Raw genomic sequence first — 48,011 nt, 5'->3', positions numbered from 1 at the left:
TTAAACGACAATGAGATAAGTCGTTATACGCCTTACAAAACTGTAAAGCGTATATTGCAAGAACGGACTGACCGCTATAAGTCGGAACTGACCGACTCAGGCTCTAGTTACACGTTTGGCAACAAGACATTAACAGAGTGCGAATTAGTCCTTGACTATGTTTGACTACATTTTAAGGAACAGCAAATTGTGCAATCTTTGGAAGGTGGTATTTTAACTCAGCTGCACGTCCGTGAAGGTGAAATTGTCAAGCAAGGTCAAGTTTTAGCACAACTCGACCCAACGCGTTTTGCCTCGAATGTTGGTGAGTCCACATCATTATTGCTCGCAGCACAGGCCACAGCTGCACGCCTGCGCGCAGAAGTGAATGGCACCCCCTGCCGAAGTATTAAAAGAGCCGCAACTGGTCAATGAAGAAACAGCATTGTATCGCTCACGCCGCGCCAATTTAGAAGAATCTTTGTCTGGACTAAAACAAGCTCTGACACTGGTAGAGCAGGAACTGGCCATGACCGAACCGTTGGTTGCCAAAGGTGCTGCTAGTGAGGTGGAAGTACTGCGTTTAAAACGTGAAGCCAATAATTTACGCAATCAAATGAGTGATGTGCGCAATCAGTATTATGTGAAATCACGTGAAGAACTGGCCAAAGCCAATACCGACATTGAAACTCAGGCACAAGTGGTAAAAGGCAAATCAGATAGCTTGAGCCGCACGCTGTTTAAATCACCTGTACATGGCATTGTTAAAGAAATTGATGTGATGACTTTGGGCGGTGTCGTTCCGCAAAACGGCAAGCTGATGACCATTGTACCGCTAGATGAACAACTGCTGGTCGAAGCACGAATTTTGCCGCGTGATATTGCATTTATTCGCCCTGATCAAGACGCTTTGGTGAAAATTAGCGCCTATGATTATTCAATTTATGGTGGCTTAAAAGGCAAAGTAACCGTGATTTCGCCCGATACCTTACGAGATGAAGTCAAACAAGATCAATTTTATTATCGGGTCTATATTCGTACTGATTCCGACCAACTGAGCAATAAAGCAGGTCAAAATTTTAGCATCACCCCGGGTATGGTTGCGACCGTGGATATTAAAACTGGAGAAAAAACGGTATTGGATTATCTCATCAAGCCATTTAACAAAGCCAAAGAAGCCTTACGTGAGCGTTAAAACAATCTGACTTTATCAAAATTTTATTTTACCCTAACAGCAACAGCGCTTTAGACAGGATTGGTCACATCCTGTCTAAAGTGAGCATCCTATTATTTGGAACAGCATCTAGTGACGACACTCACCCTAAAGGCTTGATTTACTGGATGCGCTCAGTTGCTGGTTTTTCTAATTCCTACCGCACTCCAACTGCCTAAACAATCTACACCAAACAGTAAAATAACAATTTACGCCCCTTTGCAAGCCTTGCTGCACTGTGTATAACCATAAGTCACGCAATGCAAATGATAAGCATAGGCAAAACAGGGCAAAAAGCGTTAGACTATGCGTCTATATCAGTAAAATGTCGTTCCAGACAAATCAGAAGGTGAAGGTAGATGCCGCTCAATACTGTTGAAGAGCTCGTAGCAGATATCCGTGCAGGAAAAATGGTCATCCTGATGGATGATGAAGACCGTGAAAATGAAGGTGATTTAGTCATTGCCGCAACTCACGTTCGCCCTGAAGATATCAACTTCATGATTACGCATGCACGTGGTCTTGTGTGTCTGACCTTAAGTCGTGACCGTTGTCAGCAATTGAACCTTCCTTTAATGGTCGATGCCAACGGTGCGCAACATGGCACAAACTTTACCTTATCCATTGAAGCTGCTGAAGGCATTACGACTGGTATTTCTGCCGCAGAACGTGCGCATACCATTCAAACTGCAGTTGCTGCACATGCCAAGCCTGCCGATATTGTTCAACCTGGGCATATTTTCCCACTCATGGCACAGCCAGGTGGCGTTTTGCACCGTGCCGGTCATACCGAAGCAGGTTGTGACCTTTCCCGTTTGGCAGGTTTAGAACCAGCATCGGTAATTTGTGAAATTATCAATGAAGACGGCACCATGGCGCGTCGTCCAGATTTAGAAGTTTTTGCTGAAAAGCATGGCCTCAAAATTGGCACCATTGCAGATTTAATCCACTACCGTATGACCAATGAGCAAACTGTAGAACGTCTAGATCAGCAAAGCATTGACACCGAATATGGTACATTTGACTTGTATCGCTACCGTGAATTGGGTAACCCAGATATTCACTTGGCATTGGTTAAAGGCGAGCCTAAAGAAGGCGTGACCACAGTCCGTGTGCATGGTTTTAATCCAACACGTGACTTGCTCAAACTGAACAAAGCAGACGGTTCCGCTACTTGGAATTTAGACCGTGCGCTTAAAGAAATTGCAGACAGCGAACGTGGTGTTTTGGTGTGGATTGGTCAGGGGCAGTTACAGGACTTGGGCCCTGCCCTAGATAGCCTAAAAACCCCGAAACAGGGCAAAGCCAATGCTGCATTGTCTCAGCAATATCAAACCATTGGCGTGGGTGCACAAATTTTACGTGATTTAGGCGTTGAAAAAATGAAGCTGCTTAGCTCACCATTACGTTTCAATGCTTTATCAGGCTTTAACTTAGAAGTGGTGGAATATATCACCGCAGATCCAACATCAGAGAAATAATCGAGGTTGCTATGGCAATTCGCCGTATTGAAGGTTTATTACATCTCGCTAGCGAAGGCCGTTATGCGATTTTAGTCGGTCGTTTTAATAGTTTTGTGGTTGAGCATTTGCTTGATGGCGCAATTGACACATTGAAACGTCATGGCGTATCAGAGGATAATATCACTGTTGTTCATGCACCAGGCGCATGGGAACTTCCTGTAGTCGCTAAAAAATTGGCTGCATCGAATGGTTATGATGCCATTATTGCGCTAGGCGCAGTCATCCGTGGCAGCACGCCACACTTTGACTTTGTGGCAGGCGAATGTGCCAAAGGTTTAGGCGTGGTCGGTCTAGACACAGGTTTACCAGTGATTAATGGTGTACTCACTACGGACAGTATTGAACAAGCGATTGAACGCTCTGGAACAAAAGCAGGTAATAAAGGAAGCGAAGCTGCCTTAACTGCAATTGAAATGGTTAACTTGTTAAAGGCTATTTAACGCTATGTCGCAAACACTCCAAGCCACTTATGCAGCAAAACGCAAAGCACGTCGTTTTGCTGTGCAAGGTATTTATGAATGGCAAATGAGCCACAATCCAGTGCATGAAATTGAAGCACGTACCCGTGTGGAAAATGCCATGCACAAAGTGGATCTTGGTTATTACCATGAATTGCTGACTCAAGTGGTTGCCAATCATGAAGCTTTAGATGCTTTGCTGATACCTGTGCTTGACCGTGACATTCAAGCGCTCGATGGTGTTGAACTGGCAACTTTGCGCTTAGGCGCATACGAATTGCAGCAGCATCTGGAAATTCCATACCGTGTCGTACTGGATGAAGCGATTGAACTGGCCAAACACTTCGGCGGTGCAGACAGCCATAAATACATCAATGGTGTATTAGACCGTCTTGCCAACAGCTTGCGTGCAGAAGAAAAGCAACAAAGCAACTAATTCAAATTATTGAGTCGATTGTTGTATGGCTGAGTTTTCTATTATTGATACCTATTTCAACAGACCGCATCCCGATGCTGTCGATTTAGGTGTCGGTGATGACTCAGCCTTGCTTACACCTCCACCCCAACAACAGTTGGTGATTTGTGCTGACACGCTGATTGCAGGACGACACTTTCCCCTCGACACCTCCCCGCATGCCATTGGCTGGAAAGCCGTCGCAGTAAATTTATCGGATATTGCGGCGATGGGTGCAACTCCGCACAGTATTTTATTGGCCTTGAGCCTACCCCAAATTGATCACGACTGGCTAAAAGGCTTTAGTCAGGGTTTACACGATTGTTGCGATCAATTTGGCGTGCGCTTAATTGGTGGCGACACGACTCAGAGTCCACATCTAACCATTACTGTTACCGCACTTGGCTGGATTGAACACGGGCAAGCCGTTGCTCGTTCAGGTGCTCAAGTGGGCGATTACATTTGTGTCAGTGGACAAGTTGGTGATGCAGCCTTTGGGCTCGACCATCGTGAGCATCCTTTAAAACAACGTTTGGACTATCCAACACCACGCTGCCAACTTGGACGACAGCTCAAAGGACTGGCTTCAAGCATGATTGATGTTTCAGATGGCTTAGCTCAAGATTTGGGACATATTCTGGAAGCCTCTCAGGTGGGCGGATGTATTGAACTCGATCAACTGCCCATCGATCCTGCTCTAACCGAATTACCACAACAAAAGCAGTGGCAATATGCTTTGGCTGGTGGCGATGACTATGAGTTATGCTTTACAATAAGCCCGCAAAATTATCAGCAACTTTTGCAACAAACCTTAGATACCTCTATTCATATTATCGGTAAAATTAACAATCAAAACCGCTTAAGCTTTGAACAGAATGGCGTAGATCGTTCACTTCATTTTCATGGATACCAACACTTTGCACAAACCCGCGATTAATTTCAAAGCCATGTCTTGGACTGACAGACTGATTGTCTGCTGTGGTGTTGGCTTCGGTTCAGGTCTACTGCCCAAAGCACCTGGTACCTTTGGTTCGGCCTTTGCCCTACTCTTCATTCCCATTTGGTTCGCACTTGGTTTCATTCCAAGCCTTTTTGCCATTGCTATGATGTCCCTGGTTGGCATATATATCTGTGGGCGTACTGCACAAGTTATGGGCGTACATGATGATGGTCGTATTGTTTGGGATGAGTTTGCAGGACAATCGATTACTTTTTTACCCCTGATTTTTATCAATCAAATCAGCTGGGTCTGGGTAATAGTAGGTTTTGCCTTATTCCGACTATTTGATGTGTGGAAACCTTGGCCAATTCGTGTCATTGATCGTCAGGTCGAAGGTGGTTTTGGCATCATGCTGGACGATATTATTGCGGGTCTTTGGGCCGCATTATGTATTTATATTTATTTATCTTTTACTTTGGTTTAGCCATCACTAGGATTCAACATGTCTACCACCGTGATTATTCTTGCTGCAGGTAAAGGCACGCGCATGCGTTCAAATTTACCAAAAGTATTACAACCTCTTGCAGGACGACCTCTTTTGGGTCACGTGATTGATACCGCAAAAAAATTACAAGCCGATCATATTATTACCATTTACGGTCATGGCGGTGCTTTGGTTCAAAATGCTTTTACGCATGAACAGATACAGTGGGTCGAACAGGCTGAACAGCTGGGCACAGGTCACGCAGTCAAAGTAACTTTGCCTGTTTTACCACGTGAAGGTGTATCACTGATTTTATCGGGAGATGTACCTTGCATTACAGAGCAAACCCTACAAAAGCTGCTCGATGTTTCACGTGAAACCCAAATTGGATTGGTGACACTCACCCTTGCCGATGCCACGGGTTATGGTCGTATTGTGCGTAAAAACGGTAAAATTCAAGCGATTATTGAACATAAAGATGCATCTGAAGCACAGCGCCAAATTCAAGAAATTAACACGGGTATTTACTGCGTCAGTAATGCCAAATTACATGAATGGCTGCCAAAACTAAGCAATAACAATGCGCAGGGTGAATATTACCTGACCGATATTGTGGCGATGGCAATTGCCGATGGTTTAGAAGTTGCATCGGTAAAACCCGAACTGGCTTTTGAAGTAGAAGGCGTGAATGACCGTGTACAATTGGCTGCCTTAGAACGTGAATTCCAGAACTTCCAAGCCAAGCAACTTATGCAACAAGGTGTGCATTTAATTGACCCAACCCGTTTTGATTTACGTGGCAATCTCCATGCAGGTAAAGACGTTCGCATTGACATTAACGTGATTATTGAAGGTAATTGCGAACTAGGTGATGGCGTAGAGATTGGTGCAGGTTGTATCCTCAAAAACACCAAAATTGCTGCGGGCACTAAAGTTCAGCCGTATAGCGTATTTGACCAAGCGGTTGTAGGTGAAGCTGCACAGATTGGCCCGTTCTCACGTTTACGCCCGGGTACAATATTGGCCAATGAAGTGCATATTGGCAACTTTGTTGAAGTGAAAAACAGTCAAATTGGTTTAGGCTCTAAAGCCAACCACTTTACCTACTTAGGGGATGCCGAAGTGGGTGCAGGCAGCAATATTGGTGCAGGTACGATTACTTGCAATTATGATGGTGCCAATAAATTTAAAACTATTATTGGTGACCAAGTCTTTATTGGTTCAAATAGTTCATTGGTTGCACCTGTCACCATTGCCAATGGTGCAACGGTAGGCGCAGGTTCGACCATTACCCGTGATGTTGCAGAACAGTGTTTAGCTGTGGAACGTTCTAAACAGTTCACTAAAGAAAATTATCAACGTCCACAAAAATTGAAAAAATAAGAGGAAGTTCCTATGTGCGGTATTGTCGGTGGCGTTGCAGAACGTAGTATTACCAATATCCTCATTGAAGGTTTAAAGCGTTTAGAATATCGCGGTTATGATTCCGCAGGTTTGGCATTGATTAGTCAAGGTCAGGTCTTGCGTGAGCGTCGTGTCGGTAAAGTAGCAAATCTTGAGCAAGCAGTACTAGATTCTCAAATAACAGGTTCACTCGGTATTGCGCACACGCGTTGGGCAACACATGGTAAACCGACTGAAAACAATGCACATCCGCATATTTCTGGCAATGTTGCTGTCGTACACAACGGTATTATCGAAAATTATCAAGAACTGAAAGACGAGCTGGAAACTTTAGGCTATGTGTTCAGTTCTCAAACGGATACTGAAGTGGTTGCCCATTTGGTCGACCATGCTCTTAAAACTGCACCGAGTTTATTGACTGCAGTTCAACAAGTGGTACCACAACTTAAGGGTGCCTATGCATTAGGCATTATCCATACCGATTACTCTGATGAATTGATCACCGTGCGTGAAGGTTCGCCTTTGGTGATTGGTGTCGGTATTGGCGAAAACTTTATCAGTTCAGACCAATTGGCGTTATTGCCAATTACCAACCGTTTCATGTATTTGGAAGAAGGTGATATTGCCCGCTTAACCCGCCACAGCATTGAAGTTTTTGTAAATGGTCAAACGGTTCAACGCCCTGTAAAAGAGCTGGATGCAACTGTAAGCAATGCATCGAAGGGTGAATATAAGCACTACATGCTCAAAGAAATTTATGAGCAACCTGAAGCGATTCAACAAACCATTTCACAAGCATTAAATGGCAACGCTTTACGTGAAGATTTCCTGAAAGATGCTGAGCTTGATTTTGCCAAGATTCAACAGGTACAGATTATTGCCTGTGGTACCAGCTACCATGCGGGGATGATTGCAAAATATTGGTTTGAACAGCTGATTAACTTGCCATGTCATGTGGAAATTGCCAGCGAATACCGTTATCGCACGCCAGTGATTGTGAATAATACGTTGTATGTGTGCATTTCACAATCGGGTGAAACTGCAGATACTTTAGCTGCTTTACGCGACACGCAAAAACGTGCTGCTGCAAAAGGCTTAAATATTAGCACCATGACCATTTGTAACGTAGCGACTTCATCTATGGTGCGTGAAACCCATCATAGTTTGTTGACGCTTGCAGGTCCTGAAATTGGTGTGGCATCGACCAAAGCCTTTACCACACAGTTGGCAGCATTAATGCTGTTGGTGCTCAAAATTGGTCAGGTGAAAAATGCAATAGCAGCAACAGAAACAGCTGAAATTATTGCAGGCTTGTGGCACACACCAAAAGTGATTTTAGATACTTTGCAAAATGATACGGCAATTTTGCGTTTGTCTGAATTGTTTGTAGAGAAAAATCACTGCCTATTCTTAGGTCGTGGCACACAATTCCCAATTGCTTTGGAAGGTGCACTGAAATTAAAAGAAATTTCATATATTCACGCAGAAGGTTATGCTGCGGGTGAGTTAAAGCACGGCCCATTGGCTTTGGTAGACAATGACATGCCTGTGGTGATTTTGGCACCACAAGATGACATGTTGGACAAACTGAAGTCGAATATGGAAGAAGTACAAGCACGTGGTGGTGAATTATTTGTCTTTGCAGATGAGCATAGCGGTATCCCTGCAGACAAAGAGCGTCAGCATGTAGTGTATGTTCCACAAGTCAGCTCATTGCTTGCGCCAATTGTGTATAGTATTCCTGTGCAGTTGCTGTCTTACCACGTTGCAGTGTTACGTGGTACAGATGTCGACCAGCCTAGAAACCTAGCAAAAAGTGTAACTGTAGAATAATATTCATATTATTTAATGATTTAAATTTAATTTATTAATTTTAAATTAATCGCAATCCGCAGCCTGCTTGTTAAAAAACCAGCCTGCGGATATTTTTGTCTTTATCTTTTCTAAACAGGTGCATTTAGCGCAAGACTCAGAACCTATCTGATTCAGACCGTTTGCTCGATCCCCAAAATACAAGTTTAAAGTCTATAGCAGGATGAATTTTTAAAAATGTTGCTTATTTATGCAAACAATACAGACGAATGCAAAAAATGATTGACCCGATTTTTGCATCATGTATTATACACCGCATGCGGGAATAGCTCAGTTGGTAGAGCACAACCTTGCCAAGGTTGGGGTCGCGAGTTCGAGTCTCGTTTCCCGCTCCAGATTTTAAAAGCCTCAATCGAAAGATTGAGGCTTTTTTTAATGATCTCAATTTATTAAAAATACTCCCTCACCTCTCCCCATACACCGTAGTAATCAAATGTTCAACCACTTGCGGCTCAGCCAAGGTGGAAGTGTCTCCCAAACTATCCAATTCATTTGCAGCGATTTTTCGTAAAATACGGCGCATAATTTTACCTGAACGGGTTTTAGGCAAAGCAGGTGCCCAATGCAAAGCATCTGGTGTTGCCACTGGCCCTAAAATTTTACGCACCCAATGCACCAGCTCGTCACGTAACTGTTCCGACTCTGCTATTCCTGCTTGTAAGGTCACAAAGGTACAAATTCCCTGCCCCTTAATGTCATGTGGCATTCCCACCACTGCTGCCTCAGCCACCGCTTCATGTGCCACCAAAGCACTTTCAATTTCTGCCGTTCCTAAACGGTGCCCTGATATATTCAAGACATCATCCACACGTCCTGTGATCCAGTAATATCCATCTTCATCACGGCGTGCGCCATCTCCTGTGAAATACGCACCGGGATAGGTCGAAAAATATGCTTCAATAAAACGTGCAGGATCACCCCAAATACTGCGCATTTGCCCTGGCCATGAATCTTTAATAATTAAATTACCTTCTGTTGCACCTTCTAGTTCATTGCCGTCTGCATCCACAATTGCGGGTTGTACCCCAAATAATGGTCGGGTTGCCGAACCCGGTTTAAGCGGGGTTGCACCAGGCAATGCTGAAATTAAAATACCGCCTGTTTCGGTTTGCCACCATGTATCTACAATTGGGCAACGACCTTCACCCACCACGTTGTAATACCAGTTCCAAGCTTCAGGATTAATCGGCTCACCAACGGAACCCAATAAACGCAAACTGCTGCGGTCACTTTCACGTACAAAACGGTCTCCCTCCCGCATCATGGCTCGAATGGCAGTCGGTGCTGTATATAAAATGGTGATGTTGTGCTTATCGACAATATGTCCTGTACGCGCCCAACTTGGGTATTGGGGTACCCCTTCAAACATCACAGTGGATGTCCCATTCGATAAGGGGCCATACAAAACATAAGAATGTCCTGTAATCCAGCCCACGTCTGCGGTACACCAGAACACATCATCCTGTTTCAGATCAAATACTTCTCTGAAGGTGCTGTTCACATAGGTTAAATAACCACCTGTGGTATGTAAAACTCCTTTGGGTTTTCCTGTGGAACCCGAGGTATATAAAATAAATAGCGGGTCTTCAGCATTCATCGGTTCTGGCGGGCAATTGTCATTCACCGACATAATTTCCATGTGATACCACAAGTCGCGTTCAGGCTGCATCTGAATCGGGTTGCCTGTACGATGCACCACAATCACATTCTGCACACATTCAGTACCTGCAATGTTCAGCGCTTCATCCACATTGGCTTTTAAATAAATCGGTTTGCCACCACGCATGGCGGAGTCTGCAGTCACAATTAACTTGGCCTGACAGTCTTCAATTCGGCTGGCTAAGGCATCGGGTGAAAAACCACCAAAAACCACACAATGCACCGCACCAATTCGTGCACAGGCCAGCATTGCAATCGCAGCTTCCGACACCATAGGCATATACAGCACCACTCGGTCACCTTTTTGTACACCATTCTTTTTCAGCACATTGGCAAAACGGCAGGTTTCATCATGCAGTGAAGCAAAAGAAATTACTTTATGACGAGATGGATGATCACCCTCCCAAATAATGGCAGGTTTATAAGGGTGCTCTTTTAAATGACGGTCTAAACAATTGGCACTGACATTGAGCTGTCCATCGGCAAACCATTCTATGTTGAAATGTTCGGGGTCAAAGTTGGTGTTTTTGACTTGCGTAAAAGGCTTGATCCAATCCAAACGTCGAGCTTGTTCAGCCCAGTAGGCATCTGGATCCTCTATAGATTGTTGATAGCGTTGGAAATATTCTGCCTCAGTGGTACGGGCAGTCTTTTTAAATTCATCTGGAACAGGATATACGTCTTTCATCTGCTACTTCCTTGATGTTCTTGCATCTCATCACGAGATGTATGCCACGTTATTGATTATTATTTCTGCACATTTACAGTATGAACTGACTGTTTTACAGCCTACTATTCGGCTTTAGTCGCATAAAATTTATACAAGATTTCAGAACTTCTGACTGTTCTGATTGATACCGAAAATGCTGCCTACATACTGCGGTGTTTTCATTCCACTCTACAGCGGATTGCATGATTTTTAAAGAAATTTACGCTCAACGACGCTACATCTTCACATTTTTTTACGCAGCATATTGCAAACATCAACACGCAAAAGGATCAATATTTTTTAGCGTAATCACGATAAAAAGTAAAAAACACAGCATGCAGTACATCTCAGCTAAAATGTCATCATCTTGTCTAAAAGATTGCCAAGTGCGTAACAGCGGATTAACCAAAGCCATTTTTTCAGGCAAAATAGCCTCTCTATTTTGAGTTCGGAATCACCGTGGCAGAATCCAAGCCCTCGTTAAGTGAAGTGTCTGAAAACACCAGTCAACTGTTGCATGAAGCCACTGAAAAAACCACGCAAACCGTGATTAATCATACGGCCAAGTACAACGACGCCTACTCCACTATCGACAAAATTATGGATGGCTTTTGGGAGCGGGCGCCGTATTTATGTATAGCTGCAGTGGTACTGATTTTGTTTTGGTTAATTGCCCGTGTATTTAAATGGTTTGTCCGTAAAACACTGTCTAATCGCTCCTATACCCGACAAAATTTGGTCTTGGTGTTAAATCGGGTCGGTAGCTCTGCCATTGTCTTTTTTGGTTTTTTAATTGCGATGGTGATTGCCATTCCTGGCTTTACCCCAAGTCAGCTCATGAGTGCTTTGGGATTAGGCTCTGTAGCGATTGGTTTTGCTTTTAAGGATATCTTTCAGAACTTATTGTCGGGTGTACTGATTTTGATTGGTGAGCCTTTTAAAATTGGCGATGACATCATCGTCAATAATATGGAAGGCACGGTGGAAGATATTCAGATTCGTGCAACCTTTTTGCGCTCTCCCGATGGCCGTCGCATCGTGATTCCAAATGCCACGGTCTATACCAGTGCCGTGACTGTAAATACTGCGTATACCCGTCGTCGTTGCGAGTTCGTGGTGGGTATTGGTTATGAAGATGACGTACAAAAAGCCAAACAGATTATTTTGGCCATTTTAGACCGCGACATCAAAATTTTAAGTCAGCCTGCCTTTAGTGTGAATGTCACTGCATTGGCCGATTTTTCCATCAATTTAAATGTGCGCTGGTGGGTCAATACCACCGAAACCACCACATCGGCTTCCATTAGTGAGGTGCAGGAGCGTGTCATTGCGGCCTTTGCCGAGCATCACATTTCCATTCCTTACCCAGTACAGGAAGTGAAAGTGTATCGAGGTGAAACGGCATTGCTTGAAGAAGATTCAAACCGAGCCAAACAAACGCCCTAATACATAGGCAATCACGGTTTCAGTCCGAATAATACGGTTGCCCAAGTGTCGTGCTTGGCAGCCGTTTTTTTCGAGTAAATCAATTTCATAAGGAATAAAGCCGCCTTCTGGGCCAATCACAATACTACAAGGATGTTGAATGGTGTTCGGCATTGCCAGTTCAGTATAAGGATGCGCCACGTATGCAGGACAATCTGCAGAGATCAAATTAGGCAAAACATCTTCCACAAAGGGTTTAAAGCGTTTATAGCACTGAATGTCAGGCGCAATGGTATCGCCCGCTTGTTCTAAACCTAAAGTGATATATTGATCCAACTGCTGTAAAAATGGCGTTTGCCAATAGCTTTTATCAACCCGATAGCTGTGCAGTAAAATGATTTTTTCCACACCTAATGTCACGCTGTCCATAATTAAACGGCGCAGCACTTTTGGTCGTGGTAAGGCCACAATCAGGGTCACGGGTAATTTTTGAGGTACAGCTTCTTCATGTAAGGCTTTGACCTGAATCCGCTGCTCACTGACTTCCACCACTTCAGTCAAATAACGCTTGCCACCACGAATCCCGACTTTTAAGGTGTCACCGACTTGTACACCGACATGCGTATGCAAATGCTGCAGCTGTCGCTGTGCTGTAATTGACCATATTTCATTGGTAGTCTGTCGCGGGCCAAGTAATACAATATTCATGCTTACAAATACTGATCCATGACCTGAATATGCTCACGTAGTGCACCACGATTTTTATACATAATCACTTGGGCATTCTGATTCAATTGTGCACGTAATGCTGGTTCAAATAACAGTTGAGTCAAGGTTTTCACAGCTTGTGCTGCATCATCAACCACGTACACCGCTTCTGCCGCAACAAACTCATCCACCATACTTTGGAAGTTAAAATAATTTTTACCCAATACGGTGGCTACATTTAAAGCCAAAGGCTCTAAAATATTATGACCACCGCCAGGTTCATTCAATGAACCGCCCACATAGCAAGCCTGACTCATGGCATACCACAGCCACATTTCACCCATACTGTCGGCTAAATATAGCTGTGTATTTGCTTGGATACCTTCACCCAAACTACGACGCTGCATATTAAGTTGCAGCCTTTGTCCCAATTGTGCAACTTCATCAAAACGCTCTGGATGACGTGGTGCAACAATGCACAATAATTCGGGATGTTGCTCAAAGTACGGTTTTAAAGCAGTCAATAATTGTTGTTCTTCGGGTGCATGGGTACTGGCCAGCACCACAATTTTACGCTGTGCCAATTGCCATTCTTGCTGTAGCTGTGCTGCCTGCTGCACAAAATGCTCAGGTGCAGTAATGTCAAATTTAAGATTACCCAACACCTGCGTACGTGCTTCGGGCATACCCAAAGCCACAAAACGTTGTTGTGTAGCAAGGTCTTGTGCCAAAAGTTGTTGCAACCCCTGCAACATGCCACGTGTCAGGCCTTTAACTTTGGCATAGCCTTTGGCCGATTTTTCTGAAAGTCGTGCATTAATCAGTAAACATGGCACTTGAAAATGCTGCGCCTGATCAATCAAATTTGGCCATAATTCTGTTTCGACCAAGGCCAATAATTTAGGCTGATATTTTTGATAAAACTCACGAATTAAATGCACCTGATCGGCAGGTAAATACACGGCCTGAAATAAATTTAAATAGGGTGCTTTTAAAAATAAAGACTTGGCACGAGCCTGTCCCGTTTTGGTGGTATTGGTGACTAAAACAGGGTGACCTGCTTTTAAATAATATTCAATTAATGGTTGTGCAGCATTGGTTTCACCTACCGACACCACATGAAACCAAATGGCATGTAAATTTTTAGCGGGCTGAAATGGGCCAAAACGCTCAAGCAGTTCTTGTTGTAATTGCTCAGGATGTTCGGCACGTTTACGAATACGTGACTGATAAATCGGTTTTAGCAGGGTTAAAGCTGCGTTATACCAAAATGGAGTAGCCAAAAGATGCGCCCCAAAAGAAAGACTGTCGGCAAAATATAACAGAGCCACACACGCATGTTAATCGTATGTGGCGCTGTACGGGCTTTTATTCTACAGATTGTTGTGTTTCAGCCAAAGTTGGATAATCGATATAGCCTTCTGCAACAGCAGTACCAATCATAGTTTCCAGTTTGAGTTCATTTAAAGGAGCATCTGCCAGTAAACGCTCATATAAGTCTGGGTTAGCAATATAAGCCTTACCAAACGACACTGCATCGGCCTTGCCTGATGCCAATAATTCCACCGCATCGGCACGGCTTAAACGCATGTTGGCAATGTATGGCACACCGCCTGAACGTGCTTTCATTTCTTCGGAAATGCTGTCTTCAGCCAAATATTCACGGGTAAAGAAAAAGGCGATTTTGCGCTGACCCAATTGCTGCATCACATAGCCAAAGGTTTCACGTGGATCATCATCCCCCATGTCATGTTCATCGCCACGTGGTGCTAAATGCACACCGACACGACCTGCGCCCCATACTTCTATCAAGGCATCTACAACTTCCAACAAGAAACGTGCGCGATTTTCCACAGCACCGCCATATTCATCTTCACGTTGGTTGGTTTTACTTTGTAGGAATTGGTCAATCAGGTAACCATTGGCCGCATGCAGCTCTACACCATCAAAACCAGCCTCTTTGGCACGGATCGCGGCTTGTTTATATTGCTCGGTAATGGCATGAATTTCTGAAATTTCCAAAGCACGTGGTAATACATAAGGACGCTTTGGACGTAACAAACTGACATGACCAGCTTGTTGCACAGCACTTGCCGAAACAGGTGTTTCACCCTTCAGCAAATCAGGATGGGATACCCGCCCCACATGCCACAATTGCGCGACAATCAGACCATCTTTGGCATGCACCGCATCGGTAACCAATTTCCAGCCTTGTACTTGTGCATCTGTAAATAGACCTGGGGTATTGAAATAGCCATTGGCTTCTTCAGAAATCACCGTTGCTTCTGAAATAATTAAGCCTGCGCTGGCTCGCTGTGCATAATATTCCGCCATCATTGGCGTAGGTACACGGTCATCGCTGGCACGACTGCGGGTTAAAGGTGCCATCACTACACGGTTTTTAAGATGAAGATCACCCAAAACCAAAGGAGAGTTTAATTCAGCCATCATTGCCTCATGACTCACTACAACATGCGACTGTTTAGAGTGAGTGTTTTAAATATTCGATGTATTGCTGAATTAGTGCTTCATTACGAGAAAAATACGACCATTGCCCATACTTTTCTGCACGAATAAGGCCTGCCTGTTGCAGTACCGATAAATGATTTGACATGGTCGATTGCGACACCTTGCCCAAACGCTCAATGTGTCCTGCACATACGCCACGCTTAAAGTCGCCACACTCTTCTACCGACAAAAATTGGTCTGGTGCTTTTAACCATTCTAAAATTTGCCGACGGGTAGGATTGGCTAAGGCTTTAAATATTAAATCGACATCCATCATTCAGACACATATTCGTAAATATAAGCCCAATTCAGCAGCTGCCTTTAATATATCGTATTTTTTCGATATTAATATCGCTTTTTTACGATTTATACAAATTGTTTAAACAATTTAAGCAGATCAACCGAATTGGGCAGACTTATTGGGTCCTGTAAATTTAAACTTACAGGCCTTGTTTCAAACTGGCTTCAATAAATTTGTCTAAATCACCATCTAAAACTGCACCCGTATTTGAGGTTTCCACCCCTGTACGCAAGTCTTTAATCCGCGAGTCATCCAATACATAAGAACGAATTTGGCTGCCCCAACCAATATCTGACTTCGAGTCTTCCAGTGCTTGAGCCGCCTCATTACGTTTGCTCATTTCCAGTTCGTATAACTTGGCACGTAACTGTTTCCATGCGTGGTCACGGTTGGCGTGTTGCGAACGCTGGTTCTGACAAGCCACCACAATACCTGTTGGTGCGTGGGTTAAACGTACCGCAGAGTCGGTTTTGTTAATGTGCTGACCACCCGCACCTGAAGCACGGTAAGTATCAGTACGAACATCGGCAGGGTTAATATCAATTTCAATGTTGTCATCCACTTCTGGTGAAACAAACACCGCAGAGAATGACGTATGACGACGGTTACCCGAGTCAAATGGTGACTTACGCACTAGACGATGTACGCCCGATTCAGTACGCAACCAACCATAGGCATACTCGCCTTCTACACGAATTGTTGCAGATTTAATCCCTGCCACATCACCATCTGACTCTTCCATCAATTCTGCTTTAAAGCCATGACGTTCAATCCAGCGCATATACATACGCAGCAACATAGATGCCCAGTCCTGCGCTTCTGTACCGCCTGAACCCGCCTGAATTTCGACATAACACGGATTTGGATCCATTGGGTTGCTGAACATACGACGGAATTCTAATTTGGCCAGCTCTTCTTCAGCAGAGGTCAACTCTGACTGCACATCAACCAATAAGTCTTCATCATCTGCTTCAACCGCCAAATCCAGCATGGCTTGCGCATCTTCCAACTGGGTTGCCAAACCTTCCAGAACATTAATCACATTCTCAAGTTCGCCTTTTTCTTTGGCCATCGCTTGAGCACGACTTTGATCATTCCAAATGGCAGGGTCTTCCAACTCGCGGAGAACCTCTTCTAAACGCTCTTTTTTCAGATCGTAGTCAAAGATACCCCCGTAGTGTTTGACCACGTTCGTTCAAGTCTTTTAATTGGTTTAGATAAGGATTAATTTCCACGTAAATTCTCTCAATTAACAATGAAGCTCAATAACCAATAATTGTAGCACAGACCTGTTCAGGCATTGCCACACTGCAGCTATTTCCAGCACAACTTTTCTAGACATAAATAGCTGGCCATTGCCTACGCATATTCAGCTTAAATTTGCCTGAAATATTTAGATCTGCAATTTCCATTTGCTCTAGCGTTGAAGGAGAACTGACACATATTTGATGATTTTATAGTCAATATTTAGAAAATTCACAAAATCTACATAGTTTTAATAAAACAAAACATTTAATTATTTCATTTTTATTTCAATAACTTAAGATCGAATCATTACACAAACTTACGACTGAAACAATGCGGTAACTTTCTGATGATTGACGCTGAAATTTTTTAGCCTAGACTAAAAGTTGTAACAAAAAGTTTAACTGTTAACCAGATTTCAGAGGGGTAATTTCCATGAAAAAATTAGCAATCGCATCAGCCCTACTTTCAGCTTTGGCTATCACTGGTACTGCGAACGCATACCAAGCTGAAATTGGTGCATCAGCAGGACTGATTGATCCAGACAATGGCAGCTCAAGTGGTTCATTTGGTGTAGATGGTACATATTACTTTAACCCTGTACAAACTCGTAATGCACCATTGGCAGAAGCAGCGTTCCTTGACCGTGCCAGCAATGTAAATGCCAAATATCAATATGACGAAGTGGGTGATTCTGAAGCGCACACTTATGGCGTAGGTGCTGAATACTTTGTACCGAACTCAGACTTTTACCTCAGTGGTAATGTGAGCGGTCACGATCTACAAAACAATGATGACCTAAACAATGACTTGACCACCTATGGTGCAGAAGTAGGTTATTTACCAGCACCAGGCTTGTTGATTGCAGCAGGTGTGAAAGGTTGGGATACTGATGAAGATGATGGTGTAGACCCAACTTTACGTGCCAAATATGTAACTACGTTGTCTAATGGTAAAGACATCAATTTAGAAGCAGGCGCTGCATTTGGTGATCTAGATGAATACAATCTGGCTGCAGACTACTTCATTGATAAAACCCTAAGCGTAGGTGTTGATTACTACAGCAACGACATCAATGATCGTGATGAGTTTGGTGTGAGTGCACGTAAATTCTTTACTCCACAAGTGAGCTTAGAAGGTCGTGTAGGCTTTGGTGAACAATTCAACAACGACTACAACAGCTTTGGCTTAGCGGCAAAATATCGCTTCTAAGTTTAGCCTAATTAGATATTCAAACAGCACTCTTCTTCGGAAGGGTGCTTTTTTATGCCCTAAAATAAAGCAGTTAGGTAGAAATAGTGCATTGACGTACTGTTTATTTTCCGTACAATCAGCACAACTGTAACAAAACAGTCATATTTCTATAACAGAGGGAATCTCAATAATGTTTAAAAAACTTGCACTTGCAACTGCTCTTCTTGCTGGTTTAACTTCTACTCATGCGTATCAATTTGAAATCAATGGGGGTTATGAAAATACTGATTTTGATGGGGAAGCTGACGTAGATACATTATTCATTAATGGCAAATATTATTTAAATGGTGTTCAAGTCAAAAATGCACCTTTAGCTGAAGCTGCTTTTTTAGCTAAAGCAAGCAATATTGGTCTAGGTTATGCCCATGCGAGCATAGATGATCTAGAGTTTGATCTTGGTTCCTTCGTAGGTACAAATACTTTTATTGTTAATGCGGATCTTGATATTGATAATGTTGGAATAAGCGGTGAATTCTATATTCCGAATAGCCAATTCTATATTTCTGGTAACTTAAACCATACCGAAATAACAGCAAAAGTTCTAGGAGCGGAAGAGTCGACCGATAATACTGGCTATGCTCTTGAAGTGGGTTACTTACCTACTAATGGCTTATTATTGGCTGTTGGTGCTACCAATGAAAACATTGATCCAATTCAAGTTGCAAATTATGGCTTCACTACAAATTTTTTAAACGCAGCTACTTTACAAGATGATACAGTAGTATCTCTACGTGCTAAATATGTCACACAAATTGGCAACCATTTTACCAACTTTGAAGGCTTAACTTATTTTGGTGATGAAACAACTTATCGCTTAGGCGCTGATCTTTATATCGACCCAACTTTAAGTGTAGGTGTTTCTATTGCAGACTCAACTGCTGATGATTCTGATACTATTTTTGGCGTTCGTGCACAAAAATTCTTTACCCCAACAATTGCAGTTGGCGTAAATTACACAACAGTTGATGAAGTCGATTCATTCGGCATCAACGGTACATTCCGCTTCTAATTCCATAAATTAAAAGCAAAAAATCCGCTCAAATGTGAGCGGATTTTTATTTGGGCTACTGCTCCAAATGCACAATCTGCAGTTGTAAACTGACATTGCTATTAAACACATTGCGTTCTAATTCATAAACCAAACGCACATGATCCAGCATTGGGTTAAAGTCAAATTTATCTTTGGCACCAAAGGCAATCGCATCCAGCACTTGGCCATTCTGCAACACCAGACGCAGTTTTAAATGCGTCTCTTTAAGCCATCTAAAATCGACCACTTTAAAACGCCCTTCAAATACAGGTTGCGGAAATTTATGTCCCCACGGTGCCAAATGCTGCAGCATCTCTACCGTGTGCAAATGAAAAGCCTCTGGCGGCAATTCACCATCTGTCCACAGCACGGCATGAAACAGCTCTGCATCCATCTGCGCAATTAGCTGTTCAAACACCTGTTTAAATTCTGCAAAATGAGCCTTTTTAATGGTCAAGCCTGCGGCTGCAGCATGCCCACCAAAATGACTAACCAAGTGTGGATATTGCTCTGCCACTAATTCAATGCTGTCACGAATATGAATACCTTCTATGGAACGGGCCGAGCCTTTAATATGTTCACCATCTTCATCGGCAGCAAACACAATTGCAGGCCTGTGAAACTGTTCTTTTAAGCGACCCGCAACAATACCTATCACACCTTGATGCCAATGTTCTTCAAACAAGACCAAAGCATGCGGCAAATCAGTTGTATGCAATTGCAGCTTTTCCAGTTCAGCCAGCGCATCCTGTTTAATTTGACCTTCGACCTGACGACGTTCCTGATTCAGACTATTTAACTGACGTGCCAAGGCATAAGCAATTTGCATATCTGTTGCCAGTAAACATTCAATCCCAATATCCATGGTTTCCATGCGCCCAGCAGCATTAATACGTGGCCCCAAGACAAACCCTAAATCCTGAGCTTTAAGCTGTGCGGGTTCACGCCCTGCCAAATCCAACAATGCGCTAATTCCAGGACGACACAAGTTCTGCTGTATTCGTTTTAAGCCAGCATCCACCAAGATACGGTTGTTATAGTCTAAACTTGCAACATCGGCATAAGTTCCCAAAGCCACCAAATCTAAATATTGGGTCAAATTTGTAGCAGATTTTCCCTGTTTTTTACGCTGACTAGAGAGATTGGCCAGTACATAAAACGCTACGCCCACCCCTGCCAAAGCTTTACTTGGAAAATCACAGCCCAGTTGATTTGGATTGACCACCGCTTCTGCATCTGGCGTGGCTTTCGTGGTGAGGTGATGATCGGTGATGATGACCTGCATACCCAAAGCTTGAGCACGCTCAACTCCCGTGTGACTGGAAATGCCATTATCTACAGTAATTAATGAATCAGGGGCATAACGCTCAAAAGCCAAATCGGCAATGGCGGGAGTTAAGCCATAACCATATTTAAAGCGGTCAGGCACCAAATACTGTACCTGCGCACCCATGTCGCGTAAGGCCAACATCATCAATGCGGTACTGGTTGCACCATCGGCATCGTAATCGCCCACAATCACTATTTTTTTCTGCTGATCAATCGCCTGATCCATCAACTGAATTGCCTCAGGCAAACCTTTCATACTTGGGGCAAGCAGATGTTTGAGCTTGAGCTCAAGTTCCTGTTCAGACGTCACCCCACGGCGCGCTAAAATCTGGGCAACAAATGTGGACACGCCCTGAAAGTTTTCAGGGCGTGTCAGTAAAGGTCTTTGTTTTATTTGTATTTTTGACATAGTTTCCAGTAATTTAAGGCATCAAGCGTTGTAACGACCATTCGCCCTCAATTTTTTCATAACGTAAACGGTCATGCAAACGGTTCGGACGCCCTTGCCAAAACTCGTAATAATCTGGCTGTAAGCGGTAACCGCCCCAGAATACAGGTTTTTGTAATTCTGACTGATCCCCCACTTGGGCATGCAAGTCCTGAAAACGTGCCTGTAATTCTTCACGGCTGGCAATCACACCACTTTGAGGTGTACTAATGTGCGCAGCAATCTGATTGTCACGCGGGCGTTTGTGATAGTACGCGGTCGACTCTTGCTCATCAATTTTTTCGACATAGCCACTCACCCGAATTTGACGTTCTAGCTCAGGCCAGTAAAACAATAATTCCGCATAAGGATTCGCTGCTAAATCTAGCCCTTTTTGACTGTCATAATTGGTATAAAAGTCATAGCCTGCCTCGGTTGCTCCGCGCAGTAATACCGTACGCACATGCGGGCGACCTTGGGCATTGGCAGTGGCCAATGACATGGCATAGGGTTCATGTAATTTAGCGTCTAAAGCATGGTTAAACCAATTCAAAAACTGAATATGCGGATTGGCACTCACCTGCGCTTCCAACAATTCACCTTTTTGGTAACTTAAACGCAATTCACTTAAATCTTTGATTAAATCACTCACGATTTACACCCCTTTAGATTGCATGACGACGCACAGCATCTGCCAAATGTTTTGCCAATGCGCTTACTTCTGCCAAATCATCGCCTTCCACCATCACGCGAATCACAGGTTCAGTACCCGATTTGCGAATCAATAAACGGCCACGACCTTTGAGCTGCTCAGTTGCACGATCAAATTCTGCAACCAATGCTGGCACCGCATACGGGTCAAACATATTCTCTAAACGTACATTTTCTAGCACATTTGGCAACAGTTTAAAGTCTGCAACCAATTCATCTAGGGCTTTGTTTTGTTCTACCATCACCGTTAACACTTGCAGTGCCGCAATAATGGCATCACCTGTGGTGCTCTTGTCCAAGGTTAGAATGTGACCCGATGGCTCGCCACCAATGACCCAACCATTTTCTTCCAAACCTTGCAGCACATAACGATCGCCTACTTTGGCACGCAACAACGGCACTTGGGCTTTTTCTAAAGCCAATTCCAAGGCCATATTGCTCATCAATGTACCCACAATTCCTGCAGGTTTTTTCGAGCCTTGCGTGGCAAGAATATATAAAATATGGTCACCATCAATTAGCTTGCCATGACGGTCTACCAAAATTACACGGTCGGCATCGCCATCAAAAGCGATACCGACATCGGCTTGATGATCCAACACTGCTTTTTGTAAATGCTCAGGATGGGTCGAACCACAATGTTCATTAATATTTAAACCATTCGGTTCATTGTGAATAGCAAAGACTTTGGCACCCAGTTCACGGAATACCGCAGGACCGACGTTATAGGCTGCACCGTTGGCACAATCGACCACAATGGTCAGGTCATTTAAATCTAAATGATACGGGAAAGTTGATTTACAGAACTCGATATAACGCCCATTGGCATCTTTTACACGAACACTTTTACCCAAGTTGGCTGTGTCTTCAATTTTTAACTCTTGCTGTAATTCTTGGTTAATTTCTTCTTGTATCGTATCTGGAAGTTTTTTCCCTTCACCTGAGAAAAATTTAATTCCGTTATCAAAGTACGGGTTATGTGATGCTGAAATCACGATGCCTAAACTGGCATGCAAGGCACGGGTCAAGTGTGCAATGGCTGGGGTGGGTAATGGGCCCAACAAGTGCACATATACACCTGCGGCGTTCAAACCCGCCTGTAACGCTGCTTCTAAAATATAGCCTGAAAGACGTGTATCTTTACCCAATACCACAATTGGTTTATTTTTTTTGGTGTGCTTTTTTAAAACTTTACCTGCTGCAAAACCCAGTTTTAATGCAAATTCAGGTGTAATAGGTAACTCTCCGAACTTCCCTCGAATGCCGTCTGTACCAAAATAACTCATATTGTTCTCACTTCTTAGAGGTGATCTTTATCATCACTTTTTTACTGCAAGTTACTTTACACCAAAAATGAAAAAGCCGTCATATAGATGACGGCTTTTATTTGAAAACGATACTAAAAATTAACCAACACGATAGTTCGGCGCTTCTTTAGTAATCGTCACATCATGCACGTGAGATTCCTGCATACCTGCTGCAGTAATTTTCACGAATTTTGCATTCTGACGTAGGTCTTCAATGGTTGAAGAACCGGTATAACCCATAGATGAACGTAGACCGCCCATCATTTGATGCACAATGTTGCCCATTGGACCTTTATACGGCACACGACCTTCAATACCTTCTGGTACAAGTTTTTCTGCACCTGCTTTAGAGTCTTGGAAATAACGGTCTGCAGAACCTGTTGCACCCGCCATTGCACCCAATGAACCCATGCCACGGTAAGCTTTGTAGTAACGGCCTTGGAAGAATTCAACTTCGCCCGGTGCTTCTTCAGTACCCGCAAGCAATGAACCAACCATAATGGTACTTGCACCTGCGCCAATAGCTTTCGCCATATCGCCAGAGAAGCGAATACCACCATCGGCAATTAATGGAATCTGTTCTTTTAATGCATTGGCAACAGAATCAATTGCAGAAATTTGCGGCATACCAATACCCGCCACAATACGTGTGGTACAGATCGAACCAGGACCAATCCCGACTTTTACTGCGTCTGCACCTGCATCTAACAATGCCAAAGCAGCATCACCCGTTGCGATATTACCGCCAATGACTTGAACTTGTGGATAGTTAGCTTTTACCCAACGTACACGTTCAATTACACCTGCAGAGTGACCGTGAGCAGTATCCACCACAATTGCATCAACACCTGCTTCAACCAACGCTTCTACACGGCTTGGTGTTTCTGCACCTGTACCGACTGCAGCACCCACACGTAAACGACCTAAATCATCTTTACAGCTGTTTGGATACAATTCTGCTTTACGGAAATCGGTCACCGTAATTAAGCCCTTAAGCTCTTGATTTTCATTAACAACCAACACTTTTTCAATGCGGTGTTGTTGCAATAAAGCTTGAATATTTTCTTTAGATTCGTCTTCGCGTACCGTCACTAAACGATCTTGGCCAGTCATGATGTTGCTGACAGGTTGTTCAAGGTTTGTTTCAAAACGTGTGTCACGTCCTGTCACAATACCCACCACTTTGCCATCTTTCACCACAGGCACACCGCTGATATTGTTGGCTTGAGTCAGCGCAATCAATTCACGTACTGTGGTTTCTGGGGTTACGGTAATTGGGTCTTTCACCATACCCGCTTCGAATTTTTTCACACGGCGCACTTCTGCAGCTTGCGCTACGATGTCCATGTTTTTATGTAGAATACCAATACCACCGTTTTGCGCCATCGCAATTGCCATACGTGATTCAGTCACTGTATCCATTGCCGCTGAAACAAGCGGAATATTCAGGTCAATGCCGCGCGTAAAACGTGTCTTTAAGGAGACATCTTTTGGGAGAACAGTAGAATAGGCAGGGAGTAATAAGACATCATCGAAGGTTAACGCTTCTTGAACGATGGTCAGCATAACAGTCTCACTGGTAATTTCCGTGAGCCATTATAAACAAATCTGGGCACAAATTTCATTTGTTCTCTAAGAAATATTTTTTATTCTGCCTAACTGGGGTTGTCTGACTGAAAAAAACAGTATTTTTCATCTAAAAATCAGCTCCCCCACGCTCAAGCCTTTATTTTTCTAGCCGCAGTCTGTGTCAATGGAATAGCTTTGATGTTTCATGTACCTCATCATTAAAGCCTCAATAAAAAATGATTAAACGATCCCAACAAAATTTAGTCATTAAAAAAGCAAAGCCGTAGCTTTGCTTATTCAATCTGACTACTTTAGGCCTTAAACCACTTGATCAAAGTCATCATCATTGACTGGAATCGCAGGTTCAATTTGCACAAATGGAATCATATTATGTGCAAGGCGGGCTTTGTTGCATTGGTCATCGGCAATTTGTACTTCTTTGCAAGAGCTGCTGCGCAATTCATAAATCCCGCAACTGACCTGCTGTCCAACCTCACCTTGTAAAGCAATACAACGTGGCTGACTCTGATTGGTTCCGCACATACATGAATACACTGCTGTCACTGGTTCCGTGTAGTGCTCAGGCATATTCATGCCTTCTGCCCAATAAAATGAAACACGGAAATAAGCGCAACATGCGCCACAGCTTAAGCAGGCATCCTGTGTAGGTACTTGAGACAACATTCGTTAAGTTCTCGCCATCAAAAAAATCGTTTTTGGGCGAAAATCTTAAAAAAAGTTGTTTTTGCACTCAAGTTTTTTTTACGGTTTTTTAGCTTTTTTTTGTCACTTATTCAGGATAGCTAAATACGTGCTCATCCATCAAATCGACACCACATTCCAGTGTTTCAATCCAATCAAGGAATTGATTCACCTGTTCTTTGCCGACAAAAGGCGTACCGTGTTGCGGCACAATCATTTCTACATCCATAGTGCGCACCATGCTCACCCACAGGCGAATAACTTTGTTCGAGCACATATAACGCTGATGGAAGCCTTTCATGGCAGGAATATGCGCAGCAAAATCGGTCAATGGAATCGAAGCATCTTCCACCATGGATGCGCCCATATCGCCCGAGAATAAAATTTTGGCAACAGGGTCATAAAACTGGAAGTTGCCGACCGAGTGCAAAAAGTGCGCAGGCACCGCAATAATTTTCGACTCGCCCAAAGGGATGGATTGACCTTCATCTGGCAGTTCAATTAAACGGTCTAGCCAGTTGCCTTTCATGCGGTCGCTCATAAAAGATGAGCTCAAATGCGGCAAGAAACGCGCCCATAATTTTGACGCTACAATTTTTGCTTCGGTATATACCAACCAACGCGGCATTGAGGTGATGATGTCTGGGTCTTGGTGAGATGCCATTACATAATCAAGATTGGTCAGGCGGGTATATTTATTTAATTCCATGGTCAGTGGTACATAGGTCAGGTCACCACCTGGGTCTAGCACTGCAGCACGGTTATTATCAAGGATCAGAAATTGGTTAGCCTGAACACCTTCACCTTTGACCAAACTGGTAAAACTAATACATTTGTGTGTCCCATTGTCAAACAAGACCTGCGATGTTGTACGGTCAAATGCCATAACCAAACCCCGATTTTTTCATTTTTAAAAATACGTTTTCTATGACTGAATAACATATAGCTATTTATGGAAAGTTACAATAAATAAAATAGCTTGGATTATCTGAAATATCAGTGAATTGCATCACAACTTACAAAAATAAATCCCAAGCATTTTGCTCAGGATTTATACACATCCACTGATTCTCTAGAAGAAATAATGCTGTGCCAAGGTCGATACACCAATAATTAAGAAAATCAGTGCGCCAATTTTATGAATTAAAGCAATTGGCAAGCGGGTCGCCAGTTTATTACCAATAAATACCGCAGGCGCATTGGCGAGCATCATGCCTAATGTCGTACCCAGCATGACCCAGAAAATGCTGTCATAACGTGCCGCCAAAGCCACCGTGGCAATTTGAGTTTTGTCGCCAATTTCTGCCAAAAAGAACAGCACAAAGGTTGCACCAAACACACCATATTTTTGCCATTTGTTGATGCTTTCGGTTTCATCATCCAACTGGTCGGGAATCAGCATCCAGATAGCCATTGCAATAAAGCCTAAAGATAAAATCCACAACAAGACTTCTGGGCTGAGTACGGTGGTAATCCACTGCCCTAACACTGCAGAAAGACCATGGTTAATCAGTGTTGCCAATAAAATGGCAACTAAAATAGGGGCAGGTTTACGAAAGCGGGCTGCGAGTAATAACGCCAGTAACTGGGTTTTATCACCCATTTCAGCTAAAGCGACTATGGCAGTCGAGATGAGGAATTCATACATGATGTTTTTCTCTGGCTAGCACACATACCAATGACCTATCCCTCCTGCTAGCCAAAATCTGCAGAGTGATAAATCAAAGGTCTTGCCAACAAAAGAAAGCTTGAAAAAGCAGACTTGGTTCTTTGCTATGATGACCATGTTCTGTGGAACAAATATGTTGACCATCACCTTTTTACTTAATGTGGTTTAAACCCCGTAAGTAAAAAGCGGCTACTCCCCAATGAAGTAAGCCTATTCTAAACGGAATAGTGTGCTTAAGCAAATGTTGTGCTGACATCAAAGCGAATAAAAATAAGTTGCAAAAAACCCTGCCGTAGCAGGGTTTTAAGTAAAGTTTTTTGACTTGAATTAGAGTAGTAAACTCCGAATATCAGCCAACAACTGAGTCAGTTTATGGGTAAAACGTGCTGCATCGGCACCATTAATGACACGATGGTCATACGACAATGACAATGGCAACATCAAGCGTGGATCAAAACCTTCACCATTCCAGACAGGCTGCATGGTCGCTGGGGAAATACCCAAAATTGCGACCTGCGGCCAGTTCACCAACGGGGTAAATGCTGTCCCGCCAATCGAACCTAAACTGGTAATGGTAAAGTTCGCACCTTGTAAATCTTTTGGTGATAGCTTTTTATCACGCGCTTTTTGACTAAGTTCACCCAGTTCAATTGCAATTTGTTTAATCGATTTTTGATCTGGATGACGCAGTACAGGTACAGTCAGGCCATCAGGTGTTGCAACCGCAATACCCATGTGAATTTCTTTACGCAACAGTACCGACTTTTGATCATCTGCCAAATGCGCAGCGAAATACGGTTCAGCTTTAAGCAAGTGCGCCACCGCTTTGGCAATGAACGCCAAAATGGTCAGACTGACACCTTCTTTTTTAAAGTTACCTTTCAATTCACCACGCCATGCTTCCAGCTCAGTAATGTCGGCCAAATCAAATTGTGTGACTTGTGGAATGTAATTGTTTAATGACAATTGCGGAATCGACACTTGTTGCAAACGTGTCAATGCATGCTCTTCCACACCACCAAAAGCGCTAAAGTCTGGCAGTTTTGGCAGACCTGCCACTTGCGCAGTAGTGGCAACTGGCGCAGCTTGCGGTGCAGTGAGGCGCGCTTTGACATAAGCTTTCAAGTCTTCTTTCATAACCCGCGCATGTGGGCCAGTGGCTTTGACATCGGCCAAGACCACTCCTAACTCACGCGCCAGTTTACGTACCGCAGGGCCTGCATAGACTTTTGCATTGGCTTCGTTTTGTGCTTTGCTGAGCTTGTCCACATTAACAGGTTCAGCTGCCAGCTCTACTTGAGCCGTTGTTACTGTAGCAGGTGTTGGACTTGCTGCAGTCACAGAGGCTGTAGGTGCCTGACGTGCAGAAGCGGTTGCTGTGCTTTGCGTGGTGATACTCACCAAGGCATTGCCCTGTGTAACACTTTGTCCCAATTCCACATGAATGGCTTGAATGACCCCTGCAGTTGTACTAGGGACTTCCACTGTGGCTTTATCTGACTCCACCACAATCAGACTTTGATCTGCACTAACCGTATCACCGACTTGTACCAAAATTTCTGCAACCGTGGCTTTATCTACACCTAAATCAGGTACAGATACATCTACCTGAGCAGATGCTGCTTGTGATGGCGTAGATGCTGTTGAAGCTTCTTCTGCCACCATTTCTGCTTTTGGCGCTTGAGCTGGCTGTGCTTGTGTCGCTGCAGTAGTAGCTACTGTTTTCACAGTGAGAATCACCACACCTTCTTTTACAGTATCCCCAGTAGTCACAGCAATGGCAGTCACTGTACCCGACACAGTACTTGGCACTTCTACTGTGGCTTTATCTGATTCCACCACAATCAGGCTTTGATCTACCTCAATCGCATCGCCCACTTGTACCAAAATTTCACCAACCACCGCTTTTTCCACGCCAATGTCAGGCACTTGCACATCAACTTCTTGCGTGGTTGCAGATGCAGCTGTGCTTGGCGCTTCAGTAGCAACTTGTTCCGTTAGTTCCTCAGCAGTCTGTACTTCAGCTTGTGGGGCAGGTTCTGCAACTACAGAGCTTTGTGCATCGGCTTCGAGTTCAACCAAAACTGCACCTTCGGCAACTTCATCACCCTGCTGCACTAAAATACTTTTGACTACCCCTGCGGCAGTGCTAGGTACTTCCACTGAGGCTTTGTCAGATTCCAGTAAAACAATGCTGTCATCAACTGCAATTGTGTCGCCAACTTTGACCAGAATTTCAGCAACTGTGGCTTTATCGACACCAATATCAGGCGTTTGAATTTGCATGATCAGTGCTCCTCTTTGTAGTCAGCAACAGCTTGTACTTCAGGAACCGCTTGCGGTGCCCACGCTACAGGACGGTCGGTATCCAACTCAAAGGTCGAAATCGCATCTTTGACTAAACGCGCATCGACTTCGCCCTCATCTGCTAACTTTTTCAAGGTTGCTACCACAATGTGTGCTGCATCCACACCAAAGTAGCTACGCAAGTTGCCACGGGTATCTGAGCGGCCATATCCATCTGTACCTAAAGCAACGAATGGACGGTTGTCTGGCAAGTAACCACGAATCTGTTCGCTATACGCACGTACATGGTCGGTTGCAGAAACTACAATACCATCTGTACCTCGCAGTTGTTGCGACACCCATGGCTCTTTGCTTTCTTCTGCCAGTGGATGCAAGCGGTTGTATTCTTCACACGCCATACCATCACGTGCCAATTCGTTAAAACTGGTCACACTGTAGACGTTGGCATGAATTTGATACTCTTCACGCAAGATTTTCGCAGCTTTGATCACTTCACGTAAAATCACGCCCGAACCTAGCAATTGAACAGTGGCTTTTTCATCTTCCTGCAGTAAATACATACCACGTTTAATACCTTCTTCAACACCTTGTGGCATTTCAGGATGCTCGTAGTTTTCGTTCATAACGGTTAAGTAATAGAACACACGCTCCTGATTCACATACATACGCTGCAAACCATCATGCACAATCACCGCAAGCTCATAGCCAAAACATGGGTCATAAGACACACAGTTTGGAATGGTGTTGGCTAAAATATGTGAATGACCATCTTGGTGTTGCAAGCCTTCACCATTCAGTGTGGTACGCCCGGCAGTCGCTCCTAACAAGAAGCCTTGAGCCTGTGCATCGCCCGCAGCCCATGCAATATCACCAATACGCTGGAAACCAAACATAGAGTAATACATATACATTGGAATCATAGGCAGGTTATTGGTTGAATAACTGGTGCCTAACGCCGCCCAAGCACTCATCGCACCCGCTTCGTTAATCCCTTCTTGCAGCATGTGACCGTCTTTGGCTTCACGATAATGCATTAACTGTTCTTGGTCTTCAGGGGTATATTTTTGCCCATGTGCGGCATAAATACCCAACTGGCGGAACATCCCTTCTAAACCGAAAGTACGTGCTTCATCAGGAACGATTGGCACCACACGGTCTTTAATGGCTTTTTCTTTCAGCAAAGCAGAAATTAAACGCACCATCACCATCGTCGTAGATTGTTCTTTGCCACCTGAACCCGCCAAGACTGAATCAAAAACGGATAGTGCGGGAATTTCCAAGGCTTCGCTGTCTTTGCGACGTGCAGGCAAATAACCACCTAAAGCCTCACGACGCGCTTTCATGTATTTTAATTCAGGCGAGTTTTCACTTGGACGATAGAACGGCACTTCTTCGAGTTGCTCATCACTAAATGGCAAGTTAAAGCGGTCACGTACATATTTTAAAGAGTCCAACTGCATTTTTTTGATTTGGTGAGTTTTGTTCACCGCTTCAATTTCATCAGACAAACCATAACCTTTTACCGTTTTGGCTAAAATTACCGTTGGCTGACCTTTGGCCTTACATGCTTCCGCATAAGCCGCAAACACTTTATACGGATCGTGACCACCACGGTTCAGGTTATCAATATCTTCATCGCTTAAATCTTTAACCAGTTCTTTGGCTTCAGGATACTTGCCAAAGAATTTCTCACGTGCGTAGGCACCACCTTTAACTTGTAAGCGCTGATAATCACCATCCACCGCTTCTTCCATAATGGCTCTTAGTGCACCTGAGTCATCTTTATCTAATAAGGCATCCCAATGACGGCCCCAAACCACTTTAATCACGCGCCAGCCCGCACCACGGAATAACGATTCCAACTCTTGAATGATTTTACCGTTACCACGTACAGGGCCATCTAGACGTTGTAAGTTACAGTTCACCACCCAAATCAGGTTATCTAGCTTTTCACGGCCTGCCAGTGAAATTGCGCCCAGACTTTCTGGCTCATCCATTTCACCATCGCCCAAATACGCCCACACCTTACGGTCTTCTTCTTTAATCAAACCACGGTTCATTAAATATTTTTGGATGTGTGCCTGATAAATCGACATGATCGGGCCCAGACCCATCGACACCGTTGGGAACTGCCAATAATCTGGCATTAAATAAGGATGTGGATAGCTCGGTAAACCGTTACCACCCACTTCACGGCGGAAATTATTCAATTGATCTTCGGTTAAACGCCCTTCCAAGAATGAACGTGCATAAATCCCGGGTGCACAGTGACCTTGATAGTAGATCATGTCACCGCCAAAATGGTCGCTGTTAGCACGGAAGAAATGGTTAAAACCGACATCATATAAGGTTGCTGAAGAAGCAAAGCTGGCCAAGTGACCACCTAAATCATCACCTGTTTTATTGGCACGTAACACCATGGCCAACGCATTCCAGCGAATTAACGCACGAATACGGCGTTCCATATCCTGATCGCCTGGCATGGCAGGTTGTTCTTCAACTGAAATGGTATTCAGGTAGGGAGTATTTAATCGCTGAATGGGAACATGCTTTGCAATTGCACGTTGATACAGCTTTTCTAGTAAAAATGCTGCTCGTTCTGTTCCCATGTGTTGTAACACAGCATCAAAGGCGTCTTGCCATTCTTGGGTTTCTTGTGCGTCCGTATCACCATAAAACGCCATAGTTCACTATTCCTAAGCCTAATCGTATGCGTTTATATGTAACATATTTTAGACTTTAGTAGATATGGCTAAACTTAAATGCGCATCTGCCACACTATTTAGCAAATAAATACTGATTGACATTTACTTACACGAGATAACAAAAAGCCGCCAATATAGGCGGTTTTTTATACAATAGTTACTGCACTGGCTGTTATTATTTTTCTAAGTGATAAGTGAATGGCTAATATTAAATTACTCAGGGCGTAAATACAGCAAAGCATTTTGATTTGTTTTAATAACTCATACAATGCAGATATTGTTAACTATTTAAACTCTGACTAAACACCAGACCAAATAAAAGCGACTGACGCCGCTTTAATTTAATCAAACTCTGTGTTGGGCTTTAGTTCTACGTACTACAAGCCAATCGCTTAAATTAGCGCACCAATTACGGCAACATCGCTAAATAAGTTGAAGGATTTTTGCGCTTGCCATCTTTCACAACTTCATAATGAAGGTGTGGGCCTGTACAACGACCTGTACAGCCAACATTGGCAATATGTTCACCTGCTTCAACACGGTCGCCCACACGTGCAATTAAACGTGAAGCGTGTGCATAGCGTGTAAGGTAGCCATTGCCATGGTTAATTTCTACATATTGACCATAGCCTGTGCCCCAACCTGATTTAGTCACAACACCAGGGCCAGTCGCATAAATTGGTGTACCGCTTGGTGCAGCAAGGTCTAAGCCAGAATGGTTTTCAGCACGACCACTCATCACGCGACCGCCATAGTTCGAGCTAACACGTGCATTTGGTAAAGGATGTGACACTAACCACGAATAAGGATTTGAAGAAGCAAAACGGGTGCTGGTATTAGAACCATATTTTTTGGCTAAAGACGCGTTATTTAATTCTGTAGTTTTTTCACGCAGTTTAACCGTCATCTGCGTTTGTGCAGGAACGTCAATATCTTGTGATTCAGTATAAGAACCTTGAGACAAGGTACGTGTTAATTGTTCAATACGGTCAGTTGATGAATTTTGTGAATCTAACTCAACCAAGTCTGCAAATGCGACAGATGCAGCAGAAGCTGCCAGTGAAAACGCTAATAAAATACGGCGTGAATGCATAAAAAAACCTCTTAACTGTTCTTACTTGAAGTTCCTTGTGATCTCTTCCTTGATATCTACTGAAAGGAGCGCATAAGATTAGGGCATAAACATGAAGGAATGATGTATGTCCGAACCTGTGAATCTCTTTCAACAAACAAGAAAACACATAAAAACAGGAAACCTAACGTTTCTCTCAACCCAAGTTGCTGCATGGCAGAAACTTAGCAAACTTATTCAACCTTTACTGCCGCAACCAGAGCAATGGCAGGTGGTTTGTTATCAGCAAGGTGTCTTAACCATTACCGGAACCAATCAGGCAATGGTGAGCCAACTTGGCTATTTGCAAAAGCAATACATTACTCAACTGTCACAACTGCATGAACTTAAAGACTTGCAAAAAATTCAGGTTCGATTAAGAGTTGAATCTCAAACACCCCAAAAGAGTGAAAAGTCTTTAAAAACACTTAGTCCAGAAACTCAAGATATGTTACGAGGTGCTGCTGACTTTGTGAGCGACCCTAAGCTTAGCCAAGCTTTGTTACGTTTGGCAAGCAATAAAAAATAATTGTTTGCAGAAAACTCCAAAAACTCGAATGTAAATTTGTGATTTATGTCACACTTTTTATTGTTACATTATAACGTTAGCAAGAAAAGACAATGACTTATGTCACTTGGACATAACTGATCGGGCAAGAATTTATGTCATCAAATGTTACAATTTCATAACTGCTTGGATCACTCTGAACATTGCGTAATAACTGATTATTTAACGCATGTCCTGATTTATAGCCATCAAACTTGGCAATAATTTGATGCCCAAGCAAATATAAATCCCCTACTGCATCTAAAATTTTATGACGCACAAACTCATCAGAGAAGCGCAAACCTTCTTCATTGACCACGCCAGTATCATCCACCCCAATGGCATTATCTAAACTTGCACCCAAAGCCAAATTATTGGCTTTTAAATAGTCCAAATCTTTCATAAAGCCAAAAGTGCGTGCGCCACTGACTTCATAGACAAAAGTTTCTGTCGAAAAGTCGATGGTGGCTGACTGATATTCTTTTTTAAAGGCAGGGTGATCAAAGTCGATGGTGAAATTGAGCTGAAAACCTTCATGCGGACTAAATACCGCACGTTTATCATCAATTAATGCTTCTACAGGTTTTAAAATTTTGATGAACTTTTTTGCAGCGTCTTGTTCTTTCAAGCCACCCTGCATCAATAAATAGATAAAAGGCCCAGCACTGCCGTCCATAATTGGCACTTCAGAAGCAGAAACTTCAATAATCAGGTTATCAATACCTAAACCCGCAATCGCACTCATCACATGCTCAATGGTGCCGACTTTGGCATCTTCTTGAACCAAATTCGAGCACATGAATGCTTCCTGAATCAGCATGGCATTGGCTGGAATATCCACAGGTGGGTTTAAATCGATACGACGAAACACAATTCCCCCATCGGCATGATGCGGCACAAAGTTGATCAATACTTTTTGACCACTGTGCAGACCAATACCGCTCGCCTTGACGACACGTTGTAGGGTACGTTGTTTCAGCATGTTCTCAATTCATCTAAATTTTAAAACCGCTATACGTTAGCATATTTAGCCATTGATAAAAAACAAAAAAGGCAGTTTAAAACTGCCTTTTCCCGATCATACAATTAAATTGATGATCTTGGCTTATTTACGCTGCTGATTTTTCAAATAGTCTTGAATACTCATTGGCGTTGGGCGTGCAGCACCCGAAGTACTGGTTGCACTGATCGGCGCAGCATCTGCTTGTTGGCGCTGAATGGCAGGCACATCATCTTCTTCTACCGCTGCGGCAGGAGCTGCAGCTGCAGTTTGAGTCACAGTACGTTTCGCTGGCTCTGGCGTATCGCCTGTATTACGTGCTAAACCTGTAGCAATCACAGTCACGCTAATTTCGTCACGTGCATCTGGATCAAATACAGTGCCATAGAACACTTGAGTTTGTTCAGTATCTGAAAGCTGATGAATCACATCCATGATCTCTTCGATTTCACCGAAGGTCACGTCTTCACCACCTGTGACGTTAATTAACAAGCCTTTAGCATTGGCAATCGTCACGCTGTCTAACAATGGACTGCGAATCGCTTGTTCAGCTGCTTGACGAGCACGGTTTTCACCACGACCAGAACCCACACCCATCATGGCATAACCACGTGTACTCATTGCAGTTTTCAAGTCTGCAAAGTCAAGGTTGATGTGACCAGGACGTACCACCAAATCAAAAATACTGCGCACACCGTTCAGTAAAACGTCATCGGCTTTTTTATACGCATCTTTCATGGAAATATCGCGATAAACTTTCATTAAACGCTGGTTTGGAATAATGATTAACGAGTCGACATATTGTTCTAAAGCGGCAATACCCTTTTCGGCAGACAGCAAACGGCGTTTACCTTCAAAATTGAACGGTGTTGTGACCACACCAACGGTCAAAATACCCATTTCTTTCGCAATTTCAGCCACGACAGGGGCAGCACCTGTACCTGTACCGCCACCCATACCTGCGGTCACAAATACCATATCTGTGCCTTCAAGTTGTTGGCAGATCAGTTCACGGCTTTCTTCTGCTGCAGTTTGACCTACTTGAGGATCGCCGCCCGCACCTAAACCACGCGTGCTTTGTTCACCTAACTGGATTTTAAACTGCGAATTCATACGATCTAGTGCTTGTTTGTCAGTGTTAGCACAAACAAATTTTACACCCTGAATATCGGACTCTAGCATGTGTTGCACAGCATTACCGCCTGCACCACCTACACCAAACACAGTGAAACGGGCTTGACCGTTGCTATCGGTTTGATCATCTTCAAAAAATTCAAATGAGGCCATGACCTTTAGATTTCCTAATACATAATAATTGGCAGTCACTTAAGCCCGTATACTGCCTTGATCTTCATAAAAAATTATTTTTAAGAATGCTGTTCAACTTCTGGCTTGTCAAGTACAAGCGATGATCCGTACAACTTCCTAACAATATTCCCAAAAAACTCAACTTAAAAAATCGATTTTAACTTTTCGTTTAACCCTGACCACGCACGTCCCACACGCCCCCACACCGATAAGGTTTCAGGGTCTTCATGTTCAACAATCGTGTCATGGGTATAATTTTGACTATAAAGCAACAACCCTGCTGCAGTCGCATATTGCGAACGACGTAAAGCGGCTTGATGCGGTTCATCTGCATACACTTGTGCAGGATGGTTACCCAAATGTGCAGACACGCCCAACATACGGCGTACCAAACTGATCATGCCTTCAATTTGTGCAGCATCACCTGCCAATACCACACCATGATATAAACCATGGATAGCACCACTTTTTTCCAGTTCCTGACGAATTTGTGTAAAAATTTCTTCGTAACGCGCAATAATAATTTCGGTCAGTTCAATCCGACTAATGGTTTGAGGCCCATCAATACCCTGAATCTGAATCATGTGATCAGGCTTGACCACTTTCATATCAACACAGCCGTGCAATAATTTGATACGTTCAGCTTCTTCTGTCGTGGTTTGCAATACAGCCGCAATATCACGAGTCACGTGTTCACCACCACGCTGCAAAGTGTGTGCCAACGCTAGACGACCATCTAAATAAACCGCCATGCTGGTGGTGCCTGCGCCTAAATCGACCAGACACACACCATATTCTTTTTCATCTTTGAGCAAACTGGCTTCTGCGGTTGCCAAATTAGACACCACCATTTTTTCGACACCAATATTGGCCCCTTTTAAGGCACGGTCTAAATTCTGCATGGTGCTAATAGGCAACATCATTAACTGATAATGCCCCGTCATGCTATGTGCCGACATACGAATCGGGTTTTGTACCCATTCGCCAGAATCGTCTAAATCGAAACCAAGCGGCACTGCGCTCACCAAATAATGGTCTGAGGTGAGATGACTGGCTTTGGCTAAATCTAAAGCACGCACCACTTCACTGGTGGTAATCATGTGCTCACTGTTTTCAATTGAAGTGCGACCAGAGGCATAAAAGCTTTTGAGTTCTGCACTTGGAATAGAAATCCATGCCGAATGCACACGACATTCAGCCATATCTTCTGCTTCCTGCACAGCATTTTTAATAGCCGTGATGACTTTATCAAGACTGACAATTTTGCCTTTATTCATGCCGCGGTTACGCGCAGTCGCCATACCAATCACTTGGATATTGTCTGGCGCATGAACCTTACCAATCAAAACTGAAACTTTGTGCGTCCCAATGTCAATCGCAACAACCGAGGGAACAGCTTCACTCATTTATTTACTACCATTACCAGTATGTTTAATTTATGGCTTAATGCCTCTATTTTTTTAAAGCCCAATATTATGGCTTTGCTCTTATTCCCTCTGCAATGCTTGTGTCATCAATCGTTACAACAAAGTGACCATTTGCAATTTTAGGTGCAATGGAGTTTTTCCACTGAATGGCTAAACCATTGCGATAACGCAAGTCGATAGCCGAGATTTTAGACCATACAGGTTTTAAATCACTTTGTGCAAGATGCCCCAAACGTTGCAGCTTACTCATGGTTTGATCTTTATCTACAATAACACGTAGACCTGAATCAAACTGCATAAACCACGTCATACGCTCTGTTAAATATAGTTCTTTTAAACGATCGTTAACGGGTAAGAATAATTGGTTAATTTCATTATAACGGCGCATCATCATTTGAGACTGATGCACTGGGCCGTGTAATAACGGCAAATGTTGATTATTTTGTGGTGTGACTTCGCTAAACACCTCACCACTGTCACTTAGTAAACGCCCTGTACCCCAACGTGCAATGGCGTGACGAGGCATCACCCGCACCCGAATTGCATTTGGCCAAGCACGGGAAACCACCACCCGATCTACCCAAGACAACTCTAAAGTGGTGTCACGAATTTGCTCTAGGTCAGAGGTAAAGTAGTTCTTTTTCATGACAGGGTTAACATGGGTCATGACCTGACGATGTTCTGCATCTGAACGCGTACCCACCACATCCAGCTTGGCAATTTGAGCATCGGTCATCACCGTGTATAACGCATAAGCGCCAACAGCCAATACCAGCATCGCCACAAACAGCATTACCCAGCCACCAAAATTGATCAGCTTTTCTTTGGCTGTCGGTGGCTTATCATGAATTGAGGTAATTGCTGCCCGTTTACGGCGCAAAGATGCTGGAAGTTGAGCCATACTTAGTGCGCTTCACCTGTAAGGGTTTGTGCCAAAATCGCCACACAGAGCTCATCAAAACTATAGCCCACTGCATTTGCAGCTTTTGGCACTAAAGAATGACTGGTCATGCCTGGCACAGTATTGACTTCCAATAACCAGAAATTGCCCTGCTCATCTTGCATGGCATCAATACGGCCCCAGCCGCTTGCACCCACAGCCTGAAAAGCACGTAAAGCCAATGCCTGTAACTGTTGTTCTTCTGCGGCACTTAAACCACATGGAATACCATATTGCACATCGTTACGCTGATATTTAGCTTCATAGTCGTAGAACGCCACATCTTTCGGTGGCTCTAAACGAATAATTGGCAAGGCCTGACCATTCAGTAACACAATGGTAAATTCACGCCCTGTAATCCATTTTTCTGCCATGACCACGGCATCGTGTGCAGTCGCTTTGGCTACCGCTTCGGCAAAGTCTTCCATTTTTTCAACTTTGCTCATGCCAATGCTTGAACCTTCATGCACAGGCTTAATAATCAGTGGCAAACCTAGAGCTGCGACCACCTCTTCAATATTAGAATCTTTGCTAACAATACGATAAGGTGCCGTTGGCAAATCCGAACCCTGCCAAATTTGCTTGGTTTTGACTTTATCCATGCCAATGGCTGAACCTTGCACACCTGTGCCTGTGTATGGAATGTTCAACCACTCCAGTACGCCCTGAATTTGACCATCTTCACCACCACGCCCATGTAACACAATAAAGGCACGGTCATAATTGACCAATTCCGTCACACTACGTGACTGAGGATCAAAGGCTTCTGCTTGAACCCCTGAACGTAGCAGTGCTTCGAGTACCGCTTGCCCGCTGTCTAGAGAAACCTCACGTTCAGCAGATTTTCCACCCAATAACACGGCAACTTTGCCGAACTTTGAAGCATTTGACACGTTTATATCCTTAAACTTTAAAACTGGTCGATCAAATTCAAAATCACACGCTGTGATTATTTTAAATACAGATGATTTTGTGCAAGTTCGATTGAAATTGCCCCAACATTACCTGCACCCTGAGTCAATAACAAGTCATTGGCTTGTAACACTTGTTTCACAATATTCGGTAAATTGCCATCGTGTAGATCGACCAAAATTGGCTCGACCTGACCACGTAAACGAATGCTGCGCGCCAAAGTACGGCTATCTGCACCCACAATTGGTTTTTCACCCGCAGGATAAACATCCAGCAACAGTAATTGATCGACTTGCGACAACACTTCTACAAAGTCATCAAAACAGTCACGGGTACGGCTAAAACGGTGTGGCTGGAATAACATCACCAAACGACGGTCAGGATGACTTTGACGTGCCGCTTTAATGGTTGCTTCAACCTCTTTCGGGTGGTGTCCATAGTCATCCACCAATTTCACATTGCCACCATCTACAGCAAATTCACCTTGAACTTGGAAGCGACGGCCTACACCGCTAAAGCCTTCTAAGGCGCGGCAAATTGCACCATCAGAAACGCCTTCATCGGTCGCGATCCCAATTGCTGCCAAGGCATTCAGTACGTTGTGTAAACCAGGCTGATTCACCGTTACACGTAATGGCTCACGGTCTTTACGCAAAACAGTAAAGTGAGTGCGCATACCGTCCTGATCAACATCTATGGCACGAATGTCGTTGTCTTCGTTAAAACCATAGGTCAATACTGGGCGGCCAATACGCGGCATAATTTCGCGAATGTTGGCATCATCACCACACACCACCGCCAAGCCGTAGAATGGCAGTTTATGTAAGAATTGAATAAAAGTATCTTTTAAAGTATCAAAACTACCGCCATAGGTGTCCATGTGGTCAGCATCAATATTGGTCACCACAGCCGCCATAGGTTCTAGGAATAAGAATGAGGCATCTGATTCGTCAGCTTCAGCCACGATATAACGGCTAGCACCAAGTGCCGCATTCACACCCGTACGGTTCAGCAAACCACCAATCACATAAGTTGGATCCATATTTTCTTCGGCCAACATACAGGTAATTAAACTGGTCGTGGTGGTTTTACCATGCGTTCCCGCAACAGCGATACCATGACGATAGCGCATCAACTCACCCAGCATTTCGGCACGACGCACCACAGGAATACGGGTATCAATTGCGGCTTTAATTTCAGGGTTTTCTGGGTCAATTGCAGTAGAAACCACCAAAACATTGGCACCTTTAATATTTTCTGCCGCATGCCCAATATAGACCTTGATACCATTTTCTTCTAATTGTGCTGTGGTTTTGGATACCTTGATGTCTGAACCCGACACTTTATAGCCTTGGTTCTTCAAGACTTCGGCAATACCACACATCCCCGCGCCACCAATACCCACAAAATGAATGTGTTTGATACGGCGCATTTCAGGCACTTTAATTAATTTTTTCGCTTGGTCAGCGGGTGTAGATGGAGACATATTTTACTCGAACAATGCTTGAATTAAATGAACCACCTGTTGGGTTGCATCAGGTTGTGCCTGCTGACGGGCTTTGACCGCCATTTCAGATAACAATTGACGATTCATCAACGGGGTTAATAAGGCAGTTAAACTTTCAGGCGTCATACTGGCCTGCGGACAAATTTTGGCAGCACCAAGATCGGCTAAAAACTTGGCGTTTGCAGTTTGGTGGTCATCCACTGCGCTTGGCAAAGGTACAAATACAGCCGCAACACCCGCAGTCGCAACCTCAGTCACGGTCAACGCACCAGCACGACAAATAATTAAATCGGCATCACTGTAGGCTTGTGCCATATCTTCAATAAAGGGCTGTACATTGACCTGCAAGCTGTCTGGCTTATGCGCATAACGCGCCTGCGTCGCTTCGGCATGGTTTTGACCACACTGATGATACACATCTAAAGGTAGATTCAGCTGTTTTAAAGCTTCAGGCACACACTCATTTAAGGCTTGTGCACCGAGTGAACCGCCCACAATTAAAATACGAATAGGCAAGCCTGCTTTTTCACGTTCCTGATAACGCCACGCAGGGCTTAGCGTTGCCGTAATTTCTGCACGCACAGGGTTACCTGTGGTGACAATTTTTTCACTGTTTGGGAACGTATTTGGGAAAGCCTGACATACGGTTTTTGCCACACGTGCTAACTGAGTATTGGTAAAACCTGCGACCGCATTTTGCTCGTGAATAATCACAGGAATGCCTAAGGCACGAGCAGCTAAGCCACCTGGCCCTGCCACGTAGCCACCAAAGCCTGCAACAGCATCAACCTTTAATTGTTTCATGTAACGCATGGCGCTCAATGTTGCGCCTAAAATTTTAAATGGTGCGACCAGTTTACGGATCAGACCGTTACCGCGTACACCCTGAATATTAATTTGGTAAATTGGAATATTGTGGTTTTGAAGCAGGCGATTTTCCATGCCCGTTGGCGTTGCCAACCATGACACTTGAATCCCTTGTTGCTGTAATTGTTTTGCGACGGCCAGCGCTGGAAAAACATGTCCACCTGTACCTGCGGCCATCATCATGACATGTTTAGGCTGTTGTTGCTGTGCGTCAGTCACGGTTTAATTCTTCAACTCAAAATAAGGCAAATAAAAATCTTGTATAAGGCATCAATTGTAATCACAAACGCATAGGCTTGAAAGGATATTTACTTTTTTTCACCAAGTGCTTGATTGTTTTTTTCTACAGTTTTTCAAGTTTAAACTAGTTTTATTATTAATCTACGGAAAATGTTAAATTTTATTCAGTTTCAGACAATTTATTTGACCTATTTTACAAAGCATAAGTGTGCATTTTTGTATCTTTCATTCTAAAAACAAAGCACCCTAAAATTAGAGCGCTATTGTCTGAACTTTCTTAGCCTGATTTGACTCACACTTTTTTATAGCCTCATTCGGTACTTAAACCTGCGATGTAATCAGTCAAAGCATAGACTCTCGTTTAACTGTTACGCCCTGCTTCGAGTACGTCAAATAAATCATCGGCTATAGATGTGCCAAACTGTGCGTCAATTTCACGAATACAAGTTGGACTGGTCACGTTAATTTCAGTGACATAGTTGCCAATCACATCTAGTCCGACAAAAACTAGACCTTTTTCGCGTAAGTATGGCCCGACTTTGGCTGCAATGGCCTTGTCATTTTCAGTCAATGGACGTGCTTCACCTAAACCACCTGCAGCTAAATTGCCGCGCACTTCGCCATTTTGTGGGATACGCGCCAAGCAATAAGGCACAGGTTCGCCATTGATCATGAGGATGCGTTTATCACCATCCACAATTTCAGGAATATAACGCTGCGCCATGATTGGCTGTGTGCCATTGTTGGTTAAAATTTCAATGGTTGAGCCAATATTGACCCCATCTTGGTATAAACGGAAAATCCCCATGCCGCCCATGCCGTCTAGCGGTTTGACAATTACATCGCCATGTTGCTGAATAAATTCACGAATTAGGCTTTGTTGTGAAGTGACCAAGGTCGGAACTTGTAGCTCAGGAAATTGGGTCGCAAATAGTTTTTCGTTACAGTCACGCAGGCTTTGCGGCTTGTTGATGATCCATGCGCCTTCTCGCTCGGCTTGCTCTAAAATATACGTGGTGTAGACGAAATTCATGTCAAAAGGCGGGTCTTTACGCATAAGAATCACATCATAATCTGCCAAGGATTCTTTGCGTTTTTCGCCCAGTTCGTAATAATGGTTATAGTCTTCAAAGACTTTGAGCGGTGCAATGAGGCCAAATGCCTTGCCCTGATCAATATATAAGTCTTGCTGTAATGCATAGCCCAAGGTATGCCCACGACGTGAAGCAGCCCATAGCATTGCCATAGTGGAATCTTTTTTCAGATTAACTGTTTCAATGGGATCCATCACCACAAGTACGCGCATATTTCGGTGCTCTTTTGAAGAATTGAATAAGCAAAAGTATAGCGGAGTTTAGCTTTGGTTTTGCTGCAATTTTCGTAACGCTTTATCTAGCCTCATCACATACTTAGGAGTTTGCGATGCAACAAGCGATTATTGGTTTTCATTTAGATGAAGAAAATGATTGGGTCGCAGATTTAGCCTGCGGTCATGGACAGCATGTACGGCATAATCCGCCTTGGCAAAACCGCCCATGGGTGATCACGGAGCAAGGGCGCAAAGAAAAGCTTGGAGTAATGCTGGAGTGTAAGAAGTGTGAGGAGGAGGCTAAGTAAGAACATTTGCATACCCAGTTTGTGATCCCAAATAAAAATGCCTGTTTTTTGAGTCGACTGATATCACTTTACTTAGCAACAACCCTGAGAGATGCAATTACGGTGCTCAAGACCTTGTGATGTATTGATCACTGATTTTTCATCAACAAATTTTGGTTTAACTTCTATTATTTGGAGAGAATTCCCCGAACACAATCATGAGAACGAGGGTTACTTATAACTTGCCACCTGTTCAATAGCCAATTCATAAGAGCTTTCAAATTGATATTTCATTGTTTCATCTTGAGTAGAATGAATAAACTCTTTCATTTTTTGTTTATATTCATCATGCCCTGCCTTATACATTGCGAGTAAATATCCCCACTCACCATATAAATATTCAGGGTCATTTTTAGGAGTGTCATTCAATGTCTGTTGCAATAATAATGCTAATTCCGCATAACATTTTTCATATTCGTTTTGGGGTCTTTTTGCATAATAGCTTAACTCACATTGGGTGAGCAAACGTGCTTCACTAAACACATCTTTTAACATTTTACCATTTAAATCATGAGCTTCTTTATACATATCTGTAGCTAAGTAAATCTGCATTTGCAACTTTTCTCGCTCATGATCATTCTTAATCTTGCTTATTTCAGGCAAACTATCTTTCATTACTTGATTCGCATGCTCTCTTTCTCTGAAATTCAAATTATGAATCGTATCTTTATATTTTTTTATAATAGTCTGATCTTCTATGGAAAGATTTAATGTAGCATCACTGTCTCTAATGGGCTTAGCTTCAGTATGACGAGTATTATGATCATTAGATGAGCAGGCAGTATTTCCGAATATAAAAAAAACTGCTAAAAAAGTAAGGAAAAACTTCATCTAACTTCTCTTGCTGCGGAGTTTAAAGTAAATGTGTAGGTTGTAAAACTCGGTATTGGTGTAACGGTGCCGCCATTAAACATCAATACATATCCAAGATCTAATTCAACTTTCAATGGTAGTAAATCTGGATCAGGCAAGGCGACATTACAGAAACCTACAGGCTCTTTTCCTCGTTCAGTACTCCAAACCCCGCCATCTGACTTCAATTCTTGTCTTATTAATAATTCAGATTTTCTATTTTTTTCTTTATAGAGTCTTAGAGTCGCATAAGGAATGATTTTATTTGCCTCATGTTTTACCACTGGAGGAAGATAGGAAACCGTTATAAAAAGGTTTTTATCCTTTAAAATATATGTAACGAAAAAATCACATGTTCCTGAAACAATTTGCAGAATAGTTCCTAGTAATCCTTTGTTATCTTCATCGTATGGAGGTATTCCTGTTTTAAATTTCACATAATCGGTTTTATTACACTCAATATAATAGTTTTCATATTGCCTCTTATTTGCAGAATGATTGATTAAGTTCTGTTGAGCATTCACCAACTGATCTTGACTGGCTTGAGGATTAGAAACAACATGGCAACTAGCACTACTGCTATCTCCAACAACGTGTGATTGTTGCGGTTGAATGATAGCACCACAGCTGAGTTTATCACCCACATAAGCAACTAGCTTACCATCAAAGATAATATGGTCATGACTTTTAATCACTGTAGACCAAGATTTGCATTTAGGACAAAAATGTCCATCACCAGCTCTAATAAAAGAATTTCCCATTTGAGAATCTCTTATCTGAGTAGCGAAAATACGACCACCATGAGTTGTTGGTGCATTATGAATAGCAAAACCTTTCATAATCTTAATCCTTATAATTTAATCCAGACTAAGAAAATTCTGAGGCATTTTTGAAGAAATTTGCTGTAGTTTTTCGATAAATAATTCGTGTAAAAAGCCGATCTTGTCATTTTTAAGTTCATATATGTTTTTATTATTTAATAAGTATAACAAACTTTGAGATGAGTAAAAAATCGCAGTATATTTCTCATATTATAATCAAATTTAGTCCAACTGCTTCAGTTAGACTTTATATCATTATTTATCACATCCCATAATGTTATTAAAATAAATAAAAGTGAAAAAGGAAGCTCTCGCTTCCTTCCTCAATAAACTTAAACCCCATACTTCACACGGTACGCTTCCATTTTTGCCAAGGCCTCTTTTTCACCTTTGGCATCTAAATAGTTCATTAAATCTTTCATGGTAATTAGAGCATGCACAGGAATTTCCAGCTCTTTTTGCACTTCCTGAATGGCAGACAAATCGCCCTGACCTTTTTCCTGACGGTCTAAAGCCACCAATACACCTGCAATTTGTGCGCCTGCATTTTTCAAAATAGTGACCACTTCGCGAATAGCTGTACCCGCAGTGATCACATCATCAATAATCCAAACCTTTTTGCCCTCAACCGCAGCACCGACAAGCACACCACCTTCGCCATGATCTTTAGCTTCTTTACGATTAAAGCCCCACGGCACACTCACGCCATGATTCTGAGATAAAGCCACAGCAGTAGCCGCAACAAATGGAATCCCCTTATAGGCAGGCCCGAAAATCACATCTACATTTTTGCATTGCATAAGTTGGTCTGCATAGCCTGAAGCCAATAGCGATAAAGCTTCACCATCATTTAATAGACCTGCGTTAAAAAAATAAGGACTCACACGACCCGATTTTAAAGTAAACTCACCAAATTTAAGCACACCACGTGATAAGGCGAGTTCGATAAAAGCTTGCGGGTTAAATTGAGCTGGCGATGTCATGAGGTGCTCCGAATTAATACATTGAGGTAAGACCTGAGCATGATACCAAAGAGTAGCTATCCGAGTGATCAAAAAATTCTTCGAGTGGTTTCAATTAACGTCAATGGGTTGCGTTCATCGGTAAGCAAGGGCTTACTCGAATGGTTAGAACAGTCTGAAGCAGATGTGATTTGCATGCAGGAAAGTCGCATCACCCATGCCCAATGGACCGATAAATTTAAACCTGAAGGCTGGTACACCCATCTTTTCCCTGCAGAGCGTGCTGGCTACGCAGGCACAGCCATTTATAGCCGCTTACCATTTGTATCTGTGCAAAATGGTTTGGGTTTTGAATTGGCAGACTCACAAGGCCGCTTTATCAGTGCCGAGTTCGATGTCGGGCTAGATCATCCAATTTACATCTGTTCACTGTATTTGCCTTCTGGCTCTTCGGGTGAAGAAGCACAAATGCGGAAAGATCACTTTTTAGAAGAGTATCAAAAGATTCTAAAACAGTGGCGTGAAGAAAATAAATCCATCATTGTCTGTGGCGACTACAACATCGTGCATAAACGCATTGATATTAAAAACTGGTCAGGCAACCAAAAATCTTCAGGCTGTTTGCCGCATGAACGTGCATGGTTAGATTATATTTATAATGATTTAGGCTATGTCGATACTTTCCGTGAAGTACGTCAGGAAGCAGAGCTGTATTCTTGGTGGTCCAATCGCGGGCAAGCACGTGCCAAGAACGTAGGTTGGCGGATTGATTATCATACCTGCTCTCCTGACTGGAAAACACGTACAGTCAATGCGTGGGTATATAAAGAAGAATGGTTTAGCGACCACGCCCCAGTGATTATTGATTATAAAATTTAATCTTCACACAAATTTTACCGCCCAAATGAGTGAACAAATGTTCACTTAATCGAGGTTCAATTCGCACATAATCTGTCGACTTTATACATTTAACTTCAGGGCCATTCAGCGCATTATTGCATCACGGCAAAGGGACAGTCAGGACGACACAAAAGGATTGGAAGCCGATGGATGGAAAAAGTAAACTTGATTCAAGTTGCTTTTCAAGGATGTAACAATGGACGTTAAAATGAGACCCGCATAATCAGGATGATTAAATGCGGGTTTTCTCTTTTTATCATCTTATCTTGTGTTTGTTCTTTTCTGCGCTGTTACTATTATTCTTCACTTCATTCTTGTATTTATTTTGACTTGAATCTATTTTTATCAAGTTTTTCATGTTGTTCTGTTTATACGTCACATTTTAGAACCGCCAAGTGTCAATCTCGTGACATCGCTATGACGTATTGATGACAAATACACTTGTCGATATTCATGTTCATGGTGATTTCTAGCGCTTAACGCTGTTTTGGGCTAGGCTATAGCCAGCTTGATGATATTGATGTGAAAAATTATGTTCAAAATTTATGGTATTAAAAACTGTAACTCTATGAAAAAAGCCTTCGATTTACTCAATGAATTAGGGCTAAGTTATGAATTTCATGATTATAAAAAACAAGGAATTGATGCCGAAACCGTCAAAACTTGGTTAGATGCACTTGGGCAAGATATCATCTTAAATAAAAAAGGCACCACATGGCGCAAACTCAGTGAAGCAGAACAGCAAACAGCACTGGCCAGTGAAGCCAGTTTAATAGAGGCACTATGTACTCACACCAGTTTAATTAAACGCCCTGTCTTAAAAACCGAATCGGGTTTTATTGCAGGTTTTGATGAAGCTGCTTATCGTGCTTTAATCTAAGCTCAAAAAATTCCATTAAAAAACCTGCTTAAATTAAGCAGGTTTTTTTGATTCTTAGTTGCTAAGACTGCCTTAGCGACAGCCTTAAACGACAACTTAGTTTGCGCGAATCCAAGTTTGGTTACGACCTAATGCCGCTACACCAATGAAACCGCGTAATTCAAGTTTCTTACCACCATTGGCAAGTTT

Annotated in this window: 42 protein-coding genes, 1 tRNA gene, 1 pseudogene and 1 riboswitch (1 of these 45 cut by a window edge); of the genes and pseudogenes, 16 read left to right on the top strand and 28 right to left on the bottom strand. The window is 43.1% G+C overall.

The features are described 5' to 3' along the window. Positions 1-177: 177 nt before the first annotated feature. From HHA41_RS03490 to HHA41_RS03450, 9 genes and pseudogenes are all read left to right on the top strand, one after another. Positions 178-1,174: pseudogene (locus HHA41_RS03490) on the top strand (HlyD family efflux transporter periplasmic adaptor subunit); the annotation flags it as partial. A gap of 377 nt (positions 1,175-1,551) precedes the next feature. Further along, entirely contained in the window at positions 1,552-2,673 is a 1,122-nt protein-coding gene (gene ribBA, locus HHA41_RS03485; protein WP_168417725.1) for a bifunctional 3,4-dihydroxy-2-butanone-4-phosphate synthase/GTP cyclohydrolase II, read from the top strand. Between the two features lie 11 nt (positions 2,674-2,684). Then, positions 2,685-3,155, top strand: coding sequence for a 6,7-dimethyl-8-ribityllumazine synthase (gene ribE, locus HHA41_RS03480; protein WP_004974350.1), 471 nt, complete (start codon positions 2,685-2,687; stop codon positions 3,153-3,155). Positions 3,156-3,159: 4 nt separating this feature from the next. After that, the gene (nusB, locus tag HHA41_RS03475) at positions 3,160-3,609 is read left to right on the top strand and encodes a transcription antitermination factor NusB (protein WP_168460539.1); all 450 of its coding nucleotides are present in this window, start codon (positions 3,160-3,162) and stop codon (positions 3,607-3,609) included. A 25-nt stretch (positions 3,610-3,634) separates the two neighbouring features. Continuing rightward, the gene (gene thiL, locus HHA41_RS03470; protein WP_168460538.1) at positions 3,635-4,564 is read left to right on the top strand and encodes a thiamine-phosphate kinase; all 930 of its coding nucleotides are present in this window, start codon (positions 3,635-3,637) and stop codon (positions 4,562-4,564) included. Then, positions 4,530-5,051 (top strand): phosphatidylglycerophosphatase A, encoded by a 522-nt coding sequence (locus tag HHA41_RS03465; RefSeq protein ID WP_168460537.1) that lies wholly within the window; start codon positions 4,530-4,532, stop codon positions 5,049-5,051. The genes thiL and HHA41_RS03465 overlap by 35 nt, the downstream gene beginning before the upstream one ends. Positions 5,052-5,069: 18 nt before the next feature. Then, positions 5,070-6,434 carry a bifunctional UDP-N-acetylglucosamine diphosphorylase/glucosamine-1-phosphate N-acetyltransferase GlmU gene (gene glmU / locus HHA41_RS03460; RefSeq protein ID WP_168460536.1) on the top strand — a complete coding sequence of 455 codons (1,365 nt, stop codon included), beginning with the start codon at positions 5,070-5,072 and terminating at the stop codon, positions 6,432-6,434. A 12-nt stretch (positions 6,435-6,446) separates the two neighbouring features. Then, positions 6,447-8,288 (top strand): glutamine--fructose-6-phosphate transaminase (isomerizing), encoded by a 1,842-nt coding sequence (glmS, locus tag HHA41_RS03455; protein WP_168460535.1) that lies wholly within the window; start codon positions 6,447-6,449, stop codon positions 8,286-8,288. Positions 8,289-8,586: 298 nt separating this feature from the next. Then, positions 8,587-8,662, top strand: a tRNA-Gly gene (locus HHA41_RS03450). Between the two features lie 68 nt (positions 8,663-8,730). Here the strand turns inward: HHA41_RS03450 and acs are convergent. Then, positions 8,731-10,674, bottom strand: a complete 1,944-nt coding sequence (gene acs / locus HHA41_RS03445; protein ID WP_168460534.1) for an acetate--CoA ligase — start codon at positions 10,672-10,674, stop codon at positions 8,731-8,733. Between the two features lie 480 nt (positions 10,675-11,154). On the opposite strand from acs, the gene HHA41_RS03440 reads away from it, so the two are divergent. Further along, positions 11,155-12,141, top strand: coding sequence for a mechanosensitive ion channel family protein (locus HHA41_RS03440; RefSeq protein WP_168460532.1), 987 nt, complete (start codon positions 11,155-11,157; stop codon positions 12,139-12,141). Here HHA41_RS03440 and HHA41_RS03435 read toward each other — a convergent pair. The 5 genes from HHA41_RS03435 to prfB all read right to left on the bottom strand — a co-directional run bounded on the left by HHA41_RS03435 (position 12,115) and on the right by prfB (position 16,872). Beyond that, on the bottom strand, positions 12,115-12,828 hold the full coding sequence (locus HHA41_RS03435) for a 16S rRNA (uracil(1498)-N(3))-methyltransferase (RefSeq protein WP_168417717.1): 714 nt from the start codon (positions 12,826-12,828) through the stop codon (positions 12,115-12,117). The two genes, HHA41_RS03440 and HHA41_RS03435, sit on opposite strands and share 27 nt — an antisense overlap. Before the next feature lie 2 nt (positions 12,829-12,830). Continuing rightward, positions 12,831-14,111 carry a 3-deoxy-D-manno-octulosonic acid transferase gene (locus HHA41_RS03430; protein ID WP_168460530.1) on the bottom strand — a complete coding sequence of 427 codons (1,281 nt, stop codon included), beginning with the start codon at positions 14,109-14,111 and terminating at the stop codon, positions 12,831-12,833. Between the two features lie 85 nt (positions 14,112-14,196). Further along, positions 14,197-15,276 (bottom strand): alkene reductase, encoded by a 1,080-nt coding sequence (locus HHA41_RS03425; RefSeq protein ID WP_168460543.1) that lies wholly within the window; start codon positions 15,274-15,276, stop codon positions 14,197-14,199. Positions 15,277-15,310: 34 nt separating this feature from the next. Continuing rightward, entirely contained in the window at positions 15,311-15,610 is a 300-nt protein-coding gene (locus tag HHA41_RS03420; protein WP_168417728.1) for a metalloregulator ArsR/SmtB family transcription factor, read from the bottom strand. 166 nt (positions 15,611-15,776) lie between these two features. Next, positions 15,777-16,872, bottom strand: a protein-coding gene (gene prfB, locus HHA41_RS03415; RefSeq protein ID WP_168417714.1) for a peptide chain release factor 2 whose coding sequence is annotated in 2 segments (ribosomal slippage) — positions 15,777-16,799 and positions 16,801-16,872 — 1,095 coding nt in all. Because the reading frame shifts where the segments join, the coding sequence is not laid out codon by codon here. Positions 16,873-17,317: 445 nt separating this feature from the next. Between prfB and HHA41_RS03410 the strand changes: the two genes are divergently transcribed. Both HHA41_RS03410 and HHA41_RS03405 read left to right on the top strand, forming a co-directional pair. Then, a complete protein-coding gene (locus tag HHA41_RS03410; RefSeq protein ID WP_168460529.1) occupies positions 17,318-18,094 on the top strand; it encodes a putative porin in 777 nt (258 codons plus the stop codon). Between the two features lie 172 nt (positions 18,095-18,266). Then, the gene (locus HHA41_RS03405; RefSeq protein WP_168460528.1) at positions 18,267-19,145 is read left to right on the top strand and encodes a putative porin; all 879 of its coding nucleotides are present in this window, start codon (positions 18,267-18,269) and stop codon (positions 19,143-19,145) included. Positions 19,146-19,200: 55 nt separating this feature from the next. Here the strand turns inward: HHA41_RS03405 and recJ are convergent, their stop codons facing one another. The 10 genes from recJ to HHA41_RS03355 all read right to left on the bottom strand — a co-directional run bounded on the left by recJ (position 19,201) and on the right by HHA41_RS03355 (position 32,985). Further along, positions 19,201-20,904 carry a single-stranded-DNA-specific exonuclease RecJ gene (gene recJ / locus HHA41_RS03400; RefSeq protein WP_168460526.1) on the bottom strand — a complete coding sequence of 568 codons (1,704 nt, stop codon included), beginning with the start codon at positions 20,902-20,904 and terminating at the stop codon, positions 19,201-19,203. A gap of 13 nt (positions 20,905-20,917) precedes the next feature. Continuing rightward, the gene (gene pdxH / locus HHA41_RS03395; protein ID WP_168460524.1) at positions 20,918-21,574 is read right to left on the bottom strand and encodes a pyridoxamine 5'-phosphate oxidase; all 657 of its coding nucleotides are present in this window, start codon (positions 21,572-21,574) and stop codon (positions 20,918-20,920) included. Between the two features lie 13 nt (positions 21,575-21,587). Beyond that, complete coding sequence (glmM, locus tag HHA41_RS03390) at positions 21,588-22,919, bottom strand: phosphoglucosamine mutase (RefSeq protein WP_168460523.1); 1,332 nt, start codon at positions 22,917-22,919, stop codon at positions 21,588-21,590. A 120-nt stretch (positions 22,920-23,039) separates the two neighbouring features. After that, a complete protein-coding gene (gene guaB / locus HHA41_RS03385) occupies positions 23,040-24,506 on the bottom strand; it encodes an IMP dehydrogenase (RefSeq protein ID WP_168417708.1) in 1,467 nt (488 codons plus the stop codon). 321 nt (positions 24,507-24,827) lie between these two features. Beyond that, positions 24,828-25,193, bottom strand: a complete 366-nt coding sequence (locus HHA41_RS03380) for a YkgJ family cysteine cluster protein (RefSeq protein WP_168417707.1) — start codon at positions 25,191-25,193, stop codon at positions 24,828-24,830. 106 nt (positions 25,194-25,299) lie between these two features. Further along, entirely contained in the window at positions 25,300-26,097 is a 798-nt protein-coding gene (locus tag HHA41_RS03375) for an MBL fold metallo-hydrolase (RefSeq protein ID WP_168460522.1), read from the bottom strand. Positions 26,098-26,283: 186 nt separating this feature from the next. Beyond that, on the bottom strand, positions 26,284-26,859 hold the full coding sequence (locus tag HHA41_RS03370) for a TMEM165/GDT1 family protein (RefSeq protein ID WP_136144497.1): 576 nt from the start codon (positions 26,857-26,859) through the stop codon (positions 26,284-26,286). Positions 26,860-26,931: 72 nt separating this feature from the next. Next, positions 26,932-27,090: riboswitch (yybP-ykoY riboswitch) on the bottom strand. A 117-nt stretch (positions 27,091-27,207) separates the two neighbouring features. Next, complete coding sequence (locus HHA41_RS03365; RefSeq protein WP_168460520.1) at positions 27,208-29,166, bottom strand: 2-oxo acid dehydrogenase subunit E2; 1,959 nt, start codon at positions 29,164-29,166, stop codon at positions 27,208-27,210. 2 nt (positions 29,167-29,168) lie between these two features. Then, complete coding sequence (gene aceE, locus HHA41_RS03360; protein WP_168417704.1) at positions 29,169-31,871, bottom strand: pyruvate dehydrogenase (acetyl-transferring), homodimeric type; 2,703 nt, start codon at positions 31,869-31,871, stop codon at positions 29,169-29,171. Positions 31,872-32,301: 430 nt separating this feature from the next. After that, on the bottom strand, positions 32,302-32,985 hold the full coding sequence (locus tag HHA41_RS03355) for a M23 family metallopeptidase (RefSeq protein ID WP_168417703.1): 684 nt from the start codon (positions 32,983-32,985) through the stop codon (positions 32,302-32,304). A gap of 106 nt (positions 32,986-33,091) precedes the next feature. Here HHA41_RS03355 and HHA41_RS03350 point away from each other — a divergent pair, with 106 nt between their 5' ends. Next, complete coding sequence (locus tag HHA41_RS03350) at positions 33,092-33,532, top strand: DciA family protein (RefSeq protein ID WP_168460519.1); 441 nt, start codon at positions 33,092-33,094, stop codon at positions 33,530-33,532. A 97-nt stretch (positions 33,533-33,629) separates the two neighbouring features. On the opposite strand, the gene lpxC is transcribed toward HHA41_RS03350, so the two are convergent. The 8 genes from lpxC to gshB all read right to left on the bottom strand — a co-directional run bounded on the left by lpxC (position 33,630) and on the right by gshB (position 43,057). Next, positions 33,630-34,532 carry a UDP-3-O-acyl-N-acetylglucosamine deacetylase gene (gene lpxC, locus HHA41_RS03345; RefSeq protein ID WP_168460517.1) on the bottom strand — a complete coding sequence of 301 codons (903 nt, stop codon included), beginning with the start codon at positions 34,530-34,532 and terminating at the stop codon, positions 33,630-33,632. A 123-nt stretch (positions 34,533-34,655) separates the two neighbouring features. Further along, positions 34,656-35,837, bottom strand: coding sequence for a cell division protein FtsZ (ftsZ, locus tag HHA41_RS03340; protein ID WP_168417700.1), 1,182 nt, complete (start codon positions 35,835-35,837; stop codon positions 34,656-34,658). A 164-nt stretch (positions 35,838-36,001) separates the two neighbouring features. Next, positions 36,002-37,264 carry a cell division protein FtsA gene (gene ftsA / locus HHA41_RS03335; protein WP_168460515.1) on the bottom strand — a complete coding sequence of 421 codons (1,263 nt, stop codon included), beginning with the start codon at positions 37,262-37,264 and terminating at the stop codon, positions 36,002-36,004. Between the two features lie 67 nt (positions 37,265-37,331). Then, positions 37,332-38,186, bottom strand: coding sequence for a cell division protein FtsQ/DivIB (locus HHA41_RS03330; protein ID WP_168460514.1), 855 nt, complete (start codon positions 38,184-38,186; stop codon positions 37,332-37,334). A gap of 2 nt (positions 38,187-38,188) precedes the next feature. Next, positions 38,189-39,118, bottom strand: a complete 930-nt coding sequence (locus HHA41_RS03325) for a D-alanine--D-alanine ligase (protein ID WP_168417697.1) — start codon at positions 39,116-39,118, stop codon at positions 38,189-38,191. A gap of 56 nt (positions 39,119-39,174) precedes the next feature. Beyond that, positions 39,175-40,623, bottom strand: coding sequence for a UDP-N-acetylmuramate--L-alanine ligase (gene murC / locus HHA41_RS03320; RefSeq protein ID WP_168460512.1), 1,449 nt, complete (start codon positions 40,621-40,623; stop codon positions 39,175-39,177). Positions 40,624-40,626: 3 nt separating this feature from the next. After that, entirely contained in the window at positions 40,627-41,730 is a 1,104-nt protein-coding gene (gene murG, locus HHA41_RS03315) for an undecaprenyldiphospho-muramoylpentapeptide beta-N-acetylglucosaminyltransferase (protein ID WP_168417695.1), read from the bottom strand. 382 nt (positions 41,731-42,112) lie between these two features. Continuing rightward, entirely contained in the window at positions 42,113-43,057 is a 945-nt protein-coding gene (gshB, locus tag HHA41_RS03310; RefSeq protein WP_168460510.1) for a glutathione synthase, read from the bottom strand. Between the two features lie 116 nt (positions 43,058-43,173). Here gshB and HHA41_RS03305 point away from each other — a divergent pair, with 116 nt between their 5' ends. Continuing rightward, positions 43,174-43,368 carry a DUF3565 domain-containing protein gene (locus HHA41_RS03305; protein ID WP_168460508.1) on the top strand — a complete coding sequence of 65 codons (195 nt, stop codon included), beginning with the start codon at positions 43,174-43,176 and terminating at the stop codon, positions 43,366-43,368. A gap of 210 nt (positions 43,369-43,578) precedes the next feature. Here HHA41_RS03305 and HHA41_RS03300 read toward each other — a convergent pair whose 3' ends face one another. From HHA41_RS03300 to pyrE, 3 genes are all read right to left on the bottom strand, one after another. After that, positions 43,579-44,238, bottom strand: a complete 660-nt coding sequence (locus HHA41_RS03300) for a hypothetical protein (protein ID WP_168460506.1) — start codon at positions 44,236-44,238, stop codon at positions 43,579-43,581. Then, the gene (locus HHA41_RS13075; RefSeq protein ID WP_216075686.1) at positions 44,235-45,098 is read right to left on the bottom strand and encodes a PAAR domain-containing protein; all 864 of its coding nucleotides are present in this window, start codon (positions 45,096-45,098) and stop codon (positions 44,235-44,237) included. Before HHA41_RS13075 ends, HHA41_RS03300 begins: the two co-directional genes overlap by 4 nt. Positions 45,099-45,412: 314 nt before the next feature. Beyond that, a complete protein-coding gene (gene pyrE / locus HHA41_RS03290) occupies positions 45,413-46,063 on the bottom strand; it encodes an orotate phosphoribosyltransferase (RefSeq protein WP_168417691.1) in 651 nt (216 codons plus the stop codon). Positions 46,064-46,102: 39 nt separating this feature from the next. On the opposite strand from pyrE, the gene HHA41_RS03285 reads away from it, so the two are divergent. Together HHA41_RS03285 and HHA41_RS03280 are read left to right on the top strand one after the other, a co-directional pair. Next, positions 46,103-46,921 carry an exodeoxyribonuclease III gene (locus HHA41_RS03285; RefSeq protein WP_168460504.1) on the top strand — a complete coding sequence of 273 codons (819 nt, stop codon included), beginning with the start codon at positions 46,103-46,105 and terminating at the stop codon, positions 46,919-46,921. Between the two features lie 553 nt (positions 46,922-47,474). After that, a complete protein-coding gene (locus tag HHA41_RS03280; RefSeq protein ID WP_168417689.1) occupies positions 47,475-47,822 on the top strand; it encodes a Spx/MgsR family RNA polymerase-binding regulatory protein in 348 nt (115 codons plus the stop codon). 96 nt (positions 47,823-47,918) lie between these two features. On the opposite strand, the gene HHA41_RS03275 is transcribed toward HHA41_RS03280, so the two are convergent. Beyond that, a protein-coding gene (locus tag HHA41_RS03275) for a DUF2147 domain-containing protein (RefSeq protein ID WP_168460502.1) crosses the window boundary here: on the bottom strand, positions 47,919-48,011 show its end. The gene runs 345 nt beyond the window's last position; only the last 93 of its 438 coding nucleotides appear in the window; its start codon lies beyond the right edge, outside the window; the stop codon is at positions 47,919-47,921.

The organism is Acinetobacter sp. A1 (assembly GCF_012371315.1).
Taxonomy (GTDB): domain Bacteria; phylum Pseudomonadota; class Gammaproteobacteria; order Pseudomonadales; family Moraxellaceae; genus Acinetobacter.
The sequence above is the reverse complement of the archived record's forward strand: the minus strand, read 5'-3'. Positions and strand labels throughout refer to the sequence as shown.

Bases quoted from the DNA above. Each gene is read 5' to 3' on its own strand.
- ribBA (WP_168417725.1), top strand. From the start codon at position 1,552: ATGCCGCTCAATACTGTTGAAGAGCTCGTAGCAGATATCCGTGCAGGA.
- ribE (WP_004974350.1), top strand. From the start codon at position 2,685: ATGGCAATTCGCCGTATTGAAGGTTTATTACATCTCGCTAGCGAAGGC.
- nusB (WP_168460539.1), top strand. From the start codon at position 3,160: ATGTCGCAAACACTCCAAGCCACTTATGCAGCAAAACGCAAAGCACGT.
- thiL (WP_168460538.1), top strand. From the start codon at position 3,635: ATGGCTGAGTTTTCTATTATTGATACCTATTTCAACAGACCGCATCCC.
- HHA41_RS03465 (WP_168460537.1), top strand. From the start codon at position 4,530: ATGGATACCAACACTTTGCACAAACCCGCGATTAATTTCAAAGCCATG.
- glmU (WP_168460536.1), top strand. From the start codon at position 5,070: ATGTCTACCACCGTGATTATTCTTGCTGCAGGTAAAGGCACGCGCATG.
- glmS (WP_168460535.1), top strand. From the start codon at position 6,447: ATGTGCGGTATTGTCGGTGGCGTTGCAGAACGTAGTATTACCAATATC.
- acs (WP_168460534.1), bottom strand. From the start codon at position 10,674: ATGAAAGACGTATATCCTGTTCCAGATGAATTTAAAAAGACTGCCCGT.
- HHA41_RS03435 (WP_168417717.1), bottom strand. From the start codon at position 12,828: ATGAATATTGTATTACTTGGCCCGCGACAGACTACCAATGAAATATGG.
- HHA41_RS03425 (WP_168460543.1), bottom strand. From the start codon at position 15,276: ATGGCTGAATTAAACTCTCCTTTGGTTTTGGGTGATCTTCATCTTAAA.
- HHA41_RS03420 (WP_168417728.1), bottom strand. From the start codon at position 15,610: ATGGATGTCGATTTAATATTTAAAGCCTTAGCCAATCCTACCCGTCGG.
- HHA41_RS03410 (WP_168460529.1), top strand. From the start codon at position 17,318: ATGAAAAAATTAGCAATCGCATCAGCCCTACTTTCAGCTTTGGCTATC.
- HHA41_RS03405 (WP_168460528.1), top strand. From the start codon at position 18,267: ATGTTTAAAAAACTTGCACTTGCAACTGCTCTTCTTGCTGGTTTAACT.
- recJ (WP_168460526.1), bottom strand. From the start codon at position 20,904: ATGTCAAAAATACAAATAAAACAAAGACCTTTACTGACACGCCCTGAA.
- glmM (WP_168460523.1), bottom strand. From the start codon at position 22,919: ATGAGTTATTTTGGTACAGACGGCATTCGAGGGAAGTTCGGAGAGTTA.
- guaB (WP_168417708.1), bottom strand. From the start codon at position 24,506: ATGCTGACCATCGTTCAAGAAGCGTTAACCTTCGATGATGTCTTATTA.
- HHA41_RS03380 (WP_168417707.1), bottom strand. From the start codon at position 25,193: ATGTTGTCTCAAGTACCTACACAGGATGCCTGCTTAAGCTGTGGCGCA.
- HHA41_RS03375 (WP_168460522.1), bottom strand. From the start codon at position 26,097: ATGGCATTTGACCGTACAACATCGCAGGTCTTGTTTGACAATGGGACA.
- HHA41_RS03370 (WP_136144497.1), bottom strand. From the start codon at position 26,859: ATGTATGAATTCCTCATCTCGACTGCCATAGTCGCTTTAGCTGAAATG.
- HHA41_RS03365 (WP_168460520.1), bottom strand. From the start codon at position 29,166: ATGCAAATTCAAACGCCTGATATTGGTGTCGATAAAGCCACAGTTGCT.
- aceE (WP_168417704.1), bottom strand. From the start codon at position 31,871: ATGGCGTTTTATGGTGATACGGACGCACAAGAAACCCAAGAATGGCAA.
- HHA41_RS03355 (WP_168417703.1), bottom strand. From the start codon at position 32,985: ATGCATTCACGCCGTATTTTATTAGCGTTTTCACTGGCAGCTTCTGCT.
- HHA41_RS03350 (WP_168460519.1), top strand. From the start codon at position 33,092: ATGTCCGAACCTGTGAATCTCTTTCAACAAACAAGAAAACACATAAAA.
- lpxC (WP_168460517.1), bottom strand. From the start codon at position 34,532: ATGCTGAAACAACGTACCCTACAACGTGTCGTCAAGGCGAGCGGTATT.
- ftsZ (WP_168417700.1), bottom strand. From the start codon at position 35,837: ATGGCCTCATTTGAATTTTTTGAAGATGATCAAACCGATAGCAACGGT.
- ftsA (WP_168460515.1), bottom strand. From the start codon at position 37,264: ATGAGTGAAGCTGTTCCCTCGGTTGTTGCGATTGACATTGGGACGCAC.
- HHA41_RS03330 (WP_168460514.1), bottom strand. From the start codon at position 38,186: ATGGCTCAACTTCCAGCATCTTTGCGCCGTAAACGGGCAGCAATTACC.
- murC (WP_168460512.1), bottom strand. From the start codon at position 40,623: ATGTCTCCATCTACACCCGCTGACCAAGCGAAAAAATTAATTAAAGTG.
- gshB (WP_168460510.1), bottom strand. From the start codon at position 43,057: ATGCGCGTACTTGTGGTGATGGATCCCATTGAAACAGTTAATCTGAAA.
- HHA41_RS03305 (WP_168460508.1), top strand. From the start codon at position 43,174: ATGCAACAAGCGATTATTGGTTTTCATTTAGATGAAGAAAATGATTGG.
- HHA41_RS03300 (WP_168460506.1), bottom strand. From the start codon at position 44,238: ATGAAGTTTTTCCTTACTTTTTTAGCAGTTTTTTTTATATTCGGAAAT.
- HHA41_RS13075 (WP_216075686.1), bottom strand. From the start codon at position 45,098: ATGAAAGGTTTTGCTATTCATAATGCACCAACAACTCATGGTGGTCGT.
- pyrE (WP_168417691.1), bottom strand. From the start codon at position 46,063: ATGACATCGCCAGCTCAATTTAACCCGCAAGCTTTTATCGAACTCGCC.
- HHA41_RS03285 (WP_168460504.1), top strand. From the start codon at position 46,103: ATGATACCAAAGAGTAGCTATCCGAGTGATCAAAAAATTCTTCGAGTG.
- HHA41_RS03280 (WP_168417689.1), top strand. From the start codon at position 47,475: ATGTTCAAAATTTATGGTATTAAAAACTGTAACTCTATGAAAAAAGCC.